We start from the raw sequence: 57,671 nt of genomic DNA on the forward strand, positions 1-57,671 counted from the left end.
ATAATAACGGGTCTCGTGGGCTCGGAGATGTGTTTTCGAGACAGGTTATCATTGGCGCATGGACCGAAAACTTCATCGTTCTTTTCCTTGCTCCAGGCAGGATTGTAGAGCTTGTGAGCTGCGTTGAAGTGTTCTTTGCGAGAGACGTAGAGCATAATTAAAACTAATAGAACTGCAAATATACGCCACCCACAAGAACTATTGTATTAACTTCTTTAAATAGGAAAGGCTGCCAAAGCAGCCTTTCTATTAGGATGCAGTGTTAATTCTAAAATATATCCCAGAAAAGTTTTGCATCAGGAGAGTCACCACCAGTCATTTTTCCTGCAGCGGTTTCCCATTGCGTTCCATTGAGCGTTTGTTCACTCACCGGAAAAATCATACGCACTGGAATCTTTAAAGCAGTATTGATACCGTCACCAGCAGGAGGCAATAAAACTGGTTGATCTAAGCGTCTCCACTGAACCCATGATTCCCATCCTCTATTAAAAAGAGCTATCCATCTTTGAGTTCCAATTTTCTCTTTCCAATCCGTTGCTGCTGTGGCATAAGCTACTTCTGGTTGGGAAAGATAAGCATCGGCATCTGCTTCCGGATTCCAGAAAGCAATGGAGGCTTTAATTGCATTCTCATAATGCTCTTCCGCTGTACCCGGAACATTAAAACCTCTTTCTACAGCTTCAGCTAACAAGAATTCTACCTCTGCATATTCCATTAAAATACCTTCTGCCTCGGGATCTGTAATAGCAGGGCCAGGATGAGAGAAATCAGCATACTCATTTGAGAATCCATACTTCCCTCCAACAAAGTTAGCTCCCACTTTAGTAAAGTATTGTTCACGACGAGGATCGTCCAAATCATTCATTACATCGACAATTGTAGATGTTACAACAAAATCTTCACGAGTAGTATATGGTGATACTGTATTAGCAGACACAGGGTTATTATTGCCGCTTGATGTTATATAAGGGAAACCAGCATTTTCTTCATTGGATTGAATTAAGTTTGCTAAGTTGGAAGCAGCTTGTTCAACCATGGTTCTAGCTACTTCTATCTTAGAATCAGCAAGCAACATTCCTATTTTAAGCTTTAAAGAATTACCAAATTTGATCCATTTGGGCACACTGCCTGAATAAAAAACATCAGCTGTACCAAAACTGTTTGCTGAAGGTGTTAACATTCCAAGCGCCTTATCAAGTCTTGATATTATATCAGGATAAATAACAGTCTCGTCATCATCATATTCTGGAAGTAAATTTTCAATATCAAGGGCTTGTCTATACGGTACATCACCAAAAGTATTTACTAAAACAGACCAAGCATATACTTCCATGATCTCAATTATAGCAAGTCGATTATTCGTAACGGGACCGGCAGGATAAGTAACAGGATCAGCAGTAATTAATCTCTTTGCTTCCTTTAAATCTGCTAATACATCACGGTAAACGGCGTTCCAAAAATTCTGGGAGTATGTACGCGCAGTCATATTATATCTAGGCTCGTCCAAATAAGTTGTAGTCGCCCAATATTGCACAAACATCCGGTAGTTATTTGAATTTACACTAGGTGTTATCAAAATATCCGTTAACCCTTTTAATGCATTAGTAAATAACGTTCCCGCAGGAGCTGTTCCAACAGGTGCACGTTTCTGATCTATATTCCAATCGTCCAGGCTGTCAACACATGCTGTCAACAATACGAACGGAAGCACCATCATCAATATTTTTTTCATAAGTAATTAGAAAGTAAGTTTTACATTGAATCCATAGGTTCTATACATAGGATATGCTCCACTTTGATATCCCCCATTTGTATTACCTGAACTCAGGCCTTCCTCCGGATCGGAGTATTTCATGTTTTTATGAATGATCCATAAGTTGCGGCCAATTAATGATATATCGATTCCTTTAAACGGCTTCAATAATTCAATAATGGAGGCAGGAATTGAATAAGTTAAACCAACTTCACGAAGTTTAATATAACTACCATCGTATACGTACCATTTATGAGGTGCCCCACTTTGTCCATCAGCTACGTAACCGAATGGCGTTTGACCATATCCATCAAGATTTTCACCATAAACGGTATTAGGCGACCCATCTGCCTGAACGCCTGGTAGTAAAATTCCACCGCCTTCGGCAACAGGCACGCGAGATGGAACCCCGTTAGCATTCAATCCAGCAGAGTTAGGATATAGACCCGTAGCTTCTCCATACCATTGGTCAAGAGAGAAGATGTCACCTCCACGTCTCATGTCTACGAGGAAATTCAAGCCAACTCCTTTATACTTAAAGGTATTATTAATACCTCCAATCCAATCAGGATTAGGATTACCAATTATTATATTAGAGGCAGCAGAAGTCTCATAATAGCCTGCTGCATTTACGGTACGCTGTCCGTTAGTATAAACGAAATCCTTTCCTCTAATAACACCATATGGGTGACCCACGGCTGCATTTAATGAAACTCCACCTTGCAAACTTGCAATAGGATAATTTGTTACCGCATTGTCTCCTTCACCGTATAGGCTAATTACTTCATTTCTATTTCTCGTAAAGTTTACGTTAACAATCCATGAAAAATCATTCCTCTGAATAGGAATACCAAAAAGTGAAAGCTCTATACCTTTATTTTGCATTTCACCGGCGTTCACCCACTTTCCGGTATATCCAGTCGCTCCTGTAACGTTAACAGAGAGAACTTGGTCAAAAGAACTGGCGTGATACCATGTAAAGTCTAACCCAACACGCCCGTCGAAAAACTCCGCTTCCACCCCGGCCTCATAACTATTGGTGTACTCGGGAGCGAGAGAAGCATTATTCTTAACATTCGGAAGTGAGAAGTAGGGTATGTTACCCAATGATGTCGGTTTATCATATACGTCGTAAATGCTAAGTGCCGTAGCATCATTACCTACTCGTGCATAATTAGCTCTAATTTTACCTAAGTTTAGCCATGGCAATTTAACCACTTCTGAAAACACAAATGTACCCGCAGCCGAGTAGTATAAGTATTTATTATCATCAACTGGAAGTGTTGTTGATCTATCCTGACGAGCTGAAAGCTCTACAAACACCATGTCCTTGTAACCTACAGAAGCGTTGGCAAAAATGCCATCTACACCTACACGCTCATACTCTTCAGTTGGAGGGTTAATTGGTTGAGCTGAATTTGTGAGAGAGTAAAAACGAGGAACTACAAGACCTCCATTTGTTGAAGCCCTGATAGAACTTAAACGATTTCTGCGCATATTACTCCCTAACACACCTCGTAAAGAAATATCAGCAAATTTCTTATTAAAATTTAAGAGAAGATCATAATTAGACTCACTATAAGTTCTATTAAATCTTGAATAACTTGGGGTACCTTCGCTGGTAACCGCAGTCCGCTCTTCTTGCATATCATTAGTACCATCATAGCCAACACGTCCAAGAATATCGAACCAATTAGTTACTTTATAATTAATTGTTGCATAGCCAAAGATGTGATCCCTGCTGTCATTCGAGTAGCTCTCATATCTTGTAAAGTAAGGATTATCAGAGTATAGTGGTCCTGTTCCAGCAGCATTCCAATTCCAGGTAACGTTTTGTCTGTTCCTCCAATATGCCGCTTCCTGTTCTTTTATATCAACATTAGTTTGCCACCATTGCCTAAAACCTTGATTAGGGTTTTTACCATTATAACCCGTACCATAGCGACCTACGCCTACAATCTTTGAATAGTTGGCTGATGCTGTAACTGTTAACTTTCTAGTAAGGTCATAAGAAGTAGAAAAATTAAATAAATCTTTATCAAGTGTACTATTTGGTAAAGATCCCTTTTCGTCACTGCGCGTATAAGCTACCTTAAAAGTTGCTCTTTCTCCACCGGCAGTAATTGCTACACTTTGGTTAGAGGCAACAGAGGTTTCATAAAATGTCGAAGGATCATTTTTTGCAGCAACCCATGGGCGGGCAGTCAAATAATTAGGAGAATAAGGATCTCTTGCATCCCATTGGTATACTAGCTGTTGTGGATTGAACCGTGGACCGTACGATGCGTCATCACCAAACCGAACGGATGGGACATTTCCACTCAGACCTCCAGGTAAGGTAGCACCAAATCTTTGGTCATAAGAGGCTCCGTATTCCTTCTGGTATCTGGCAAAAGTGCTCTTGTCCATAGTACCCCAAGTAACACCACTATTTACAGTTAATTGGAAGGAATTCTTACGTCCCTTTTTTGTCGTAATCATAACAACGCCATTCGCTGCACGTGAACCATATAATGCAGTTGCTGCAGCGCCTTTCAAAACGTTAATTGATTCAATGTTATCAGGATTGATATCTCCCGCAGCATTACCGTAATCGGTACCTACACCTCCTGTTCTTTGAGCCGAGGTATTTGTGTTTGCATTTGATACAGGTATACCATCTATTACAAATAAAGCCTGATTGTTTCCAGAAATTGATTTGTAACCACGAATTACAACGTTAGTAGAACCTCCCATTGTATTGCTGGTTTTAATATCTACACCAGACACTTTACCAGATAATGAATTAACAAAATTTACTGATCTGTTACCCACAATATCCTCTCCTTTAACCTGTTGAGCTGAGTAAGCCAATTCATTTCTGTTTCTAGTGATACCCAAGGCAGTTACAACAACTTCGCTTAATTGTGTAACGTCTTGCTCCATTTGCACATCTACGGTGGAACGACCAGCTATATCAACCTCTTGAGAAGTTAGACCTATAAAGGAAAAAACAAGAATGTTTGAGCCGTCAGGAACTGAAATTCGATAGTTTCCATCGACATCAGTAACTGTTCCAGTGGTTGTACCTTTTACTAAGATGTTCACTCCCGGAAGAGGTGAACCATCCTGTGACGACGTAACCCGTCCAGAGATTGCCCTCTCCTGTGCCCATGCGGCACTACTTGCTATGGTAAACGCCATAATCAAGTATGATAGTAGAATTTTCCTCATACGTAATGTTTAGGTTAAATTTTAAGTAGAAAGGGCCAAACTTATAACAAAATATTAATCTTTGAAAACCATCTACCACAAAATTGGGTAAAAGAATATTGCTAAAAATGCCGCATTTATAGTTACAAACTGCCAAAAAAAAATAGGTTGACTTCTGTCAACCTATTTCACAATTTGTTATTAGAGGAGATTACTATCTCACCATAGTAACCTTAAACACATCATAATTTGGACTTGGTTTTATCGCTTCATTACCAAGTAAATCTATATTGGTGACTACACTAGCACCAACTGTCGGAAGACTATTTGGAATTAAGTCTAAAAGTATATAACCAATCGAAGAATTGGCAGGAATAATTACATTTCTTGCTCCCGCTGGCCGAAAGTTAAAGTGAACACCTTCTACTGCAGTACTTGAAGCTCGAACGTTGAAATTAATTTGAAGATCTTCTCTTCTTTGAGGTCCCACTAATTGGACATATACAGTGTCCGTTCCTCTTACATTGAGCAGCACTGATCGTGTAGAATCAGTTTGGGTACCAGCGACTACTGAAATTCCTTTACTAATTAAAGTATCACGGTACTGTCCTAATGTATGATTTTTAAACTCAACAACGGCAGGGCTATCATATACTAAGTCGTCTTCGGGTAAACAACTTACTATCGCTAACGCAGCAATAAATGATAATATTAATAAAAAATGTTTATTCATTATACTCGGATTTAATAGTTAGGATTTTGAGGAAGGCCTTCAGGATTCAGAATTACTTCTGCATTTGGGATGGGCGCCAACAATCTATAATCATCATAAGCAATTGTTCCTACAGCTGTTGCCGCCGCCTTTGTTATCGGCTGACCTCTTCTCTTCAAATCAAACCACCTATGTGAGCCTTCAAAGAAAAGTTCTCTTCTTCTTTCCTGTGCTATGAAGTCTATTATTGATGCATCTTGTGGAACTGGGGCTGTAGCATTTCTTTGTGTTCTTAATTCCGTAACTAGATCTGCAGCACCACTGTAGTCTCCAAGCATAGCTAACGCTTCAGCTTTCATTAATAATACGTCTGCTAATCGAATTACTTTTATATTATCTGTATAAACACCCCCAGCGCCTGCATACTTATTTGACCATGTATATGTTACACCATTGGACGTGGACGAAGCTGATACGTAAAAAATTCCTTTCCGATCGTCGTTTGGTTCGTATAGCGCTAATAATTCTGCTGAAGGGGTCATCCCGCCATAAGTAGATAATTTTAAGGGATTAGTACCAGTGGGCTGTGTATAGCTAAAAGCACTATTATTAACACCTTCAACTCCTGCTACTTCCACGGATTGGATGAAGTTTATTTCAAAAAAAGATTCATCATTAGGAATTGACTTAAATCCTGTAGCATAATCACCAGCTTGCATTAAGCTTGCCGAAGTGTTGTTTAAAGCTGAATCAAAATTTACAACAGCTTTATCCCATTTCTCCCAATATAGATATATTTTACCAAGCAAGGCATATGCAGCTCCTTTGTTTGCTCTGAATACTGTCATTTCGTTATCCTTAGGTAAAAGTCTACCTGCATTGATCAAATCCTGCTCAATTTGACCATAAACTTCTGTTTGTGTAGCACGCGTTTGCAGAGCTGCATCTGCTGCCTCTCGAACCGGTTCGGTTCTTAGAATAACACTTTTATCCCATCCAGCTCCAGGCCCCGTAGTTGGTACTTTTGTTGGCTCATATCCATATATTCTCGCCAGATCAAAATAAACCAATGCACGCAGAAATAATGCCTCTCCCTTTAATTGATCTTTCTTTGCCTGATCAGGATCGTCTATATCATCTATTGTTGCAATAACTGTATTGCATTCATTTATTGCAGCATAAGCGGTGGTCCATATATTAAAATGGCTATTTCTTGTATTGCGAATAGTTCCTGTATATCTGCCTGAAGCCTGAGACGTTACAACGAAAGCATTATCTGCTAGTGTTTCACCTAAAAGAGACATATCGCGTCCCCAATATGTAAAGGTTTGTAACCTATCATATATTGAAATAACTAAAGCTTCGTAGCTTGCGGCGTCAGCAAGTGCTGCATCGGGAGCAATTTGATTCCTTGGCTCCACATTTATGAGATCATCACATGATATGCTAACTAAGCATATCATAATTATTAACATTATATTTTTAATTTTCATAAAAGCGACTCAGTTAGAATTCAATTGTAACACCACCTGTTATTTGGCGGGGATTTGGATACTGATTTAAATTGTTATTTAGAGCTAATTCCGGATCATCTCCTCTGAAATTTGTAAATGTCGCAAGATTAATAGCTTGAACGAATACATTTACATTACTCATTTTAAGTCGTTGTATAAGTGACGACGGTAGCTGATAACTTAACGTAATCTGTTTTAACCGAATGTATGACGCCGTTTGCACATACCTTGATGAAAAATTAGTCGGATCAAATCCTCCAGGTTCGGCGCCACCTTCAAATGCACGTGGTATTCCTGTAATTTGTCCTGGTCGTGTCCATCTACCTAATTGACTTGTTACTTGGTTATCATTAAACATACCAGAGGCCTCAAGTACTTGGGCTGTTTGAATAGAAGATTCATTACCATATTGGTAATTGAAGAATACTTCAAGTGACAAGCCTTTATAAGAGAAATTGTTGGAAAATCCTCCAAAAAAGTCAGGCACATTATTACCAACAACTCTTTGATCTGTTGTAGTTGGGTTATAAGTTATATTATTATTCTTATCATAAAACATTGGCCTTCCATCGGCAGGGTTAACACCCGCATATTCATAAGTATAGATCACGCCTAATGGTTCACCTACGTCATATCTGACACTATTTACTGTGCTAGTTTTTAGACCTCCATTTAAAGACACGAGCTCATTTTTCTGAAAACCTATATTAAAATTAGTGGTCCATTTAAAACCGCTCGTTTCAATGTTTACTGTATTAATATCAAAATCAATACCTTTATTTTCTACTTCACCTGCATTCTCAAAGATAGAACCAAAGCCCGAGTCTATAGGAAGTTGCCTCTGAAGAAGCAACTGAGTATTATTCTTCTTCCAGAAGTCTACTGCACCAAAAATTCTTCCCCCAAAGAATGAATAATCAAGACCTAGATTAATAGTAGCTGACTGCTCCCATGTTAAATCCGGATTAGCAAGCTGTGTAGGTCTACTACCAGGTTTGCCAACATACTGGCCTCCATTACCATAGAGTCCAAGAGATAAAAAGTCTCCATTAGATTGCGTACCATTTGGTTGTACTCCTACTACACCGTAGCTCGCTCTTATTTTCAAGTCGTCTAAGAAATTGACAGAAGATAAAAAGTCTTCTGCTTTGAGTCTCCAACCTGCCGAAGCACCATAAAAAGTGCCCCACTTGTAATTTGCTCCAAAGCGTGACGAACCGTCGTATCTTATAGTTGCACTAACTAAGTATTTATCCTTAAAGTCATACTTCGCGTTTGCAAAGAACCCTGCTAATTTATAGGAGGTGAACGTAGAAGTAGCAGAAGTAGGAGTTGCACCGCTACTTAGTAATCGATATGAGGGGCTGGCAAATCCTTGTGTTGCTGCTCCTAAAGTAGTATTTGCTACATGTCTATATTCGAAACCACCGATGATACCAAAATTATGTACTTCGTTAAATTTCTTATTGTAATTCGCAGTGTAATTAGTGTTCCAATTTATAAATCTTCTGAAGGTTTCCGAGCCAGTACCAGGAGCATATGCAGTAATAGATGATGGTCTGTAGTTGTAATCTTTAACATCCGCAAAATCAATTCCACCGAAAGCTCTCAATCGAAGGCCAGGTAAAACATCAGCATTAAAAGCCAAATTAGAAACAGTTTGAAAAGCTCCAGCCCTCCTTAATTCCTGATTGAGCAGTTGCACGACGTTCATACTTGTATTAATCAAATCCTGATTAAACGTTCCGTCTTCATTATAAATTGGATTAATAGGAGGGGTAAATAGTCCTCCTGTAAAAGCTCCATTTGTAAAAAAGCCTGAGTTCACACTTGGACCTTGAGTATCAGAGCCAGTTAAACCTAACGAGGTTTCCATCGAGAACACCTTAGAAAGTCTATGGTCAAGATTTGCTCTTAAAGTTCCTCTTTTGAAGTTTGATTGTATTACAGTTCCTCCTACATTATTGTAGGATCCTGAAATAAAGAATCGTGTTTTTTCATCTCCACCTGATAGCGATAGGTCATATTGTTGTGTTTTTCCAGTTCTAAGTATAGCGTCAACCCAGTTATAACTTGGAATTGGTCCATTCGGATCATCAACACCAAAATCATTAAGCGCAGTAGCTACACCATCAGCATAACTTCCTCCTGCACGTTGTTCTGCATTTCCATACGCCTCCATTTTAAGTCCTAACCATTGGGTGGCATTCAGGACTTCATATGGATTATATTGCTCAGAAATACCATATTGGCCAGCAAATTTTAATTTTGTTTTACCAGCTTTACCTCTTTTCGTAGTTATAATAACAACCCCATTTCCTGCCAATGCACCATAAATAGCACCCGCGGCAGCATCTTTTAATATCTCTATTGATTGAATATCAGCAGGATTAATTGCAGATAAAGGATTGGATGTAGAGACACTTGAAAAAGTACCTCCTGAATTTACCTGTACACCGTCAACAATATAAAGAGGTTGAGCAGTACCGTTAATTGTCCCAGTACCCCTAATATTTACAGTAACACCGCCTCCAGGTTGACCGCCTCCCGAGACTACTTGCACTCCGGCTGCTCTTCCTTGAATAGCACGGTCAAATGTTTGCATTGGTAGATTTTCAATTACATCTCCTTTAACTGAACTGATAGAACCTGTAACCTCTCTCTTTTCCTGTGTCGAGTATCCTGTTACTATTACTTCAGAAAGTTGAGTAATGTCAGTTGACATTGGAACATCAAGTGTTGTACGAGAACCTACGGCTATTTCTTGAGATTTTAAGCCAATGAAACTAAAAACTAGGATACCTCCTTCTTGAGGCACTGAAAGTTTATAATCTCCATTTACATCAGTTACGACACCTTGTGTTGTTCCTTTTACAAGAACATTAACTCCTGGTAAAGGAGAACCATCTTCCGATGATGTTACCCTTCCAGAGACAGTTCTTTCTTGCGCCCGTAACTCACCAGCAATAAGCAAGCATAGTGCGGTTAAGCATAGTAGAATTCTCTTCATACGTGTTTAGGTTAAAAATTATTATTAGAAGGTCAAACATATAACAAAATAATAATCTTTAAAAGTCATATACCGCAAAATTCAGTAGATGCAAACACAAAAAAATACCTTTTTTTATGGTAAATAAAAGGAAAACGATTGTTAAAACGTTTGTAAATGCAGCTAGGTATCAGACACGATAGTAGGCAATTTGAGTAAGTGGTTAATTTTTTAGATACATTCAGAATGATAAGATAAAAAAAGAGGTTGCTCATAAAGCAACCTCTTTTTAAAAAATATTAGAATACTATATCTTTATTGATTGGGCTCTATATTAGGATTAGCATTGAGTTCGCGTTGAGGAATTGGGAAGGCAAGTTCGGGCGAACCGAACGAAATACCTCCATCTGCAAAAGTTTGACCTTGATCAACCTTTACAATGTCTCTTCCGTACCTCATCAAATCAAAAAAGCGAAATCCTTCCATTGCGAGTTCCTTTCTTCGCTCTTGCAAAACATTATCTACATTGGCTATTGCATATGTAGATGCTCCCCTATTTTGAGGGATCATATTTAGATATGTTAGGGCATTAGGATCATTCAAGTGGGTCAATGCTTCTGCATAATTCAAAACCACTTCCTCATACCGGATTACCCTAACATTATCGTAAAAAGATGGGTATTTGGCCGTGCGAATCACGCCTTCAACATCTGTATAAACAGTCTTACGTACATCCGCAGCGTCATAACTATCGTAAAGATCAGATGTTACTTCTATATCCCCATAATTTGTTTCATGGTAAATATAGAAAAGGCTAGTATTTCCAAGGTTATCTGCATCAGTAAAGGCCAATTCAAATACTGAATTAGAACCTTCATTTACAGACCACGACTTTGCAAACTCTGATGCAGGAGCAATATCATAGTTTTGGCTATCAATGACTTTTTTGGCAGCTATCGCTGCATTCTGCCAATCCTCCACATTCAAATAGTATCTGGATTGTAAAGCAAAAACAGCGGAAGTGGTCATTTCGGTAGGAGAACCACTATCCAGCGACGGTTTCATTATCGCAGCAGCCTTTTCCAAATCTTCGCCTACCTGATTCCATACTTCAGCTACCGTTGCTCTAGAAGGAAATTTATTGTTGTCGTTTTTAAACTCAGTAACAATAGGAACACCTAAATTTCCCCCGGTATATTGCTGTCCATATAATCGTAAAAGATCCATGTACGCCAACGCTCTTATAGCATAGGCTTGTCCTTTCACATATTGAACTTCATCGGTTTCATCACCTTCTATTTGTGAATTGATAACAATATTTGTATTAGCTATCACTGAATATATCTGTTGCCATGTATCATCAGCATAGGCGTCCGTAGCAGACACAACAAATTGCCCCGGAGAAACAAACCTCCCCGAATTCCCATTACTAAATGCGTTATCAGACCTAACTTCAGCGAACACCACATAGTCTCTTCCATAATATGTTGATGCATTCATTCGATCATATGCACCTAAAATCAAACCTTGCAGATCCTCGATAGTATTTACACTTGTTGTGAAATCTTTTGATCTGCTTAATTCAGGATCTAAAAAATCCTCTGAACAAGAGGTAATCACTGATCCTAAAACTGTAACCAGAAATATTTTTCTAAATGACATCATATTCATTCTTTTAATTTATCATTAAAAACTTCCTCGTAGCCCTATGGCTAATGTTCTCAGTGCAGGAGCATTAAGATCAATAAATCCATCTGCATCTACTTCCGGATCGAATTCAAGTTTAGAATCTTTAATCCATGTGTATAGGTTATTTCCTCTTACATATACATCAAGAGATTTAAATCCTATTTTAGAAACCCAGGCAGAAGGAAGGTTATAGCCTACAGTTATATCTCTTAATCTTAAATATGTTCCATCATATAACCTTCTGGTAGAAGCATTGGCAGATAGCGAGGGGTTACCAAAAACATTTTTAGGATTTTCACTTATGTCACCTGGTTTTTGCCATCTGTCGTATTGCCTTGCATAAGCATTAGCCACTCCGTTAAAGGCATAACGACCATCCGACTGAGTGTATCCAGCCCACGTATCATATACTTCATTACCTGTAGAGTAATAGATACTAGCACTTAAATATGCCCCCTTATAATCGAATCTATTTGTTAAGCCACCAAAAAACGTAGGTGTTGGTGTGCCTTGAAAAGAATATCCAGCCTGCCTCCAATTAGATGTCAATTCCCCGCTTTTGCCTTGAACAAACCACAGAGGTGAGCCAGTATCAGAATCTACTCCTGCCCATGTTGGCATATACCATGCAAATGCTGGTTGCCCGGTACTTACTTTATAAGTAGTTCCCGATGGACCAATCTCGTTACCATTAGCATCTTTTGGCAAATCGGTTACTTCATTCTTTAATGAGGTAAAATTAACTCCAATGTTCCATTTAAACTCTGCAGCTTTTAAGACATCAGCATTTAATGTTACTTCCCATCCTTTGTTCACCATTTCACCAATGTTCTGATATTGATTTTCAAAACCAGTTGTATAAGAAAGTGGTACTTCTAATAACAAATCATAGTTTCTTCTATTAAAATACTCAACGGTACCTGTTATCCTTTCTAATAATTCAACGTCCAAACCGATATTCCAGGTTGCGCTACTCTCCCAACTTAAATCTGGGTTACCATATTGACTAGGGTAAATACCAGGTCTTCCGTTATAGGAACCTGTGTAATCTAATAGGGGCTGGAATGCATTAAGAGGAATTCCTGCATTTCCTGTAACACCATATGACGCTCTGATTTTGGAGCTCGTTAACCAATTCTTTGTAGATTCCATAAAAGCTTCATCGGAGAATACCCAGGAAGCGCCAAAAGAATAAAAGGTCCCCCATCTATTTCCCTCAGCAAATCTTGAGTTCCCTTCTCTTCTCACTGTTGCATCAAGAAAAATATTACCTTTATAAGTATAATTTACCAAAGCCATTATAGAGTTGATACTCCAATCAGTAGTGTAAGAAGAAACATTATCTGGAGTACCTGCTGTCTCTGGATATACTAATCCGTTCGCGGCAAATCCATAACCGCCAGCTCCCATAGTGAAGTATCGATTTTTCTGCGATTCGTATACGAATTTGAAGTCGAACTTGTTAGATTCGTTTACCTTCCAACTATAGTCCAACATATTCTTCCAATCCCAATTGAAGTTCCTATTGTAATAAGAGTCGGAACGACCTTGCGTAGGAACTCCATCTCCATGTTCACGATTTCGATAGTATAGCTCTTCTGTAACAACATAATCTACTCCGATCATTGTTGTATACTTTAACTTAGGCAGTATCTCGTAGGACAATGAGGTATTGTTCAGAATCCTACTTTGAATTCTGCGGTTGATGTCGTTTTGAGCAATGAAAACCGGATTGAAATTACTTGTAGAAAGATTATCTATGTTAGGCGTACCATCATCATTGTACGCTCTGTCAATAGGCAACATGAACAAATATGCAGCATCCGGATTACCATAATAGGCAGAGCCTTCCAACTGACCGTTCTGCAATAAGTATGAGCCAGTCAAGGAAGTATTGAAGTTAAGCTTTTTTGATAATTGATTATTGTAGTTCAATTTACCTGTGATCCGCTCCATGTTAGACCCAATATTGATACCGTCTTGCTTGAAGTACCCAAGGGATGCGTAATAATTGGACTTGTCACTTCCTCCTCTCATTGAGAGATCATAGTTATGAGTCATCGCATCATCGTTAGCTACCACATCTCGCCAATCGGTATTCGTTTGTCCGTTCCATTGTGGCAACCCGTTTGATGGGTCTGCAACTAACGCAGCTGCTTCATCTAAGTCAGCAGCATAACCTGCATTAATAAGAGATTCATACTGAAGCTCCTGCCATTGAGCTGAGTTCAACATTTTAGGACCTTTCACTGCTCTTGAAACAAACCCAGTTTGAGCTGAGAATGAAAGTGTGGGAGTTCCTGCCTGACCTCTTTTAGTAGTAATAATAATAACACCATTGGAACCACGAGCACCATAAAGTGCAGTTGCACTTGCATCTTTTAATACTGTTATGCTTTCAATGTCATTGTTATTGATTGACGCAAGTACACCTAAGTCGGCTGTACCCGTCTCATTAATTACATCCCTGTTGTTAGATCCACTAATCACAGGCACTCCGTCAATAACAAACAATGGTTCATTACTAGCCGTCAACGAACTAACTCCTCTTATCCTTATATTCTGCACCGCACCGGGAGTTCCTGATGAAGCTGCTAATTGCAAGCCCGCGACGTTACCTTGCAGTGCCTGTTCAACCGTGGCAAATGGTTTATTTTGAATAGCCTCTGCTCCCACATTACTGAATGCACCCGTGAAAGAGTTTCTTTCTCGTTCTCCGTATCCTGTTACAACTACCTCGTTTAGTTGTCGAATATCAGAAGACATTTGTACATCAATGGTCGACCTGGATCCCATCTCGACTTCCAATGTCTGTAAACCAATAAAGGTAAATACCAAAGTTCCATCACCCTGTGTAGTAGACACCCGGTAATTTCCGTCAATATCTGTTACCGTTCCTGATGTAGTTCCCTTTATAACTACATTCACTCCTGGTAACGGAGAACCATCTTCCGAAGAAGTTACCTTCCCTGAAATAGTTCTTTCCTGAGCCAGTAGCTCGCCCGTGATGAGCATAGCCACTGCCGTTAGGCATAGTAGAATTCTCTTCATAAAATAGTTGTTAATGATTATGAAATTAAAAAGCCAAAGTCAAACTTAAAACAAAATCTTAATGTGTAGATATTACGCTTTACAGAATGCTATTTGGTATGAAATGTATTTAACCCTTTTTACGGTATTAAATGACCAATAGACATTTCGTTATTCAATCCATAGTAAGTTAGAACAAAGGCACTTCTTTATTTTATTAAAGCACCAATTCGGGGGAGTTAATATTTTGAAAATTGCCGTAAGATGGGGTAACTATTTTTACGTTAGTTCTGAATGAGCTTAAACTCAATTCTTCTATTCCTTTGTTTTCCATCAGCGGTAGAATTGTCGGCGATTGGATTCTTAGAGCCGTAGCCTTTTGCTGTTAAACGACTCTTGCTAATTCCTTGGGATATGATATATTGTGATACAGCTTGCGCTCGTTTTTCGGAGAGCTCTAAGTTATGTGTTGGTGAGCCTGTGTTATCCGTATGTCCGCTAATTTCAATTTTGATATTTGGATTATCCTTTAAGAATTTTAAGACTTTCTGTAACTCAACAATTGACTTCTCCTTCAATTCGTACTTGTCAACATCAAAGAAGATGTTTTCAAGTATTACTCCAGAGCCTTCTTTTATTTTATCTAACTGTACATTTAACACAATAGGCTTAAAATCTTTTACTTCTGAATAATTAAAATTCAAACTTTTGTATACGTACCCTGTCTTGCTCACGTATAAACCGTACTCCGAGCCTTGTGTGAGAACTATTAAATACTCTCCGGTTATTGAATCTGATTGTACAAAAGATTCCGTTTGATTTGTTGCCAGGTTTATTAATTCAATATTCCCTTTTAATGGCTTGCCTGTTTCTCTATCAGTAACTAGACCTTCTACATAATTACTCCTGAACTTAATACGACTCTCTTCAGGAATTTCCATTTCAATTATCTTACTTATTGAATGCCCTCCTGCGATTGGTTCTTCATGTGAATAATATCCTTTTACACCATCAGCCGTAATAAAAAGCGAAAACTGATCTTCGTGATTGTTAATGGGTGCGCCGATATTTTTTGGTTGTGTCCATTTAGAAGCGGTATCTCTCTCACTGAAGAAGATATCATAGCCTCCATAACCGGTTAAACCGGTTGAAGCAAAGTAAAGCAAGCGGTTATTGGCGTGAATAAAAGGAGAGATTTCGTCGAACTCAGTGTTAACAGGCTTGCCAACGTTACGTGCTTTTGTCCAAGTACCTTCCGGACCTAACGTAGATACCCAGATATCCCGTCTTCCTACTCCTCCTCTTCTATCAGAAACAAAATATAGTGTTCTTCCATCTGCTGACAACGACGGCTGCGACTCCCATTCTGAAGAGTTTACTCCAGGACCCAGGTTCTGTGGTTTAGTCCATTCGTTACCAATTTTGTTACTTTCAAACAAATCACAACTTCCATAACCCTGACGGCCAAGGCAAGATGTAAAAATAAGTTTTCTGCCATCTGCAGAGATGGTGCATGTGCCTTCATTAAAAGAACTATTTATATTCTTAGCGATTGATTCCGGGGCTGTCCATTTTCCTTGCTTGTCTTTCCTTGAGACTACTAAATCTTCATCAAACTCATCTCTGAAACCTTCTCGCCTTGTAAATATAAGCTCTTGCTGATCGGCTGTCAGAACAGGAAAATATTGCATAGGAAAACGATTTACAGTATCGCTTAGTACCTTCTGTTTATAAGCAGCGCGTTTATCTTTGTTCTCCTTTGCAAATACAATGTTGTTATAAAGCATGCGGGCTCTATCGATGCGAGGCTTGCTTTGTAATTCAACGCGAAGAAAATCAGATAACATTTTCTCTGCCTTATCATAGTCGCCCGTGTTAAAATAAGCTTCTCCTAAATCAAACCAGAATACTTTCTGTTTTCTAATATCATTCGTAAAGCTCAAGCCCTTTTCAAAATTCTTAATGGCTTGTTCGTAGTCTTTCCTTGTCATGTAAACGAGGCCGAGCCTGTAATAAGCTTCTACAAACTCTTTATCTTTTTCAATGGCTTGTTGTAATAAGGTAATGGCCTGAGCGAATTGCCCGCGCACACGGTAGTTATCTGCTTCTGTATAAAGTTCAATTGCTTTTTTTGACTTTGTGCTTAACCCAATTTGAGCAGTTGACTGTAACGAAACGGTCAGTAGAAGGATGATTATTAAACGTGTCAGCAAAACTTATAGGATAATATTTTTAACATCAATTTCCGGCGCATCAAATTCGAGCATTGCATTTATTAACTTAAAGGTATCAAATGAACGAATATCTCTCACCTTAATTTCCTCTTGAATTACTTTATTATTATCAATTAATTTCTGTCGCTGTGTGCCTTTTAGCAATGCTGACCAAGGCGTAAACCACTCCTTCCCCTTACGAAAAACAATATTTGCATAAGAAGAATCTGTAACAAGTCCTCTTTTGACTATAAGTATATCATCTGCATCTTTTCGAAGCTCAAAAAGACGGTCGATTGTCTTTCTATCGGCATATTTAAATTCATATGAAATGCGGTCGTGCTCTACTACCCGAACTGAATTAATGATACGTGGCGTATAGGGAGATATTTCAACCTCTTTTGTCATTTCATCGTAAACAATGCGGCATTTATAAGTCCCGTTTTGAGGCAATTCAAACTGATTTAAGAACTCCTCAAGGTTAAAATCTTCTTCAAATCCGCATAACGTGTGAAGCGATTTTAACATGCGTTGTTCATGATAAAAAAGATTACAGAACTTTCCGTCCTGAATTTTAATAGATTCAATTAACAGGGACATAAATTTTCTCTAGAGCTTCCTGGTATTCTGACTCACAATTACTTTGTACGGTTATTCCTCCTCCGCTACGATAGAAATATTTCCCATTCTTCTTTTCTATAAAACGGATCATTACGCCACTATCTAAATTCTTACCGTCAAACATTCCCATTACACCGGTGTAATATCCTCTCTCCTCCTTCTCCGCCTCCTGGATAATTTCGACGGTCTTCCTCTTCGGAGCACCGCTTATTGAGCCAGCCGGTAACATCTTAATTAATAGCGTGCCAAGGGCAGTAACAGGTTGTAACCTACCGGCTATTTTAGAACTCACCTGCAATAAATGATGTGTGTTTGTTTTTATTTCATCTATGTACCTGAACTTCTCTACTTTCACCTCATTGGCTATCTGACTCAAATCATTTCTAATGAGGTCTACAATAGTAGTATGCTCCGCCAACTCTTTCTTGTCATTTAAAATGATTTCTAGCGCTTGTGGAATAGCGGCATTAATTGTGCCTTTCATTGGATATGAATAAATGCAGTCATCAATGATCTGAACAAAGATCTCCGGTGAAAAGACGAGGAATTCATTCCTATACCAAAGCTTGTATTTTGCTTTGCTGATGTAAAAGAGATCCCTCAATGAATGCTGTAGTTCAATCTCCGTTTTTATAGTAAGATTAGTAAGATATGAATTACCAAAAGAGAGATGCTGAAAGACCTTATCAAACCTTTCTTTATAGTCCAATAAGGACATCGGATGTTTGATAATGTTTATGTTGTTGCTTTGTGAGACAGAAGTGTTGCTGTTAGATTTTTCGTTAATACTAAAAAGTACTTCATCTGAGTTGAGCTCATCGAGTTTCCAGATTTTAGGCTTCTGCATTTCAAAGTCAACCATAAATAAAAAAGGGACATTTTGTTGCCCCCAGGTATTCATAGTTTCTTCAAAGTCTCTAATTGTCATCTTTCTAAGGGATATTCATATACTTATGAATTTGCAGGGAGAGCTTCCATTTAGGATTAGCTTTAATGTAATCGATAATCAGCGGAAGCATTTCCTTTTCTTTCGACCATTCGGGCTGTAAGAAGAGAATACAGTCGGTAGAAGTTTTTGAAGCATGCTCTTCGGCCCAGGCGAAATCGCTCTTATTATAGATGATTACCTTCAACTCATTGGCCTGTTTGTAAACAGAAGCATGGGGTTGTTTGAATTTCTTTGGTGAGAAACAAATCCAATCCCACGTGCCACTAAGTTCATATACTCCTGATGTTTCTATGTGCGTTCTTGATCCCAGTGCTTTCAGCGACTCCGTTAGTCGACTAAGATTATGCATAGCAGGCTCGCCTCCTGTAATTACTGCTATTTCTGTGTTGCTTGCTAATACATTACTGGTTATCTCATCAACAGACAACTGTGGATGTAGTGATGCATCCCATGATTCTTTTACATCACACCATACGCAACCTACATCACAACCTCCAAGTCGAATAAAGTAAGCCGCATACCCCTGATAATGTCCTTCACCCTGAATGGTATAAAAATGTTCCATTACTGGAAGCATATCTACCTTTACGTCGATGGGCGTGTTTGACATTTGGAATTCGGAAATAGTCATTAATTGATTGGCGTTAGGCATTGGGTATTAGGCATTAGGCAATAGTTATAAGATTACTTCTAATACATAATCATAACCAAGTTTTTGTTAACTGCCAACTACTCAAAAGCTGCCATTGTTAAATAGTAATAACATCAAAATACCTCAACTGTCTAACACTACTGCATTCTCAAGGGTTCCGCGATTCGGTGGCTTTGAGGGTGTTCAGTAGCAAGGAAGCAATTGTCATAGGGCCTACACCGCCTGGCACCGGTGTTATATATGACACTTTCTTAGAAACGTTCTTAAAATCAACGTCGCCTTTGATGGCCCAGCCTTTTGCATACTGTGGTCCTTCAACTCTTGTTGTTCCGATATCAATTACCACTGCTCCTTCTTTAACCATATCTTCAGTGATAAGCCCTGGCTTTCCTACAGCAACCAATAGGATATCTGCAAGGCGGGTGTAAGACGCGAGGTCATTGGTATACTTATGGCAGATAGTAACTGTAGCATGGCCTTGCTCTGCAAGCATCATACTAAGCGGTGCTCCAGTGATTCGGCTAGCACCTACTACTACTGCGTGTTTGCCTTCTGTTTCGATATTATATCTTCTCAGCAATTCCAATACACCAAAAGGTGTTGCAGGCATAAGCAACGGATTTTTTGAGATTATGCTTCCAAAGTTATGATTGGTAAAGCCATCAACATCTTTATCGGACCGGATCTTTTCTGTTATTCTTTCAACAGAGATATGATCTGGCAGCGGAAGCTGAACAATGAAACCGTCAACATCGTCATCGTTATTAACATGATCGATGTGCTTCATTAACTTTTCTTCACTGATGGTATCAGCGAAACGCATCATGGTATAATGAAAGCCAACGCTCTTACACGCTTTCACTTTATTATCGACGTAAGTCTGACTTGCACCATCATCACCTACGAGTATAATAGCGAGGTGAGGAATTTTCTTACCCTGCTGTTTTCGCAGTGCAACCTTCTGAGAGATTTCGTCTTTAATGTCTGATGATACTTTACGACCATCTATAAGCGTGTACGTTGTAGTTTCAACCATGTTATATGGAACAGTATTATTCAATTTTTAAAACTGCCATGAAGGCTTCCTGAGGAACTTCTACGGTTCCTATCTGGCGCATTCTTTTCTTACCCTTTTTCTGTTTCTCCAACAGTTTGCGCTTACGAGAGATATCACCACCATAACACTTTGCCAATACATTTTTACGGATGGCACTAATAGTTTCACGCGCCACAATCTTTTGCCCAATGGCAGCCTGGATAGCAACTTCGAACATGTGACGTGGTATCAGCTCTTTTAATTTCTCACACAACTTTCTGCCCCACTCTTGTGCTTTACCTCTATGAACGATCGCGCTTAATGCATCAACTTTTTCACCATTAAGCATCACATCAAGTTTCACCATATCAGACTCACGGAAACCAATAAGGTGATAATCAAGTGACGCATATCCACGGGAGATACTCTTCAGCTTATCAAAGAAGTCAAACACGATCTCAGAAAGAGGCATTTCAAATGTCATCTCCACCCGATCCGTAGTAAGGTAATTTTGATTTTTTATCTGCCCGCGTTTCTCAATACAGAGATTAATAATAGGACCAATGTATTCTGTCTTGCTTATTATCTGCGCTTTGATATAAGGCTCTTCAATGCTATCCATTGTTGTTGGATCAGGCATCTCTGAAGGTGCATTAATCTCAATGGTAGACCCATCGGTTAAGTGCGCTTTGAACTGAACGGAAGGAACGGTTGTAATTACCGTCATGTTAAACTCCCGCTCTAATCGTTCCTGAATAATCTCCATATGGAGCATACCCAAGAAACCGCATCGAAAGCCAAAGCCCAATGCAGCGGAAGTTTCAAGTTCCCAGACAAGGGATGCATCATTAAGCTGAAGTTTCTCCATAGATGCACGAAGTTCTTCAAACTCAGTTGTATCTACAGGATAGATACCTGCAAATACCATTGGCTTAACTTCCTGGAATCCGCGTAACGATTCGCCAGGATTGAGTGCACTTGTAATGGTATCACCTACGTGAACTTCTTTCGCTACTTTAATGCCCGAAATAAGATACCCTACATTGCCGGCACTGATCTCATTTGTAGCTTGTTTATCAAGTCTCAGAATACCAATTTCATCCGCATTATATTCCTGACCTGTACTTACAAACTTAATCTTCTCACCTTTTTTTATAGTACCGTTAAATACGCGGAAGTATACTTCTATACCTCGAAAAGAATTAAATACAGAGTCAAAGATCATGGCCTGCAGCGGTGCTTTCGGATCTCCTTTTGGCGGCTTAACGCGATGGACTACTGCCTTTAAAATATCTTCTATACCGATGCCTTCTTTTGCGCTGGCACGGATTACATCTTCTGGTTTACATCCAATCAGATCAACGATCTCCTCTGTTACCTCTTCAGGCATAGCATGCGGAAGATCGATCTTGTTCATTACCGGGATGATCTCAAGATTATGCTCAAGAGCCAGGTAAAGGTTGGAGATTGTCTGTGCTTCAATGCCCTGGCTAGCATCAACAATCAATAAGGCACCTTCGCAGGCCGCTATTGAACGGGATACTTCGTAAGAGAAATCGACGTGGCCGGGAGTATCAATAAGATTTAAAACATATTCTTTTCCATCCAGCTTATAGTTCATCTGGATGGCATGGGCCTTGATCGTTATGCCCTTTTCACGCTCCAGGTCCATATTGTCGAGTACCTGTGCCTGCATCTGACGCTGTGAAAGCGTACCGGTAAATTCCAGTAAACGGTCAGCAAGCGTGCTTTTACCATGGTCAATATGAGCGATTATACAAAAATTACGGATGTTTTCCATACCCGGCTGAATTCCTCAAAATGTGAACTACAAAAGTAGGAATTATTAGCGGATTATAGATTGATTAAGCAATGCGGTCTTAAAAAATTAGTCATAGAAAGTAGTATGACGCATTTGCAACCGCATTACTTACGTGACAGATGGATTTCCCTCCGGGAACGCTAACAATAGACTATGCCTAATTTTTATAAACTACGCCATCCTTCATAACAAAGCTTACCTTTTCGAGCGTTTTAATGTTAGTAAGCGGATTTTCATCTGAAGCTACTATATCAGCCAGCTTTCCGGCTGCAATCGTACCAATTCTGTCTGCCATTCCCAATATTCCGGCATTTGTAACGGTTGCCGCCTTTATTGCCTCAATGGGTGGAATACCCGCTTCTACCATATAGGCAAATTCCTTGGCGTTATCACCATGTGGGAATACCCCGGCATCGGTACCGAAGGCAATCTTTACACCCCTTTTATATGCTTTTGCTACTGTCTGCTGAATCTGTGGGCCTATTTCAAGCGCTTTTGGAACTACCAATGGATGGTAGTATCCCGGTACTTTGGCCTGTTCGGCTACGAACTTGCCTGCAGAAATGGTTGGTACATAAAAGGTGCCTTTTTGCTTCATCAGGTCCATAATCTCATCCGTCATCTTGGTACCGTGTTCAATGGTTGTGATTCCCGCAAGCACAGCCCTTTTCATACCCTCCATACCATGGGCATGCGCGGCAGTGTGCATTCCATAATCTTTTGCAGTTTCAATTATGGCTTTTAGTTCTTCATCTGTAAACTGAGGGCCAGAGCCATCTTTAGCGATACTGAGTACGCCGCCGGTCGCGGTAATTTTGATCATATCAGAACCGTCTTTATAGCGCTGTCGTACAGCTTGTCTTGCCTCCTCGGGCGAGTTTATGACACCTTCTTTGGGACCGGGATCACCCATAAGATCTTTCCGATAGCCATTGGTAGGGTCCGCGTGCCCCCCCGTTGTTGCTATCGACTTCCCCGCGGTTATTATACGTGGACCGATCACTATCCCCTGGTTTACAGCATTACGCAATGAAATGTTAACACCAGAACCGCCAAGATCCCGCACTGTTGTAAAGCCTGCCATTAGTGTCTTTTTTGCATATAAGGTCGACCGGAATGCAATATCTGCATCATTGAAAGTGAAGCGTTGAATATTCTGATCTTTGTTTGTTTCTCCCTCCAAATGCACGTGCATATCAATGAAGCCGGGCATTACGGTTTTTGTTGAAAGATCAATGACTACATCATTACCTGATTGTTTTGTAAAGCCTCTTTCAACAGATATGATTTTGTTACCTTCTACCACAATGGTCATTTGAGGTTGTGTATTATTTCCTTTGCCATCAAGGAGGTTGCCACAATGAATGAGTGTGCGCTGGGCATAGGTGTTCAAAATAGTCAAGCAACTAATCAAAAACAGTAGACTTCTTATCATATTAATTCTTTAGAAAATTTTCGGTTATTCTTTTCAGATTGATGAGTTCACTTTCGCTCATAAAGGTTTTAACACGAAGAAGAAGATCGAACATCACTTCTTTCTTATACCCGAGCCGGGTTGCAATATCTGCGCAGAAGCGAATTTCTTCCTGATACATGCGTTCATCAATCTTCATTAACTGCACCAGGTCGTAAAGGCATTGAAATTTAGCATTGGCATCAAGGTTAACCGGAATGGCAATTTCCTCTTCCTGTTCGAAAACAGGAATTATTTGATCTGGATAGATGCCATTGGCACGACCAAGGTTAATGATAAAGTTTTTTTCTCGTTCAGCAACTTTACCATCAACTTTTGCTAGTTGAACGAGGAGTTTTAAATGTGCCAGTGGCTGCATGAATTGAAAGTAATTAAAGTTGCTGAAATATGTACATAACCTAACAACTAAATGGCAAATAACCAATACATTTATCAACATGAATTTTCTGGCGCATGCGTATTTGTCTGGGGGTAATAAAGAGATTCTGGTAGGAAACTTCATCGCTGACTTTGTAAAAGGGAAACAACAACTTGCTTTATTTGACGCGCCTATTGTTAAGGGTATAGAACTTCACCGAACAATTGATTCTTTTACTGATACCCATGCAATAGTGAGGGAAACGAAGGTAAAGCTACGCGAGAAGTACAATCATTACAGCGGTGTAATCGTTGATGTTTTCTTTGATCACTTTCTAGCGAAGAACTGGCATCATTACCATTCTGCACCTTTAACTAATTTCGCTTCTGATGTTTACAATACCATCCAAAGTTATAATGATGTACTACCTGTGGATGTCAAGTATATGCTGCCTTATATGATAAGAGGAAACTGGCTTTTGAATTATGCCAAGGTTGAAGGTGTTGCACGTACTTTATCCGGAATGGCCAATCGCACTAAATTCAGATCGAGAATGGATGAGGCCGTTGGTGAACTTGAGGAGCACTATGATTACTTTCATGCTCAGTTCGAAATGTTTTTTCCGCTTCTTGTTGCCCACGCAAAGGAATGGCTAAGGGAGAATTATAAAGCCAACTAGTTTTCTTAAACATCTTCAGTAGCCGCCTTTAAAGGGAGTTGTTTCGTTTGCGGTGAATGCCTAAAGATTATTTCCACCTTTTTACTATCAATTAACGCGGTGAGATTGTCACTATTGGCATGCTGTAATGCTGAGGTATGGCTCGTCAATGAATCCTGCCAGCACCGTGCGTGCGGTATGCGTACAGGATGCGTGCGTAAAAGGAGCGAGTTTCTCGCAGACATCTCGCACACATGGTGCTGGCATAGCGCTGGCATCGTATATTTTGAAGCTTATTACCCTGATATGGGAGGCTAGATGGGCTGAATGGATCCTAAAAATATTAAAATTTGCCGCGTATCAACTGCGGAGTATTTGCCGACTTTTGTAAAAAAGGCATGCTGGATGACTACTACAGCTAGTTTTAAATAGAGCGACTTCGGCAAGACGCATACAGTTGGGAATGATTCTATTAATAATGCTCTGACAAGCCTACTATTGGTATTGATTATTAATATTGCATTTTCGACTACTTATGCATAACGACCCAGAATTAAACGGCAAATATCTTGGCACAATTTCACGTGATTTTGTTAAGGTATCTGACACCCTGAAAGAAGCGAGTTACCAGATCAGAAAACGTGGCTTTTCTGCGTATCCGATTTTTCCGGTATGTAAAGAAGAGCAGCCCATCGGGCAGTTGCTGCTTGATAGAAAAATATTGAATATGGAATGGAACTACTATGCTTCTTATCTTGATGAATTTTCTCAAAGAGAGTTGATCAAAGAAGACGAGGAATTTAAGGCAGCCTATAAAGATCCGGACGAGTTCTGCTGTTTATTTGTAGTGGATAAGGAATTCACAAATTTTGTTTTCATTCCTTATCCTGAAGATTAATTCTATTTCACTTAGTTCTCTTTAAAGTGGTTCCAGCCCTGCGCTTTTAACGGAACAAAATTATTTTGCTTGGTGATCATCACGTTCTCACTCTTACGGTCGTGCATATAGCCGATCATATGAATATCCGGATGTTTATTGATTTTCTCCTGATCTTCTTTACGTATTGTAAATAATAGCTCATAATCCTCCCCGCCATTGAGCGCACAGGTTACAGGATCGAGGTTAAATTCAATAGCAGTTTCATAAGCCTGGTGGTCTACAGGAACTTTGTCTTCATAAATTCTAACGCCCACCCCTGAATGATTTGAAAGGTGAAGAAGCTCGGATGCAAGACCATCAGAAACATCAATCATAGATGTTGGAATAACTTTAGCATCTTCGAGATCAAAAACAATGTCTGTTCTTGCTTCTGGTTTTAACTGGCGCCCTACCAGATAATTATATTTTTCGATGTTTGGCTGCATGTTAGGATCTGCAAGAAATACCTGCTTTTCACGTTCCAGCACCTGTAAGCCAAGAAATGCTGCCCCCAAATCGCCGGTAACGCATATAATATCGTTTGCCTTTGCCCCAGAACGATAAGCGATTTTTTCAGCGGGAGCGCGACCAATAACCGTAACAGAAATTACGAGACCTGATACAGAAGAAGTAGTATCACCTCCGATTAAATCCACTTTATAGTTTTCGCAAGCTGCTTTAATGCCGTTGTATAGCGTTTCTACTGCTTCCAATGAAAATCTGTTGCTTAAGGCTAGACTTACAGTGACCTGTTCAGCCTTTCCATTCATAGCAGCTATGTCCGACACATTTACCGCAATGGCTTTGTAACCAAGATGTTGTAAGGGAACGTAGGAAAGATCAAAATGAATTCCTTCAATCAACATATCCGTTGAAACTAATAAATTATCGTTACCTGCTGCTATTACCGCAGCATCATCACCGATACCTGTAAGAGAGGTTGAATTAGTTAAGGTAAAATTTTTGGTTATTCTGTTTATCAGGCCAAACTCGCCCAATTCGTCTATCTCGTGTCGTTTTTCGCTCATAATGGTTTATTAATAATCAGCACTTAGCGGCTTTAAATACCACTCATCCGCAAAAGTAAGATTAACACATATAAAGATTATAATTATTCAATAAGCAGCTGTATATATGCATAAACAAACAGCTGGTTATGAAAAAGGTAGTGGGAATTTTAGTTATAACATCAATAGTTTTTGGTGCCTGTAGTGGCTCAAAGCCCTACTACAAAACTGCAGAAGGCAAACGTAAACAAAAATATTACAACGATATTCAGTTTGGCGGAAAAAGCGCCAGCACAATGAAAAAATCTTTCTGATTTAGTCATTGTTTAGATTTTTGCTAGTGGGGTTTAAAACAAAGGACTGTGTATAGTTATACCAGTCCTTTTTTCTTTGCAAAATGGCTTTGCTAGCTTTCTCTTTTAATCTCTTCGCACAGCTCTATAAGCACACCGTTTGTTGATTTTGGATGCAGAAAACAGATCATTTTGTTATCAGCTCCTTTTTTTGGCTCTTTATTAATGAGCTCGAAGCCCTTGTTCTGGTAATCGGACATGCATTTTTTGATATCAGTTACCTCAAAAGCAAGGTGGTGAATGCCTTCACCCTTTTTTTCTATGAATTTAGCTATTGGAGAATCGGGCCTGGTGGCCTCAAGAAGCTCTATTTTTACTCCTGAAATATTGAAAAAAGCTGTACGAACCCCTTCTGATTCAACTTCTTCAACTTTGTAATGATCAGTTCCTAACAGTCCGGCAAATAACTTGTTTGCCTGGTCCATATTTTTAACAGCAATACCTATATGCTCGAGTTTGTCCATAATTGGTTAACTTTGAAGATCAAAAAAGAAACTTTTTAAGATAATCAAAAGTTTTATTGGAACTTTCATACCATGATTGAAACAATTAGCGAAATGCACGTAGAGGCTGCGCGGATCCAGCAAGAAATCAAAGATCACTTAGGTTTACGTACTTCTGACCTTGTTTTTGAGTATTCAAACGTAGACGGGAAGGTGAAGCTGGATTTGATTACCATTAATCCGCGGCATAACCAGGCATTTTTATTTCACACGGTAACTGCTACTGATAAGGTAGATGCGTTGAAGAAAATGCTGGAGTACGTTCAGAATTATAAGGAAAAAGAGAATTCTTATACTATTCAGTGGGTTGCAAAAAACGAAACGGAGCTTCACACTTCGTATTTTAAAGCCGGCAACATTATGGATGCCCTGCAGAAATTATATTACGGCAGGGATATGAATACCATCACAGTTTTTAGCGTAGTATTGAATCCAATTTCATAAAATTATTGTTATAAGGATATGATAAGTGTAACTGACAAAGCAAAACAGCGGATTGTTGAATTAAGAAAGGAAGAAAACCATTCTGATAACCACAACATCAGGGTTTCTGTAAAAGGTGGTGGTTGTTCTGGTTTAATGTATGATCTCGGTTTTGACGATAAGATCAATCCTGCTGACCAGGTATTTGAAGACAAAGGTGTTAAAATACTGGTGGATAAGAAGAGCTTACTTTACCTATTGGGAACAACGCTTGATTTTTCAGATGGTTTGAATGGAAAAGGTTTTCAGTTTATCAATCCGAATGCAACAAGAACATGTGGTTGCGGTGAAAGTTTTTCAGTTTAACACGAAGATAGAGAGATAAGACTAGTTTATAAAGGCACCTGCAAAGGTGCCTTTTATTTTAATAGGGTAAGATCCAATACAAAGCCATCTACGGGACCTTCGCCTAACACTTTCTGATCAAACCCTTCAATTTTTATTTCCTCTTTAACATCTGGTTTAAACACATATACAATCTCTTCAACAGGATCGATCAACCATCCTAACAAGGCGCCATTTTTTAGCCATGCTTTCATCTTCGCTTTAAGGTCGGGCAAATGATCAGTCTTAGATTTTACCTCTATTATAAATTCAGGACATATGGGAGCAAATCTATTTTTCTCATCCTCTGATAAGTTGTGCCACTTATCCTTACTCACCCAAGAAGCGTCTGGGGAGTAAACTGAATTATCGGGTAGTGTAAAACCTGTAGAAGAATCAAACACCTCACCTGCTTTTTGTTGAATATTCCAATTAGAAAGCTGCCTTAAAATTTCAGTGTTGTATTTTCCTGTTAGAGAGGTTGTAGGAGACATAATTATTATCTGTTGGCTGCTATTTCTTTCAATACGCAATTGCGGATTTTCTGAACAAAATCTGAAGAACTCCTCATCCGTCATGCTGCCGGTAACACTGTCTTTTAATACAAATACATCCATAATCAATCAGCTTTGTATAAAATTACGAATTTCGATTTGATTTTGTTCAGATTGTGGCAATACACTTCATCTCTATGGCAATAGGCGTTGGTAGTGCATTAACTTCTACTGTTGTACGGCAGGGTTGGTTTTCCTTGAAGTACTCTGCGTAAATTTTATTGTATACAGGGAAATCGTTTTTCATGTTAGTTAGAAATACCGTTACATCGACAAGGTTCTCCCAACGCGATCCTGAAGCTTCAAGAATATGTCGCACATTTTGAAAAACACTATGACATTGCTCTTCAATGTTGTAAGAAGTAATGTTCCCTTCTTCATCCAATGTTACTCCAGGAATTTCTTTAGAGCCACGCTTACGTGGACCAACTCCCGATAGGAAAAGAAGATTGCCCACCTTTCTTGCATGGGGGTAAAGCCCTACTGGCTCAGGCGCTTTATCAGCATTTATTCTGTCTTCCATATTTTATTTTACTCCAAAAACTAAACTACCCCAATAACTTTCCCAGTCTGCCTTTGGATCTTTTGAAGGTTCTATAACAACTACACTAACCATCCAGGCACCGGGATTAGTAATTCTTGCTTCAATTGTACCGTCTTGTTGAGAATAAATGTTTTGCACCGTTGTGCGATTGTTATACCTGTTCCATACCCTAACCTTTGCACCAAATAATGGTCTGTCTTTAAAAAGTATTTTATAGGATATGGGAGAACCCACTTTAAGATTGTAAGGATTTTGCAACGGAATAATCTCAATTGGAAGTCCAACCACTTTGGCATACGTATCATCTCGCCTTTCGCCGACCTGAACGAGAAGTTTGCTGTAACGCGAGTAGAACTCCCTGGCACTATCTTCTAAAAGATTATTTTTCTCCCTGTGATAATACGCATCATCCAAACCGTCTTCCTGGAGATAGCTATTAAATTTCTCGCCCTCAAGAACACTGAATGCTTTGTTGCTTTGCATTACAATCATAGCCGTTCCTTCAACCAATGGCGATTCTTCTAATACACCATGCTCACCTGGTGTAACCTGTTTAAGTACATTCTTTACCTTGTTATTCTGATGAATCTCTAACCTATCAATTCTGTGTCTGGCTAAATTCCATGGCTCACCCATGAAGTTCTCTCCTACTCTAAACGCTACTTTAAGTTGGTCGCCAGGTGAATAAAAGAACCTCTCTGGCTGCAGCCAGAATTCGTGACCGCTAGCCACCGAGGCTACAACAAACAAACAAATCAATAGGGATAACTTCTTCATTATTTAGAATTCATGATCTCTTCGATTTCCTCAACTTCAATTGGAATATTCTTCATCAGATCATGCACACCATTTTCAGTTATTACTACGTTGTTTTCTATTCTCACGCCAAGGCCTTCTTCTTTAATGTAAATTCCAGGCTCTATTGTCCATACCATTCCGGCTTTCATTTTCTGATACATGCTTCCTACATCGTGTACATCAAGACCAAGCATGTGGGATGTTCCGTGCATGTAATACTTAAAGAACAAAGGCTTATCAGGATTCTGCTTTTTTATATCTTCTCTGTCAAGGAGTTTCAAGTTAACTAGCTCTGCTTCTATTAACTTTTGAATCTCCTTGTGATAATCGTAATAAATTACCCCTGGTTTTAACATCTGCATCGCTGCACGATGTACTCGCAACACAGCATTATATACATCTTTTTGCCGTTGTGTAAATCTACCGTTTACTGGTATGGTACGCGTGAGGTCTGCGTTATAGTTTGCAAACTCCGCACCTACATCCAACAAAAGGACGTCGCCATCTTTACATTCTTTTTTATTTTCAATGTAATGGAGAACACATGAGTCGCTACCTGAAGCAATGATAGGTTCATAAGCAAAACCACGCGATCCATTTCTTAAAAATTCATGAGCATACTCTGCTTCGATTTCGTATTCTTTTACACCGGGCTTTACAAATTTCAAAACTCTTCTAAATGCCTTTTCAGTAATGTCACATGCTTTCTGCATGAGATCTATTTCAAACTGAGATTTAACACTTCTGAGATCATGTAAGATGGGCGCCAGTCTTTCGTACTTATGAAGCGGATATTTTTGCTGGCAGAATTTAATGAACCTGGCATCTCGGCTTTCTACGGAAGGATCAGCACGGTAGTGGTCATTTGTGTTCAGGTATACGTGCTCTACGTTACCCATTACCATCATGGTATTAAATAGCTTAGGGAATTCTGACAGCCATAATACGGTTTCAATTCCTGTGGCTGCGCGTGCCTCTTCTTTGGTTAGTTTATGTCCTTCCCAGGTTGCGATATGTTCATTTGTTTCGCGAAGGAAGAGCACTTCGTGGTATTTCTTTTCAGGAAAATCGGGACAAAGAACAAGGATAGTTTCCTCCTGGTCGACCCCTGAAAGATAGAAGAGGTCAGAATTTTGGCGGAAGCGCATGGTGCCATCAGAATTGGTGGGCATTACGTCATTGGCGTTAAGAACGACAACTGAGTTTGACTTCAGCTTACCTACTAAGTTTTTGCGGTTGTTTACAAATAGATCCTTATTAATTTTTCCGTATCGCATAAGTCTGTTTAAAGTCCTCAAAAATAAAGATTTTGTACCTTCATCAACTATCGCTAATGTTAAACTGTTAAGTTTCAAAGAAAAGGTATGGATAATATAAAGATCAGCACGGTACAATTTGAAAACAGAAGTGATGACAAAGCTTATAATTTGGCCATTATCAGAGAATATGCTGCGAAGGCCTCGGAGCAAGGAGCGCATGCGGTGGCTTTCCATGAATGTTCTATAACCGGTTATACTTTTGCCCGACATCTTACAAAGGAGCAAATGCTGGAACTGTCTGAATTTATTCCTGAAGGAGAAAGCATACGAGCGCTTCAGAAAATAGCTGCTACTTACAATATTGTTGTTCTGGCCGGTCTATTCGAAAAAGATAGGGAGGATAAAATTTATAAGGCTTATGTATGTGTTGGCAAAGATGGACTGATTGCCAATCACAGAAAAATCCATCCGTTTATTAATCCTCACATTACCCCGGGAAATAAGTATACAGTATTTGAAATTAATGGGTGGAAATGCGGCATCCTGATCTGTTACGACAATAATATTATAGAAAATGTAAGGGCTACCCGACTGCTCGGAGCGGAGGTTATCTTTATGCCTCATGTAACAATGTGTACGCCTTCTACAAGACCAGGAGCAGGCTTTGTAGATCCGAAACTATGGTATAACCGCGTTAATGATCCTACGTCACTTAGAGTTGAATTTGACGGACTAAAAGGAAGAGCATGGCTTATGAAATGGCTGCCAGCAAGAGCTTATGATAATGCTATTTATGTAGTCTTCTCAAATCCTATTGGAATGGATGATGATCAGTTAAAGAATGGTTGTTCAATGATAGTTGATCCGTTCGGAGATGTTATTGCTGAATGTCGGGCACTTGATAACGACATGGTTTCAGCAACGTTAACAAAAGAAAAACTTATACAGGCAGGAGGAAACAGGTATATAAAAGCAAGACGCCCTGAGCTATACGGATCCATATTAGGACAATCGCATAACTCAGAGCAGAAAGTTGTCTGGATGAAAAACCCTTAAGTTCTTTGTGGCATTTGATGGCCTCTCATAGGCTCTACTTTTTCCGGCAGTTTATCAGCCACTCTGTCTACAGCAGGAGTATCTGTTGCTAAGAAGTTAGCAAAGAGATAAACCAACAATGCATTTGAAAATACTCCCTCAAAGAACACTGCTGCTGAAGCAATGTATGGATCGAGATAGTAGCCTAATGGTTGGTTCTCTGCAAGAGAGCTCATCAGGTTTTTATCAAGGTTCAAATACACGAACAGAAAGACAGTAAACGTAGCAACGCCTACAAGAACTGTTGAACATCCTATAACTAATGCATTGAAATAATCAAGCTTACCATTGTGTGTACGCTTAAATTGTTTCAGCGCAAAGTAAACGCCTGCCATCACAATAGCCAGGTTTAGAAATCGCAGGGCAATTACATTAACCAAACCAGCTGCATACATTATAAAGAAATAAACAATAAGACCCAGAGCGATTATCGTTCCGTAGATCTCGGGTATTCTAGTCGCACGATTCCAAATATTCATAACCCAATTATTTTTTCCCCTTATTTCAAAAAAAGTATGCCATCCGAAATAAATCAGATGGCATACTGGATTTGGGCAAGTGTATTTCTTTGTTTATCCCTGAGGAACGTTTACTTCATCGGTATGAACGTAGTTAATCAAAATGAATGTAACCAGCAGACCTGAGAACAAGCCTTCAAGCGCTACAATGAAGGATACCATATATGGATTCAGGTATCTGCCCATTGGCTCATTTACACGAATAGATTCCATGAGACTTGCATCTAACTGGACATAGGCAAAAAGGAATAGCGCGAATATCAAACTTCCTATTGCGCCAGTAGCTACTCCGGTAATAAGTGCCCTAAAATAATTTAGCCGATCTTCATGAGTCTTCTTAAACCTCTTCAGGGCAGCATAAACACCCGCAACAAGAATTAAAAGGTTTAACAAGCGAAGCTCGACCTGATGAGACAACCCTATCATTTGCATGACAAGAAAGTAGAAGATCAAACCAATGGCGATTCTTACGCCATAACTTTCGGGAATGCGTTCTGGATCATTAAAGTAGTTCATAGGAATGGGATAAGTAGTACTCTAATATTGGAAATTCCGGCGGCATTTCAAACGTTTTCCGTAACTAAGTTGTAATGATTCTTGGTTGAGCCGAAGATACACGCAGATTACTTTTGTTTGAAGCTTTAATATTTAAAGGATTTGGCTTAAAGTGTTACTTAAAAACTCAAATAATTTTAGATTTATTGAGTTCATTACAAAACGATATTAACAATTAGGTTTATTTGACTTCCGATAGAAAATAAATGTTATGACATATTCTGAATTTACCTCATCACTAAAGGAAAGCATGCCCCCAGAAGGTTTATCTGATGTATTAAAAGCACTATGGTATGATGGGAAGGAAGATTGGAATGCATCTCATGACATTGCACAGGATATTCATACACGGGAAGGCTCGTTGATACATGCCTACCTTCATCGAAAAGAAGGTGACTTGGGAAATGCATCGTATTGGTACAGCCGCGCGGGTAAACCTGTTTGCAAGATATCCTTACAGGAAGAATGGGAACAGCTTGTCAAAGAGTTTTTAAAATAAGGTGAAAAGCCCTTCTGGCTTTTCACCCATTCTTTTGTTAAGTTTCTATTTTAAGTTAAAATCAGCGTGCTTTACATCCCTAGAATTGCCACCAACAAAAACTGTAAACTTTCCTGGTTCCGATCCGAAAGACATATCTTTTCTGTAAAAGGATAAATCGCTATTGGTAAGTGTAAAAGTGACATCTCTAGACTCCCCAGCTTTTAGTAATATTTTCTGAAAGCCTTTCAGTTCTTTTACAGGTCTAGTAACACTTCCTGAAATGTCTCTTACATACAATTGAACTACTTCCTCCCCATCTACACTGCCTTTGTTAGTCACAGTGCATGTTACTGTAAGTTTATCAGACGTTGATATCTCTGAACTGTTAAGCTTGGGCTCGCTATATTCAAATGTTGTATAGCTAAGACCAAAACCAAAAGGATAAAGCGGATCATTTGGTACATCAAGGTAACGAGACTTGTACTTATCGAGCATTTCTCCTCCATAAGGACGCCCTGTGTTTTTCATGCTGTAGTAAATAGGAACCTGACCTACTTCACGAGGGAACGTAGCTGTAATCTTTCCTGAGGGGTTGTAAGCACCAAAAAGTACATCTGCTATTGCATTACCTGCCTCTGTTCCGGCAAACCATGTTTCAAGTATTGCATCTGCATTTTCATCTTCCCATGAAATAGCCAAAGGTCTTCCGCTCATCAGAACAATTACAAGAGGCTTACCTGTTTGTTTCAACGCCTTTAAAAGATCGAGTTGTTTACCCGGAATATTAAGTTCTGCACGGCTTGCAGCTTCACCTGTCATACCTTGCGACTCTCCTACAACAGCAACAACAACATCAGAACCTTTGGCTACGTCAACAGCCTCCTGTATCATTTGCTCAGAAGATCTTGTATCTATATCAAGATCTCCCCCGTGCGCATTTAAGCGTTTAACAAGCACCTCGTCATCAGTGATGTTTGCGCCTTTAGCATAATTTATTTTCACTGAATTACCTACTGCGTTTCGAATACCTTGCTCAACACTCACTGCCTTCTTCCAATCACCGGCGCCACTCCAGTTTCCAATCATATCCCGCTGACTCTTTGCTAAAGGACCGACCAAAGCAATTGAGCCCGTCTTTTTTAATGGTAATGCGTTGTTCGTGTTCTTTAACAACACCATGCTTCTGCGCGCAATATCTCTCGCTGCATCGCGGTATTCTTTCTTCATCAATGTTTGAGAAGCACGTTGATTATCAACATAACGATAAGGGTCATCAAAAAGTCCTAATTTAAACTTTGCTTCAAGCACTCTTTTACACGCATCATTTATTTGTGACTCTGTTACCTTACCCTCTTTAACTAATTGCGGCAAATTATTAAGGAATACCTCTCCTACCATATCCATATCGTTACCTGCCTTTAATGCAAGCTCGGCGGCCTCTTTCTCATCTGCGGCAATACCATGCGGCACCAGTTCATTTAAAGCTGTGTAGTCTGTTGCAACCAAACCTGTGAAGCCCCATTGCTTTCTCAATACATCGGTTAACAACCATTGATTTGCTGCTGCAGGAATACCGTTAATGTCATTGAACGATGACATCACAGAACCAGAACCTGCATCAATAGCTGCCTTATAGGGAACAAGATACTCCTGACGCATGGTGCGTTCACTCATGTCTACTGTGTGGTAATCACGGCCAGCCTGTGCGGCACCATACAACGCGAAGTGCTTTACACAAGCCATTACGGTATTGGCGAGCGTAAGATCATTACCCTGATATCCTCTAACCATTGCTTCTGCCACACGGGCACCATAAAAAGGATCTTCGCCAGCACTTTCTGCGATGCGGCCCCAACGCGGATCGCGTGATATATCTACCATTGGAGAATAAACCCAGTTCAAACCATCAGCGCTTGCTTCATCGCCAGCAATGCGTGCGCTTCTTTCAATGGCCTGAAGATCCCAGCTAGCAGAAAGCCCCAATGGAATTGGAAAGATTGTTCTATGTCCATGGATGACATCATAGCCAAATAACAAAGGGATTTTTAGTCGTGTTTTTTCAACCGCCATTTGTTGAAGTTTTCTAACAGCAACAGGAGTAAATGTATTAAACACACCTCCTACAAGTCCTTTTTGAATTTTCTCCTCTACATTCTTGCTTACGATAGGCCCTGTTACATCAAACCCAACAGAGACAAGATTAAGCTGTCCAATCTTTTCTTCTAGTGTCATCTGGCCCATCAACTGATTGACAAATGTGTTCATGTCCTTAGGCTGAGCTGGCGCAGCGCCTTTCTTCTTTTGAGCAAAAGAAGTACAGAATGAAATAAGTATGATAAAAATGATTAAAGTTTGTTTCATACGATTAGTTTATAATTCTCCTGTTACTATTTATAAGTAAATCCCAACTTGTCCAAACCAGATTGTACTTCAGGTGCTGACATAAATAAATTCCACAACAGTCCTGTTCTGTAGTTCTCAATCATTACTACTTCAGGACCTTGATCAATGGCTAAATACTTATTTGAATACCAATTATAATGTTCGCTAAAGGCATCATAAAACCCGTATTCACCTAAAACTTTATCACCAAGGTCTTTGTATAAGTGTCTTATCACTTCCATTGATTGTTCTGGTGTATAAGGAATAGATGAAATTGCCGCTGTTGGAGAAATAACTCCATGGTCTTCGGTGGGACTATGTGCAGCATAAAAGTTAACAGAATAGCTTGCTGTTAAACCCCAACTGTTTTCTCCATATCCTTTGTAGTTCTTTGGATTTTCAAGGCAATACTGGCGATTGATCAATGTATGATTTTTGTTGTGCTGCCAATAGTCCGCATACTTGTCCTTGAGTCTACGAGGATCTAATCCCAGGAAAGAATAATGCGACCAAAAGAGAGGTCCGCCAAATTGCTCTGCACCATTGTGTTTCAGGTCGAGATGCATCCCATACTGTTGATGTGAGGGGTTATTCTTAATACCACCATTTCTAGCCCAACCCTGATGATATACTTCAGCAGGTACACCATGCGTAGGAGAAGCTGCAGCAAGCACATACATGATCAAACATTCGTTGTATCCCTCTACTGCAAAGTTCATTTTCCAGGCATGGTTAGGAGACCAATGCCAATACAAAACGTTCTTTCCACCTTGTGTATGCCAATCAAATTCTATTTCCTTCCAAAGCTTATCAATTCTTGACGCTAAATTCTTTTCTTCTTCATTTCCATCTTTAAAATACTGGCGAACACACAAGAGGCCTTGAGCAAGGAAAGATGTTTCTACTAGATCACCTCCATCGTCATTAGGACTAAAAGGCTTTACTTTACCTGTTTCACCATTCCACCAATGCGGCCACACGCCGTGAAAACGATCTGCCTTCTCAAGAAAGCTTACTATTTTATTGAGTCTTTCAAGCCCTTGTTGACGGGTAATAAAATTTCTTTCAATACCAACAAGGATAGCCATTACACCAAACCCTGTTCCTCCCGACGTCACAATATTCTTATCATTTTCAGGATAGACATTGTCAGTATGGATACGCTCGCGCACTGCGCCGGAAGTTGGCTCTGCTCCATCCCAGAAATACTGGAAGGTTCTGTATTCTACCAATGTTAGCAGGGAATCATCCGTTATTGTTTTTGCTGTATCTGGTAACGTCGTTGTACTTGATGTTTCTTTTCCTGGTGAGCAGGAGAAGAGCAAGGGCGTTAAAAGAAGTACCAGTATATATTGATACAATTTCATATCATTTTCATTTATGTAAACTTGGTATTAATCATTGCCATCTAAGTAAGGAAAGAGGCTTCCGTTTCCAGAAACCTCCTTAACCCAAACTAACCCCAATTATGAACTATGTTTAGTAACCGAAATTTTGTGTCATTGTTTCTCGGTTAGCGTCAATTGCACGTTGTGGTATTGGAAAAACTTCATGCTTTCCTGCGACAAATCCTAAAGGTCCTAAAACGGCCGGGGCCTGCCCTGTTCTCACAAGGTCAAAAAACCGATCATTTTCTAATGCTAGCTCTAGTCTTCGTTCATTCCATATATCTTGTAATGTAGGAGACGTAATCTCACTTAGACTTGCACGTTTACGAACTTCATTTAGCGAAGTAGCAGCGCCCCCAACATCTCCTTTGCTGACTTTGGCTTCAGCGTCAATTAAGAGAACTTCAGAATAGCGAAGTACTCGTATGTTCTGCTCACTTCCTTCCGTTACACCGGCGATTTGATGCTTTCTAGGAACATAAGATTTCCCATTGTATCTGGGTAATCCAGTAATACCTTCAAGCTCATTTTCACCAACACCTTCGATACGATCTCCGTCAGGTGTTGTTACTCCCTTATACAAAAGGGTAGCATTTTTTCTTTCCGTATCGCCTGCAGCATCAAATGCATTAGCAAGATCATCTGTAGGAATATTAAATCCCCAACCAAAACCGTTAGTTCCGCGCACGCCTTGCACTTGTGAATATTGGCTATTGCTTAAATCTGCGTTTCCTGCAACTGCCTGTGCCTGTATTTCAAAAATAGATTCTACACTATTTTCATTTTCTATTCTAAATACTTGGTAAAAGTCCTCTAGAAGACCGAATTGACCTGAGCTAATTATTGCAGATGTTTGCTCAAGCACAAGATCCCATTGCTCTTGATACAAATAAACCTTTGCTAACAATCCTCGTGCTGACCATACAGTTGCTCTTCCAATTTCGCCAGGACCATACTGAGGAGGAAGAACCGCTATTGCATCTTTTAAATCTTGTATAATTAAAGCGTACGCCTCGGCTTTAGGCCTACGTAGTAATGATTCTTCGAAAGTGTTTTCTACTGTTGTTGGAAGAGAGATGTCACCAAATGCTCGCACTAAATCAAAGTAAAATAATGCTCGAGCAAATTTTGCTTCAGCTATTAACCGAGCTTTCCTGCTTTCATCCATTGTAATTTTAGGAATATTAGACAGGGCTTGATTAGCTAAATTAATTCCTCTGTATCGTCCCGTCCAATAATCATTAATAACAAATAAATCCGGTGTATAGTTAAAAAAATTGAAATCATTAATGTATGCAGCATCCCCCAAGCTACTTCCTTTAACTGTATTATCAGTAGTAATTTCCTGTAATATCATTGGTGCAAAGCCTACCATCTCCCATGCACGCATGTAACCGTAAATGGCCACAATAGACTGTTCGGCTTGTTCGGGGTTAACAAAAAACTCTTCACCTGGAAGTGTATTCTCTGGTTCAAAATCCAGATAATCGTTACATGAAAACAGCATCACCGTAGTGAGCAGTATCGCCATAAATTTATTAGAATGCTTTTTCATTTCTTATTATTATATAAGCTTATAAACTAATATTAACGCCGAAGTTATAAGTTGCTGCAATAGGGTATACATTTGTATCAACTCCCTGGCTAGTCGTATTCAGATCTACGTCACTCAAATTGTTAAAACGAGCTGATGGTGTAGGTATTTCTGGACTAAAGCCATTATATTTAAATACCACTAAGGGATTAGCCGCATTCGCATAAACTCTAATTTTACTCACTCCAATACGAGAAGTAACAGAACTTGGAATTGTATAACCTACTTGTACATTACGAATTTTGAAAAAATTTCCAGATTCCAAATACCAGGAATTTGCTTGTTTGTTTTCATTATTAGAAAGATCTGCTGATGGATAATCATAAGACGTCCCTTCTCCATGCCAACGATTATCATAAAAGTTTTTGTCGTAATTCTCATTGCCCAACTGACGATATCTTCTTGCATTATATATCTTATTACCTCCTTGAGCATATAAATCTAATGCAAGATCAAATCCTTTAACCCCCCCTGTTAATGTTATACCAAAATTATATTTAGGAATTGCGCTACCCAAAAATACTCTATCCTTGTCGTTTATAGTACCATCGTTGTTAGCGTCCAAAAATTTAAAGTCCCCAGGTTTGGCATTAGGTTGGATCTTAGTGCCTTCACCGTTAACATAAGAATCTATTTCTGTTTGATTCTGGAATATCCCAACTACTTGTCTTCCGTAAAATTCACCAATACTGTGACCTGCTATCGTATAAGTAGTGGGTGTAACGTTAATATTACCTGCGTATATTCCTAAAGTACCAGGAGCCAAGGAAGAAACTTCATTATGATTATAAGCATAGACACCACTAACGCTGTACTTGAAATCCGCAATTTGATCTCTCCATGTTAGCGAAGCTTCAATTCCTTTATTAACTATATCTGCATTATTAGCCAAATAATCAGTATTTGTAGCGCCTAGCGCTCCATTAGTAGTTACTGAAAATATAGCATCTTTTGTAATACGCCTGTAGAAATCCAATTCAAAGGACAGCTTACTTTCCAAAACTTCACCTTCTAAAGCGACATCAACTTCTTCAGTAAATTCCCAGAATAAATTGCTGACCCTGAAAGTAGTTATGCTAGCTCCCTGCTGCGCTTCGCTTCCACCAGGAAATAAGACTCCATATTTTCCTCCCGTCGTTGTTTCTTGTATAAATTGTGCAGGAGGAATATTAGCATTTCCCATTCTCCCCCAGCTTCCTCTTAATTTCAAAAATTGAAAGATGTTTTGGTCGGCCATAAATTGCTCACTTGACAATACCCACCCAAGTCCAACTGATGGAAAATATGCGGCCCGGTTATCCTTAGGAAAAAGAGACGACTCATCTCTTCTTAAGGTTGCAGTCAATAAATAGCGTTCATTAAAATTATATAGTAATCGACCAAAATAAGATAGTGACGCATAGCGGTTTCCTGCATCGTCGCTAAACTGGCCTGTTTGCGATCCTCTATTAAGATACCATGTATTCTCTCCGAAATCTTGTACCCCTTGTCTTCTTCCTTCTAGCATTGTGAATCTTTGTTCACTCGCGTTCATACCCGCTAACACAGTAAAATTGTGTTGCTCATTGATATTGAACTTATATGTTAGAGTATTATCCCAATAATACGTAAAGTAGTTTTCAATCTTGCGTGTTAAAGTTCGGGTGGTATCACGCTGTGTTGTTGAAACAAAGTAGTAAGGAATATACTTTCTGTTTTGATTAAAATTACCGTCTGCACCATAATAAGTTCTGAATGTAAGTCCTTTAAAAAGATTAACATCAGCGAAAACTCCTCCTACTAACCTGATACCTTTTGTTAAATCGTGATAATACTCCTGCGATGCAGCTGGATTAGGAAAATCTCCAAACGCCTGAGGTGAAGCGTAACTGCCATCGCTCAATTTAACCGGTATTGCAGGAGGCGCTATATATGCTGCATTGAAAAGATTAGCTGGAGCATTATTTTGGTTACTATTAGAAAGATTAGCGTTGATCCCAATCTTAAGAAATTTTGCAACTTGTGATTCAACTGAGGAGCGAATATTAATTCTCTCGTAATCAGTTTTTGACGCCAAACCTTTTTGACTAAAATAACTACCTCCAAGAGAAAACTGCGTCGCTTCAGTTCCTCCAGCTACTGTAATATCGTGACTTTGAATAAGGGGAGTTTCCCTCAATATTTGACTATACCAATTTGTTGACGCTGGGAAATTGGCGGGATCTCGAGGAGTTATTGTCCCATTATTGCGACTTGCAGCAATAGCGTCTTTTTCATTTAACAATTGAATGTATTCTGGCCCTGAAGCCATTTCAACCTTATTGATTGCCTTCTGAAAACCAGCAAATCCATTATAGGTAATTCTTGGTTGTTCCTTATTACCCCGTTTCGTAGTTATAATTACTACACCCCCACTGGCTCTAATTCCGTAAATGGCCGAGGCTGAAGCATCTTTTAAAACATTTATTGATTCAATATCTGTGCTTCCTAGAAATGTAATATCATCCGTTAATACCCCATCAACTACATACAATGGTTCTGTTCTTGAACTCACGGAACCTAAACCACGAACGCGAATCGTGGGAGCACTTCCCGGAGCTCCGTTAGTTGTTACTTGAACACCGGCTACTCTACCTTGTAATGCTTCACCAGCCGTAGCGGATGGTACGCGCACTAAATCTTCTCCTTTAACCTGTGCCACGGCACCTGTTAAATCTGACTTTCTAGCTTCACCGTAACCGATTACAACAACTTCGTCTAGTGAAGTTATATCGGATTCCATAGCAATATCAATAGTAGTTCTGCCATTAATTGGAGTTGTAAAAGTCCTAAATCCAACAAAAGTGAATACTAAGGATTTATCATCTGCTCCTATTTGCAGCGTATAATTTCCTTCAGCATCTGTAGTTGTCCCTCTATTAGTTCCTTGAACCACTACGTTTACCCCGGGAAGCGGCATTCCATCGTCGCTCGAGGTCACTTTTCCGGTGACTGCTTGTGTTTGAGCCCACGTTATTGAGCTAACAAACAGAAGAAGCACTACAAGTCGTAAAGCTTTTCTCATAAGAATTATGCGTTTGTTTGTTTAGGTTAATTCCCTTTTATGCAGCAATTTTTATAAACCGAAATGGTTTTCGGTAGAGAATATTAAAAAAATCACTCCAAACGAGCGGTGATAAAAGCAACTTTACGCCATGTTTTTCACGTTAAAAAAACATTGATTACAATCGAAATAGCCCACTTTTATGGGTTAAATACAATATTGCTTTTCAGAAAAAAAACATTGAAAATTTACAAGACTTCTTCTGGCAGGTCTTTGGTGCGTTTCGAAGAACTCTTACCGGTGCTTTCGGTTATCATGATTACCTCTTCCCAACCAGAGGCATGGGGCTTCTTTCCCCGTTTTTCCAGTTCTGCAATCCGGTCCTGAACCTTATGTTTGAAACTCCAAACGGTATTGGTTCTTAACTCCAATTGCTCGGAAAGGGATTCTAAGGTGTAATCTTTTTTGGCTGTAACGGTGAGGTATGCGATATAAAAGCCTTTTTCTATTTGAAATTTAAGGCTGTGAAAAATGGTATAAGCAGTAATTGATTCATTATAACCACATTTGGTACAACGGCGGGCGAACTTTTGCGTACCACTGAAATACTTCTCATTGCTACATTTGCGGCAAGAAAAGCCTTTTTCCCATTTAAGATTTTCCAAAAAACGATAACAAGCTAAACTATCAGGATATAAAGTTCGGAACTGCTTATAGTCCATCGTCTTCTCAAGCAGCCTTTCATTTAATACCTCTTTTATGCTGTTCTTAAGCTTCCAGTTATCAAGGTCAAGAATAGAATTGATCTCGTTTATTTCCCTCGACTGCTGCTCGAGCTTTTTATTCATCTCCTCAAGCTCTTTATTTTTCTGGTTGAGCTCGAGTGTTCTCTCCTGTACCTTTTGTTCAAGTTCCCTGTTTACCTGATCTTTCAGTTTTACATTCTCCTCATGCTGATAGATAATCCTTTTTAGCGCCCTGTCACGCATGTTTTTAAGAATCCGTATTCTGTCTCCCAATGCGAAGGTTAGGAAGAGCATCTCAAGAACAAAACTGAAATGCAAACTGTAATGTGAAAGTGTGGTAAACGGAAGTATATTAAAATAAACAAGGGTACGAATGAAGAATCCACTGAAAAGAATACCGTAAGCTATAACAAAGAAACGAGCGGGCCTGTAACCTCTCCTCCAAACCGTTATACCTGTATAAAATATCAAAGAAAGCGGAATGATCTCTATGTTTCGAAAAGTTAAAAGATCAGGAAACGCAAAAAGCTCAACAACAAAAAACGCAGATCGTGCAACAATCATTATCACCAACGCTTTATCAAGCTTAGGATAATTAGTGCGGGTGCTTAAGAACCTCCTTGTAAAGATCAGCCCCCAAAGAATAACAGAGTACAGCGTAATACCGACTGCATATTTATTCCATTCCGGGTGGTTGGGCCATAGATATTGAAACCCGATTCCATCATAACTCATGGCATAGGCAGCTACGCTTAGAATGTACATGATATAGAAAATGTTCTTGATTTCACGGATGGCAACAAAAATCAAGAAGTTATACAGGCTGATGATAAGAATCATCCCATAGAACGTACCGAAGAGAAAGTATTCATTGAGAGAATAGTAAACAAACCGGTTAACCGAGCGAAGGGCAACCCTGATATCAGCAAAAGTGTGAGATTTTATTTTGAAATAGTAAACCGTTGAAGAATCTAGGTTCGAATTCAACATCACTTCAAAGTTCTTGTGCATGAACATCCTTTTTGAGAAAGGATGACTATCTCCCATGATTATTTTTTTGTAAGAGCCATCTGCCTGCGGAACATAAGCCTCGATGTGATCGATGGTTTGATCGTAGAATTCGAAGAGCCAAACTTTACTTGTTTCTGAAGTAATTTGTACAGGAAGCTTTATCCAGTACGAAGCATTCGTTTTAAAATCTTTATTCTGATAATCACTATGTTGTTTAAAACGCTCCGACATTTCAGGCTTATGCAAGTCGTCGAATTGTAAATTATTTGTTGAGTCAACAAGAAATGATAACTCATAGGGCATGAAATTATGCTCGTCGATAGACTCATTTATAACAGCAACGGGCTGGGCGTGAACGACAAACGAAAAAAGCAATAAGACACCAAGCAATAGCTGCTTCATTATTAATCCTGGAAGTTCTTCATCAATACGTGACATCAAATTGAAGGCAAAGATGTTTTTTCTTTATGAGAAACAGAATTCAATGTCATAAATTCCTAAACCTTTCCTAATATTCGCATGAGCGAGTTATAAAACTTGTTATTTAAGGTTTCCAACATAGTTCTCAACCTTACACCTACAGCAATATTATTCTCATTTAAAAACACAAGAAACGACCTGACTTGCTCTTTATTGCAAACGAAAAAAAGTGGTAAATTATCAAGTAGGAATGACGAAATAACTTTACGCTATTTTTAGTATCGGGATAACTAGTTTTCGTGAGGCCGTGCTTCTACAATGGACTGTTTCCATTGCTCAAGCTCTTCCCGACTCTTTTTAAGCTCTTCTTCCGTTGGTGTATGATTTATTAATGACTTTATATCAGGCTGCCCTGCATCTACCCATGCTGTATACCATATACTTCCTGTCACCTTAATTGCACTTCGCATTTGCTTTTCTACCATACCTTCAAGAATTTTATGATAAGCGGTTGCGTATTCGCGCGCATATACCCGCACTGTTTGCTTACCTTTTGTTTCAAAGGAGAATCTGCGTTCTTCAAACTTTACCGACAGTTTTCTTTCTAAAGACAAGACAGAATCAACAGCACGATGAGAAGTAGCAATTGCCTTCCATGCTTCTTGTTGTATATTTTCAATGTACTCTGCCTGTCCAACTAAAAAATCATAGTTATCAGAAAATAACTCAGGAAGTCGAGACTCCCAAAATGCATGTATACCATGTTGCCCTGTCAGTTGTCCGTTATAGTTTTCGGTTGTATGCAACGGAACATGCGCATCAGCAACATAATGCCCTATCTCTGCCGACAATCTTAGTATTCGTTGCCTGTCTTTTGTTGCAAAGGCATCACGAAGCTGAAAATACATTTTGTTAATATGCCATGGAAGGATGCCGTAAGCTTTCAAGGTATCCTCTGTGTATTTAGCAACAGCCTCTTGCCATGAACGCGGCATTGTATGAATTGCGCTGTCACCATAGTGATCAAGATCAATATAATGCCTTGGTGCTTCTTCTACTACACTAAACCTCCTTTTGTCAGGATTTACAGAGGCCTCGGTGATATAGTCAATGTTATGCTTATAAAATGCGGCGATAGATGGTGGCAGGGTAAAAACAGCAAGACGATTGATTCTCTGATGAGCAAAGAATCCCCAGTAGAAGCCTGAGCAAAAAAGAAACACGCTTACCAGAGAGAGGGTATAAGATAGGGTTTTCACTTCAGAAATTTAACGCAAATTCTTTCATTGAAACAAGACTTAAGTTAGTATCATTACAACTTAATTTCTTTCATATATAAAACATGCGAATTGTACTCCTTGTATTCTGGATCATTGGTTTTAATGCTGCAGCATCTACCCCCAACCGCGATATTGATATTGTTCATTACAAATTTGAACTCATACTCAATGATAGTAGTGATGCAATCACCGGATTTGCGACTGTTACTATTAAGTTTAATAAAGATCTAAACCAATTCTCGCTGGACCTTACCGGCAAGACCCCGGATGGAAAGGGCATGGAAGTGTATTCTTTAAAACAAAATAACACACCACTCCATTTTAATCATCGTAATGGAAACCTGGACATTACTTTAAAGAATGAAATAAAAGCAGGTACACAAATAGATATCATGATTTCCTATCGGGGTATTCCTAGTGACGGACTTATCATTTCTAAAAACAAATATGGTGACAGGACCTTCTTTGGTGACAACTGGCCTAACCGTGCTCATCATTGGCTTCCCGTTGTTGATCATCCATCAGATAAAGCAAGTGTTGAATTTATAGTAACATCGCCTATTCACTATGAAGTTGTTGGTAGTGGTATTAAGACAGAGGAAAGCACACTTAACGAAAAACAAAAACTAACACATTGGAAAGAAGATACTCCGATATCAACTAAGGTGATGGTGATAGGTGCAGCGAGATTTGCCATTCAATATGCAGAGGAAGTTGATAACATACCTGTTGAGTTCTGGGTTTATCCGCAAAATAAGTCAGAGGGCTTTCGTGATTATGCTGCAGCACCAAAGATGTTGAAGTTTTTTATTGATAACATAGGCCCGTATGCTTTTAAAAAACTTGCCAATGTTCAATCTAAAACGAAGTATGGTGGAATGGAAAACGCCAGTAATATTTTCTATTTTGAAAACTCAGTAACAGGCAATGCACAAGTAGATGATTTGATCGCCCATGAAATCGCACATCAGTGGTTCGGTAACTCTGCTTCCGAAGCCGACTGGAATCATATCTGGCTTAGTGAAGGATTCGCCACTTATTTCACGCATCTATATAATGAGCACACGTATGGAAAAGAACGTCGAGCTAAAGACATGGAAAAAGAAAGACAGGAGGTAGTTGCGTATTTCAAGAATAGTCCGCTACCTATAGTCTATAATTCTTTGCCTGAAAATCTGATTGACATATTAAATGCGAATTCTTATCAGAAGGGAAGCTGGGTATTGCATATGCTACGTGAGGAAATAGGGACAGAGGCTTTTTGGACTGGTATACGTGAATATTACCGCCAGTACTTTAATAAAAATGCTGAAACGGCAGACTTCCAACGTATAATGGAAAAGGCTTCAGGTGTAAAGCTTGACAATTTCTTTAAACAATGGCTTTATAATCCAGGCCACCCAATCCTCGATGTTTCATGGAAATACAATGCAAAAACAGGTATAACCGACATTTCCATTGAACAGAAACAAACGGGAATGGTTTTCAATTTTCCTTTAGAAGTATCGTTTTATGGCAACGACGGTGAAATTCTAGCTACGGAAAAATTAAAAGTAGATGGAAAAAAGAATCGTTTTTCAGTAAAAACCGCTCAAAAAACCAACAAAATACAATTGGATCCAGGCATAAACCTCCTTTTTGAGAGTTATTTAAGGAAATGATTGGAGGGAATATTGCAAATCCGACGAATCTTTTTACCTTTGCAATCCTTTATTTCGAATAGAATAAACTATGGCAAACCATAAGTCAGCAGAGAAAAGAATTCGCGCAAACGAGGCTAAACGCGTAAGAAACCGCTACCAGCATAAAACTACCCGTACTTTAGTAAAGAAGCTAAAGACTACGACTCAGAAGCCTGAGGCTGATACACTTCTTAAAGAAGTATCTTCAATGCTTGATAAACTCGCAAAGAAGAACATCATTCATTGGAAAAAAGCAGCTAATCAGAAATCTAAGCTAACAAAGCTGGTTAACAAACTAGGCAAGTAATTCTGTTTACTTAACCAATATATAACCCTCCTCGTGAGGGTTTATTTTTTTATAGCTGGTTCATGTAGTTAGCTGGCAGCAGTAACTATATTTGAGTTATGCAGGTTAACGAATCAAAGCCCCTCAACATCAAAAACTGGTCTCCTGAAGACCGCCCCCGAGAAAAACTACTGCTCAAAGGTATCTCTGCTTTATCAGACGCAGAGCTTATTGCCATCTTGCTTGGCTCAGGTACCACAACACTCAGTGCAGTAGACCTGGCAAAAAAAGTACTTAGCGGAGCTAACAATAATCTTCATGAACTCGCGCGTTTATCAGTAAAAGATCTTATGAAGATCAAGGGTATTGGAGAAGCTAAAGCTATCTCTATTGTTGCCTCCCTTGAGTTAGGAAGGAGAAGAAAAGAATTGGATGAAGAAGAAAAGCCGAGGATCACTTCATCAAGGTCTGCCTACGAACAGATCAGCTCTCATTTAATTGACCTTCCGCATGAAGAGTTCTGGATAATTTTGATGAACAGAGCCAACCGAGTAGTTAAAAAAGTACAGATCAGTCAGGGTGGTGTGGCAGGTACAGTGGCCGATCCTAAAATAATTTTTAAAGTCGCGCTCGAACATCTTGCAAGCGGACTTATTCTTGCACATAACCATCCTTCCGGAAATTTAACCGCTAGCCAGGCCGATATTGACCTCACAAAAAAGATAAGAGAAGGCGGAAAGCTTCTTGAAATTCAACTTCTCGATCACATCATCGTAGCAGGACAAAAATATTTTAGTTTTGCGGATGAAGGATTACTTTAAGGGCATGAAGGATAAGAAGAGAAGAATAATATTACTCACACTTGTAGTTGCTGTTATTGCTGTTGTCGCCTACATATTTTACCCAGTAAGAACATTAAATAAACCTTCTGTAACGAAGAAGAATACCGTTATCAAGCGTCTTCCTAACCCGCATATACCTGGGTTAATTGAAGCATACGAGAAGGAATTGGATAAATTATTCTCAATATCCGGAACTCCTGGTGCTGCCATTGCTATTGTAAAAGACTCTACCATAGTTTACATGAAAGGCTTTGGGGTAAAAGCATCCAATAAAAAAGGAGTTGTTGATCAAAATACTGTATTTCGTATTGCCTCTGTTTCAAAATGTTTTGCTTCTTTTCTTACAGGTATACTCGTTGAAGATCATATTCTCCAGTGGAATGATCCAGTCATCAAATATCTCCCCGAGTTCTCACTCTACTCGCCCGAGCAAACCAAGCTGCTTACCATTTCAAATGTGCTATCGCATACGACAGGCCTTCCCTATCACACCTATACAAACCTAGTAGAAGAAGGCATTGAACTTAATCTTCTCCTCGATAGACTTAAAGAGGTAAAACCTTCAAGTGAAATTGGCAAAGAATACAGCTACCAAAATGTGGCGTATAGCTTAATAGGAGGAGTAATCCAGAAGGCTACAGGTAAAATGTATGAAACCGAAATAAAAGAGCGCGTTTTTGCACCCCTGGGAATGAAGAATGCCTCTATTGATTACAAAACGCTACTCGCTAACCCAAACATTGCTGAACCACATCGCAGGACAAGACAGCGATGGGTTCCGGCAAAGATTACAGACACCTATTACAACGTAGCGCCTGCTGGCGGAATTAACGCAAGCATTAACGATATGGCGCAATGGATGATTGCCCTTCTCGGACACAGGAAAGATGTGATCAGCCGCACTACCCTCGACGAACTTTACAAACCGTTTATTCTTGCACGTTCTAAAAACAGAAATTACAGAAAGCTGCAAAAGCTCACAAAATCTTATTATGGATTAGGATGGAGAATTTTACATTATCCGAACGACACACTCATCTACCATGGTGGCTATGTTAATGGCTACAGAAGTGAAGTTGCGCTTAATCCTAAAGATGATATTGCTATATGTATTCTAGCCAACTCTCCGGGTGAACTCGCCGATAATGGAATACCCGTATTCTTTGGATTATATAATGAATACCGGGAGAAGATACTTGCGTGGGACAAACAAGAGAAATTAAAATACGCCACCCCAGCTTTATGAAACAAAGAAATATTATCATTCTCGCTGTAATCGTTTTATTAATTGTTATCGTATTTTATTCATTCAATTCAAGTCAGACTGATCCTTCATATGTCGAAGAGATAAGAAAGGAACGCGAAGAGAAAGACAGGTTCATGAAAACCTCGAAAGAGTCTCCCCTTCCCGAAGCAGAAAGAGAAAATTTTAAAGGACTAAAGTATTTCACGGCGGACTCCAAGTACAAGATAATCGCAAACCTCATTCCGGTAGAAAGTAAAAAGGTTGTAGTACTGAGCACTAGTGATGGCAAAGAACAACGTTGTATAGAATATGCACATGCTACCTTTAGTTTAGACGGTGTAAAAAATGATCTCCTGATTCTTGAGATTATAGATATGGGGCCTTCGAGAGGTAAATTGTTTCTTGCCTTTGGAGATGAGACTAACGCTGATGAAACTTATGGAGCAGGACGATATCTTGATGTTGCCAAAGTACCTGGAAGTAGCACTATAACGCTTGATTTTAATAGAGCATACAATCCGTACTGTGCCTACAATGATAGCTTCTCGTGCCCGTTTCCTCCTAAGGAAAACCTTTTAAAAATTGCCATTAAAGCTGGAGAGAAAACATATCATTAATTATTGTTTAAATCATCTTGGTTGGGCGTTATTACTCATAGAGACGCCCTTATATCTTCAGTTATTCAACAATAATTTGATATTGTATTAGTAAACCAGGAAGGCCATCCAGAGAGAACTTTGCCTTCTTTATTTTATTTATTTCAGGATTTATCCTGTAGTTCAAGGCACTTCTAAAATCGGCACCTTCAAGAATCGTACTCTCAAAGGAAGCATCTATAAGATCACTGCCCTGGAAGTTAGCATTAGTCAGTTCTGCTTCAGCAAATTCTACTTGCTGCATCTTGCAATCTTTAAACACAGAACCCTTTATTTTCAGCTTATAGAAGGAAGAAAAATTCAACACGCAGGCATGGAAAGAAAATGACAAGAGAAGCTTGTTACACTGGTCAAACCGCAACCCCAGCAACTTGCAATTCTTAAATTTTACTCCTCTTAGAGAAGCGTTACCCAGCTTCGCCATACTTAAATCACAGCCTTCAAATTCACAGTCCAGAAAGATAATATCAGTTAAATTTACCTCCTGGAAATTGCAATTACGAAACTTGCAATTCTCATACTCCCCCTTGGCAAATACCTGCTCGTTAAAATTTAAGCCGTCGAATTGCTCGTTCTCTATGTACTGCTTATTCATTGTTGATCTTTATTGTCTAAAGATAGCGTTATTTTAAAATAGGGTAAACTAATACCGATAAAGCAAAAGAGGTGAGATCGCTCACCTCGGCACCTAATTCAAGCTCATAAAAAAATCCCAAATCAGTACGGGGGCATCTACTTCTTTGTTCATAGCTCCTAATTTAGTTATTGGTATTCTGAAATTACGGTTAGGGATGGTATGACCTCCATCTGTTATCCTCACAAAACTTATCCGTTTACCTGTAGCAGGTGAATGATAATTATATTGATAAGCGGTTATCTCCTTCGAAGACTTTGAAGTATGAAATGGTTTTACTGAAAAGTCATTTATATCGCATTGGCTTGAATTCAGCCAATACATTAGTGTCTCTTCCGCGCTTTTAACAACACCAAAATCGTCACCATCAAGGATAATCCTTCCTCCTCTAAAAGGCACAATAGGATCTTCTTCTCCATTGATATAGATTAATGAAACGGGTTGATTAACAGCAGTACAGTCGTTATTGGAATCTTCGGGCAGGTTTGTACCAATTGCTGCAAATCCCTTGAACCACTCAGGCTTGAGCTTTGCCAGCTTCATTACCATACTGCCACCGTTGGAGAAACCCACTGCAAAAACCTCATGCTTGTCAATAGAATAATTATCAGCAAAATATGATATTACCTTTTCGGTAAAGGCAACGTCATCAATATTCAATTTCTTTGAAGGATAAGGCGCAACTTTACGGCAGTCATTCCAGTTACTCTTGTAGCCTTGCAGATAAACGATGATGGCATTCTCATCGCGATCGGCCAACTCATCAAACTCATGGCCTGTAAATACCTGCATGAGGCCTGCTGTCATCTTGGTGCCAGGATAACCCATTATTAATTTAGGACGACCTTTTAATTTTTTAGGGACATGATAGACAAAGGTTCTTTCAAGACCTCCTACCACAACCTTGCCCTGCTTAAGCGGATGAAATACATTCCACCGATAAGCATACCACACCACTGCACAAGACAGTACTAATAACAAACCCAATAATGCTAATACCATTTTAGTAATCCTTTTCTTTTTAAACATCCTTTTATCCATTTAATGGATGGACGGGAGGTTTAGAAAAAGACTCACAAAACAGTATTAATATTTTCGGGTTTCCTGTAATCCATAATGTTTCCGTAGCGATCGGTCAGCAAAAAGCAATTGCTGGTTATCTTTGTTCTGAGCTTTTCACGCGCTCTTTGTATTCTTGACTTAACCGTACTTATGGGTAAGTTATGTTGTTGAGCATATTCTGTCTGCGAAACACCTTGTACCTCTATAGCCATTAGCAAACTTCTTTCTTCCGGGGGCATCAATTCAATTAATGCTTCGATACATTGTACAACATCGCTGAATCCTTCTTCATCCGCGCTATCATCGGGTTGCATAAGATCAGAAAGTTCAGCTATCTGAAACCGGTTCTCAGCTCTATAGTGATCAATAAGGGTATTGTATATGATTTTCTTTAGCCACGACAGTATCTTCTTGTCATCATTTAAAGTATGCAGCGATTGATGAACTTTGATAAACACTTCCTGTGTAATCTCGTCCGTCTTCTCCTTGCTGCCTGTCAACTTCCAGGTATAGTCATGAATAGCCTTATATATACTATCAAATGTGGTCATGCTTAAATAGTCGGATGTTGTACTTGTTTATTGTATATGACATAGTCATTGCCGGGTAAAGCAGAGCGATTTATTGAGAAACCTATTTTCAGTGATTTTACTTCTTATCCTCCCCGCTTTTTTGTATCTTTTGGATTCAAAACCAGTAGCCCATAATCTTCGGCTCTTTTCAATTGTCATCCATTTAAACATTTATCAAAAGCTCCGGAACATGTGGACGAGGAGTGCAGCCAGTGTGCACAGGGTGTGGAGAATGCCTTAGAGATGTAGCAGAGATGCCTTAGAACAGACTTAGGTAAGCCAGAGCGCATGATCATCCCTTCCCCATATATTTTTCTTAAGAAAAACGAGTTGAATTACTTTTTGACACTATTTGTCAAAACGGCTGTATATGTTGCCAAAAACAGAATCACATATGGCTACAATTCGTATTAACCCTCTGCTCAAAGGAATGAAGGGATCTATTGGCGGTATTATGGTTCGCCAGGTAGGCAAAAGAACAATCTTGTCAGGCAAACCATCAGCACCTAGAAAACAAAGTGTGCTGCAAAAAAGTAACAGAGATAAATTTCGTGAAGCAACAAGGTTTGCCAAGCATATCCTGCAAGACCCGCAAAAGAAGTCCTACTATCAGCAAAGGGCTAAAAAACTAAAGCTTCCGAATGCCTACACCGCAGCCATTACTGATTATATGCGTAAGACAGAAATCAAAGCCGTAGAAACACAGGCTTTTCAGAACAAACGTGGTGCTATAAAGATCAACGTTCATAAAAGCGATTTTGCTGTCAACAAAGTCAGGCTTATCCTTTACAATGCATCCGATGCAATGGTTGAAACCAACCTCGCTGAAAAAGTAAGTAACAACCTGTTTTTATATCGAGCGTCGCAACAGCTTTTAGCTGATGACATTGTTCGGATTAGGGTAATCGTTGAAGACCATTCGCTGATTTCCGGCGTAAGGAAAGACATTCTCCTGAGGCAGTAAAGGAACGCGAGTGGCTCCGCAATAGAGAAATCATGTAACGACGCAAGGTAACGTACTCTTTTAGAAGTACACAGATCGCCATTTTTGGCCACTATGGTCAATAATTCGCATTCGTAATTCACATTTTGTCATTACTTTTGGCTCTTATTTTTCAAAAGCAATCATGACGATCTCTTACAACTGGCTTAAAGAATATATTGATATCCCGGAATCTGCAGAGGAAATTGGTAAAGTGCTCACTTCAACGGGTTTAGAAGTTGAAAAAGTAGAGGCTTTTGAAACAGTAAAAGGAGGGTTAAAGGGTTTGGTTATTGGAGAGGTGCTTACTTGCGCCAAACATCCGAACGCAGATAAACTGTCAGTAACTACTGTAGATGTCGGTGCTGACAAACCAGCAGCTATTGTTTGCGGAGCGCCTAATGTTGCAGCAGGACAAAAGGTAGTAGTAGCGCTTCCTGGCGCAACCATTTTCCCTACCAAAGGAGAGCCGTTTACCATTAAAACGGCTAAGATCAGGGGCGAGCAATCAGAAGGGATGATCTGTGCTGAAGATGAGATAGGATTAGGCGAAAGCCACGCTGGCATCATGGTTTTAAATACAACTGCTAAAAACGGCACCCCTGCAGCTGATTATTTTAAGATAGAATCTGATTATATTATTGAAATCGGTCTTACGCCAAACCGTGCAGATGCTACATCACACATTGGAGTAGCGCGTGATATCAAAGCGTCGAAGAATAGAATTATTAAGTGGCCTGCTGTTGATGCTTTTAAAGTTGATAATACAAGTCTTACCATACCTGTTGTAGTAGAAAACGCAGAGGCTTGTCCTCGCTACTCTGCTGTCACTATCAGCAATGTTAAGGTTACTGAATCGCCAGCATGGCTAAAAAATAAACTCCTTGGTATTGGCCTAACTCCTATCAACAACATCGTTGATATTACCAATTTCATTTGTCATGAGATGGGACAACCCCTTCATGCTTTTGATGCTGACCAGATCAAGGGAAAGAAAGTCCTTGTTAAGACGTTGCCTGCAGGAGCAAAGTTTACAACGCTTGACAACAAAGAACGCACACTGCTCACTACTGACCTTATGATCTGCAATGCAGAAAGTGAAGGCATGTGCATTGCCGGCGTATTTGGAGGAGCTCATTCAGGCATTACAGAAAACACAAAGAATGTTTTTCTTGAGAGCGCGTACTTCTCACCAAACTATATAAGAAAAACATCCATGCATCACCAATTAAAAACAGATGCATCATTCCGGTATGAGCGTGGCACCGATCCTAACATTACACTTTATGCGTTAAAGCGTGCTGCCTTATTGATCAAGGAACTTGCAGGAGGAGAAATATCATCTGAAGTGGTTGACCACTATCCTCAGCCAGCAACAGAGAGAACAATCCTGATAAAAGATAAAAATGTAAATCGCCTTATTGGCAAAGAGATTCCAAGGGAAGAGATGTTCGCCATTCTTCAACGCCTTGATATTTCAATTAAAGATAAGAACGCAGATAACTTTACTGTTTCTGTGCCTCCGTATCGTGTTGATGTTTTACAAGAAGCGGACGTCGTTGAAGAAATACTGAGGATCTATGGCTTTAACAACATTGAATTAAGCGAAACTGCCAGCACAGATTATCTTGCTGAGTTTCCCGTTAAGAATATTGATAAGTATAAATATTCAGTAGGTCAGTTATTGGTTGCCAATGGTTTCTATGAGATCTGGACCAACTCACTTACCAATTTCGCTTATCAGCAAAAACATAACTTTAAGTTTGAAGGCGAGCCCGTTGAAATCCTGAACAAGCTCAGTGAAGAGCAGGGTGTGTTAAGACAAACCATGTTATTTACAGGGTTGGAAGTCTGCGCATATAACATTAACCGCAGGCAGAAAGACCTTAAGCTTTACGAATTTGGGAAAATCTATTCCAGAAGCGAGGGAAAGTATGTTGAAGAGGAAAGGCTTGCTTTGTACCTCACAGGAAATATTGAGACAGAAAACTGGCAGCGCAAAACGAAAGCAGTGAGTTACTACGACCTTGCGCAACATATCAGCAATGTGCTTCAGAAATCCGGTCTTAAAGATGTAAAACAGGAAAACATTCAAGATCAATTACTTGAGTATGGAAGCAAGTTAATCTTCAAAAACAAAGAAATAGGTAAACTCGGAAAAGTTAAACCACTCATCTTGAAGGATTTCGGAATCAAGCAGGAATTATTTTATGCCGAGCTTAACACTTCCTTGCTTTTCAACGCTGCAAGTCCTAAGTTAGTAATTCAGGAAGTGCCGAAATTCCCTGAAGTAAAGCGTGATTTATCACTCGTATTGGATGCTCCGGTTAAATTTGACGAGATCTATAATCTTGTTATGAGCACGGAAAAACAACTGGTGAAGGAAGTTGTAGCATTTGACGTTTACGAAGGAGAGAACATTCCAAAGGGAAAGAAGGCATATGCGCTTAGTTTCACATTATTGGATGAATCAAAAACGCTTACTGACGAAGTGATTGATAAGACAATGGAGCGATTGATGGGTGCTTTTGAGAAGAAGCTTGGTGCAGTAATCAGAAAATAGCACGTGCATTAACTTCCCCGAAATATGTAAAACCTCGCTGGCAGCTAGTTTGCTAACAGCTATTGGCAAATAAAGAATAATGGATCAAGAGCTATTAAAGTCCAATCTCAACGGCTTAGAGCGTAAAATTCTTGTGCTTCTTAATGAGCATAAGAATCTTAAGGAGGAGTTAAAAGCCCTGCGTCTGGAGAACCAGGAATTAAAAACTGTCATCAAACACCGTGATGAACAGATTTCCAGTTTTCATAATCAACTGAAAATCACTAAAATTGTGGATAATTTACATCCGGAAAACGGAAGTGTTTCGGAGTTGAAGAAAAAAGTAGACGAATATATTCGAGAGATTGATAAATGTATCGCTCATTTAAGCAGATAGCAACCGTAAGATTGATTGATGGACGAACTTTCAATAAAAATTAGGATAGCCGACCGCGAGTACCCGATGAAGGTGAAGCGTTCCGATGAGGAAAGAGTGAGAACTGCCGGCAAGCTCATCAACGAAAAGCTAAAATCTTACAGGGAGCAGTACGGAATTGACGATAAACAAGATCTTCTCGCCATGGTAGCCTTCGATTGTATCGTAGATAAAATGGCTGTAGAAGAATCACAGCAATCCATCGATAAGACGGTGTTTGAGAAAGTATCACAACTTAATCACCTCGTTTCTCAGTCTATTCTTTAAAGTTTCTTACTCCCTTAAATTCTTCCCTACCATTTGGTGTTCCGGGTTATATATAACCCTTTTATACATTTATGTTAGAAATAGTTATTGGTATTGCAGTAGGCGCCATTGTTTCAGTGGCTTTAGGCTTACTGATTGGTAATTTTCTGTACAAACGTAAGTCGTCAAAAACACACGAAGAAACTGTTGAAAAGTCGAAGCTGATTATTAAAGAAGCCGAGATTGCTGCTGAAAATCTCAAGAAAGACAGAATTCTTGAAGCCAAAGAGAAGATTTTAAAAATGCGCTCCGAGTTTGAGGAGGAAGCAAACCGCAAGAAGAACCAGATCATCAGCAACGAACAGAAAATTAAACAACGCGAGCAAACACTCAACAAAGAGATTGAAACGCTAAAAAGAAAAGAGAGCGAGCTAGACGGGCTGAAAAATGATCTTAGCGTTCAGCTAGACCACGTAAAAAAGCGTAAGGAAGAGCTTGATAAATTTAACCAGCAGAAAATTCAGATGCTGGAGAACATATCAAAACTTACAGCTGATGAAGCCCGCGAGCAATTGATAGCATCTTTA

The 57,671-nt window shown here is 39.4% G+C and carries 49 protein-coding genes (1 of these 49 running past the window's edge); 17 read left to right on the forward strand and 32 right to left on the reverse strand.

Features of this window, described 5'->3' with window-relative positions; all coding sequences use genetic code 11:
* Positions 1-268: 268 nt before the first annotated feature.
* The 15 genes from KK060_RS07520 to KK060_RS07590 form a co-directional block, all read right to left on the reverse strand.
* Complete coding sequence (locus tag KK060_RS07520; protein ID WP_254153092.1) at positions 269-1,732, reverse strand: SusD/RagB family nutrient-binding outer membrane lipoprotein; 1,464 nt, start codon at positions 1,730-1,732, stop codon at positions 269-271.
* Between the two features lie 6 nt (positions 1,733-1,738).
* Positions 1,739-4,966 carry a SusC/RagA family TonB-linked outer membrane protein gene (locus tag KK060_RS07525; RefSeq protein WP_254153093.1) on the reverse strand — a complete coding sequence of 1,076 codons (3,228 nt, stop codon included), beginning with the start codon at positions 4,964-4,966 and terminating at the stop codon, positions 1,739-1,741.
* Positions 4,967-5,159: 193 nt separating this feature from the next.
* On the reverse strand, positions 5,160-5,678 hold the full coding sequence (locus KK060_RS07530; protein ID WP_254153094.1) for a DUF4843 domain-containing protein: 519 nt from the start codon (positions 5,676-5,678) through the stop codon (positions 5,160-5,162).
* An 11-nt stretch (positions 5,679-5,689) separates the two neighbouring features.
* Positions 5,690-7,078 carry a RagB/SusD family nutrient uptake outer membrane protein gene (locus tag KK060_RS07535; RefSeq protein ID WP_254153095.1) on the reverse strand — a complete coding sequence of 463 codons (1,389 nt, stop codon included), beginning with the start codon at positions 7,076-7,078 and terminating at the stop codon, positions 5,690-5,692.
* An 85-nt stretch (positions 7,079-7,163) separates the two neighbouring features.
* Positions 7,164-10,181: a SusC/RagA family TonB-linked outer membrane protein gene (locus tag KK060_RS07540; protein WP_254153096.1), complete on the reverse strand. Its 3,018-nt coding sequence runs from the start codon at positions 10,179-10,181 to the stop codon at positions 7,164-7,166.
* A gap of 294 nt (positions 10,182-10,475) precedes the next feature.
* Positions 10,476-11,825, reverse strand: coding sequence for a RagB/SusD family nutrient uptake outer membrane protein (locus tag KK060_RS07545; protein WP_254153097.1), 1,350 nt, complete (start codon positions 11,823-11,825; stop codon positions 10,476-10,478).
* Between the two features lie 21 nt (positions 11,826-11,846).
* The gene (locus tag KK060_RS07550) at positions 11,847-14,900 is read right to left on the reverse strand and encodes a SusC/RagA family TonB-linked outer membrane protein (protein WP_254153098.1); all 3,054 of its coding nucleotides are present in this window, start codon (positions 14,898-14,900) and stop codon (positions 11,847-11,849) included.
* A 263-nt stretch (positions 14,901-15,163) separates the two neighbouring features.
* Positions 15,164-17,092, reverse strand: coding sequence for an OmpA family protein (locus KK060_RS07555; RefSeq protein WP_254153099.1), 1,929 nt, complete (start codon positions 17,090-17,092; stop codon positions 15,164-15,166).
* A gap of 3 nt (positions 17,093-17,095) precedes the next feature.
* Positions 17,096-17,692, reverse strand: a complete 597-nt coding sequence (locus KK060_RS07560) for an aminotransferase class IV (protein ID WP_254153100.1) — start codon at positions 17,690-17,692, stop codon at positions 17,096-17,098.
* Positions 17,676-18,641: an aminodeoxychorismate synthase component I gene (locus tag KK060_RS07565; RefSeq protein ID WP_254153101.1), complete on the reverse strand. Its 966-nt coding sequence runs from the start codon at positions 18,639-18,641 to the stop codon at positions 17,676-17,678. Before KK060_RS07565 ends, KK060_RS07560 begins: the two co-directional genes overlap by 17 nt.
* A 4-nt stretch (positions 18,642-18,645) precedes the next feature.
* A complete protein-coding gene (locus KK060_RS07570) occupies positions 18,646-19,293 on the reverse strand; it encodes a 7-carboxy-7-deazaguanine synthase QueE (protein ID WP_254153102.1) in 648 nt (215 codons plus the stop codon).
* A gap of 169 nt (positions 19,294-19,462) precedes the next feature.
* Positions 19,463-20,374, reverse strand: a complete 912-nt coding sequence (locus KK060_RS07575) for a bifunctional 5,10-methylenetetrahydrofolate dehydrogenase/5,10-methenyltetrahydrofolate cyclohydrolase (protein ID WP_367397471.1) — start codon at positions 20,372-20,374, stop codon at positions 19,463-19,465.
* Entirely contained in the window at positions 20,367-22,151 is a 1,785-nt protein-coding gene (lepA, locus tag KK060_RS07580) for a translation elongation factor 4 (RefSeq protein ID WP_254153103.1), read from the reverse strand. Before lepA ends, KK060_RS07575 begins: the two co-directional genes overlap by 8 nt.
* A 178-nt stretch (positions 22,152-22,329) precedes the next feature.
* Complete coding sequence (locus KK060_RS07585; RefSeq protein ID WP_254153104.1) at positions 22,330-23,607, reverse strand: metal-dependent hydrolase family protein; 1,278 nt, start codon at positions 23,605-23,607, stop codon at positions 22,330-22,332.
* Between the two features lies 1 nt (position 23,608).
* A complete protein-coding gene (locus tag KK060_RS07590; RefSeq protein ID WP_254153105.1) occupies positions 23,609-24,004 on the reverse strand; it encodes a tellurite resistance TerB family protein in 396 nt (131 codons plus the stop codon).
* Between the two features lie 79 nt (positions 24,005-24,083).
* On the opposite strand from KK060_RS07590, the gene KK060_RS07595 reads away from it, so the two are divergent.
* Positions 24,084-24,683, forward strand: coding sequence for an acyl carrier protein phosphodiesterase (locus KK060_RS07595; RefSeq protein WP_254153106.1), 600 nt, complete (start codon positions 24,084-24,086; stop codon positions 24,681-24,683).
* A 514-nt stretch (positions 24,684-25,197) separates the two neighbouring features.
* Positions 25,198-25,560, forward strand: a complete 363-nt coding sequence (locus KK060_RS07600; protein ID WP_254153107.1) for a hypothetical protein — start codon at positions 25,198-25,200, stop codon at positions 25,558-25,560.
* 11 nt (positions 25,561-25,571) lie between these two features.
* Here KK060_RS07600 and thiL read toward each other — a convergent pair whose 3' ends face one another.
* Positions 25,572-26,609, reverse strand: coding sequence for a thiamine-phosphate kinase (gene thiL, locus KK060_RS07605; protein ID WP_254153108.1), 1,038 nt, complete (start codon positions 26,607-26,609; stop codon positions 25,572-25,574).
* Positions 26,610-26,737: 128 nt separating this feature from the next.
* On the opposite strand from thiL, the gene KK060_RS07610 reads away from it, so the two are divergent.
* The gene (locus KK060_RS07610) at positions 26,738-26,902 is read left to right on the forward strand and encodes a hypothetical protein (RefSeq protein ID WP_254153109.1); all 165 of its coding nucleotides are present in this window, start codon (positions 26,738-26,740) and stop codon (positions 26,900-26,902) included.
* Between the two features lie 92 nt (positions 26,903-26,994).
* Here the strand turns inward: KK060_RS07610 and mce are convergent, their stop codons facing one another.
* Positions 26,995-27,405, reverse strand: a complete 411-nt coding sequence (gene mce / locus KK060_RS07615) for a methylmalonyl-CoA epimerase (RefSeq protein WP_254153110.1) — start codon at positions 27,403-27,405, stop codon at positions 26,995-26,997.
* Positions 27,406-27,477: 72 nt separating this feature from the next.
* Between mce and KK060_RS07620 the strand changes: the two genes are divergently transcribed.
* Both KK060_RS07620 and KK060_RS07625 read left to right on the forward strand, forming a co-directional pair.
* The gene (locus KK060_RS07620) at positions 27,478-27,888 is read left to right on the forward strand and encodes a hypothetical protein (protein WP_254153111.1); all 411 of its coding nucleotides are present in this window, start codon (positions 27,478-27,480) and stop codon (positions 27,886-27,888) included.
* A gap of 18 nt (positions 27,889-27,906) precedes the next feature.
* Positions 27,907-28,233, forward strand: coding sequence for a HesB/IscA family protein (locus KK060_RS07625; RefSeq protein ID WP_254153112.1), 327 nt, complete (start codon positions 27,907-27,909; stop codon positions 28,231-28,233).
* A gap of 53 nt (positions 28,234-28,286) precedes the next feature.
* Here KK060_RS07625 and KK060_RS07630 read toward each other — a convergent pair whose 3' ends face one another.
* From KK060_RS07630 to KK060_RS07645, 4 genes are read right to left on the reverse strand one after another with little or no spacing between them, the layout of a single operon-like run.
* Positions 28,287-28,868: a Uma2 family endonuclease gene (locus KK060_RS07630; protein WP_254153113.1), complete on the reverse strand. Its 582-nt coding sequence runs from the start codon at positions 28,866-28,868 to the stop codon at positions 28,287-28,289.
* Positions 28,869-28,914: 46 nt separating this feature from the next.
* Complete coding sequence (locus KK060_RS07635) at positions 28,915-29,328, reverse strand: RidA family protein (protein ID WP_254153114.1); 414 nt, start codon at positions 29,326-29,328, stop codon at positions 28,915-28,917.
* Positions 29,329-29,331: 3 nt separating this feature from the next.
* Entirely contained in the window at positions 29,332-30,126 is a 795-nt protein-coding gene (locus tag KK060_RS07640; protein WP_254153115.1) for a DUF4198 domain-containing protein, read from the reverse strand.
* Positions 30,126-31,424, reverse strand: coding sequence for an aminopeptidase P family protein (locus KK060_RS07645; protein ID WP_254153116.1), 1,299 nt, complete (start codon positions 31,422-31,424; stop codon positions 30,126-30,128). The genes KK060_RS07640 and KK060_RS07645 overlap by 1 nt, the downstream gene beginning before the upstream one ends.
* 87 nt (positions 31,425-31,511) lie before the next feature.
* Here KK060_RS07645 and KK060_RS07650 point away from each other — a divergent pair, with 87 nt between their 5' ends.
* Positions 31,512-32,462, forward strand: a complete 951-nt coding sequence (locus KK060_RS07650) for a nitrilase family protein (RefSeq protein ID WP_254153117.1) — start codon at positions 31,512-31,514, stop codon at positions 32,460-32,462.
* Here the strand turns inward: KK060_RS07650 and KK060_RS07655 are convergent.
* Positions 32,459-32,980 carry a DUF4199 domain-containing protein gene (locus KK060_RS07655; RefSeq protein ID WP_254153118.1) on the reverse strand — a complete coding sequence of 174 codons (522 nt, stop codon included), beginning with the start codon at positions 32,978-32,980 and terminating at the stop codon, positions 32,459-32,461. The two genes, KK060_RS07650 and KK060_RS07655, sit on opposite strands and share 4 nt — an antisense overlap.
* 93 nt (positions 32,981-33,073) lie before the next feature.
* Complete coding sequence (locus KK060_RS07660; protein ID WP_254153119.1) at positions 33,074-33,535, reverse strand: DUF4199 domain-containing protein; 462 nt, start codon at positions 33,533-33,535, stop codon at positions 33,074-33,076.
* A 250-nt stretch (positions 33,536-33,785) separates the two neighbouring features.
* Here KK060_RS07660 and KK060_RS07665 point away from each other — a divergent pair, with 250 nt between their 5' ends.
* A complete protein-coding gene (locus KK060_RS07665; protein ID WP_254153120.1) occupies positions 33,786-34,073 on the forward strand; it encodes a hypothetical protein in 288 nt (95 codons plus the stop codon).
* A gap of 45 nt (positions 34,074-34,118) precedes the next feature.
* Here KK060_RS07665 and bglX read toward each other — a convergent pair whose 3' ends face one another.
* From bglX to KK060_RS07695, 6 genes are all read right to left on the reverse strand, one after another.
* On the reverse strand, positions 34,119-36,416 hold the full coding sequence (bglX, locus tag KK060_RS07670; protein WP_254153121.1) for a beta-glucosidase BglX: 2,298 nt from the start codon (positions 36,414-36,416) through the stop codon (positions 34,119-34,121).
* Between the two features lie 26 nt (positions 36,417-36,442).
* Positions 36,443-37,804: a glucoamylase family protein gene (locus tag KK060_RS07675; protein ID WP_254153122.1), complete on the reverse strand. Its 1,362-nt coding sequence runs from the start codon at positions 37,802-37,804 to the stop codon at positions 36,443-36,445.
* Positions 37,805-37,916: 112 nt separating this feature from the next.
* Entirely contained in the window at positions 37,917-39,380 is a 1,464-nt protein-coding gene (locus KK060_RS07680; protein ID WP_254153123.1) for a RagB/SusD family nutrient uptake outer membrane protein, read from the reverse strand.
* A gap of 19 nt (positions 39,381-39,399) precedes the next feature.
* Positions 39,400-42,462 (reverse strand): SusC/RagA family TonB-linked outer membrane protein, encoded by a 3,063-nt coding sequence (locus tag KK060_RS07685; RefSeq protein ID WP_254153124.1) that lies wholly within the window; start codon positions 42,460-42,462, stop codon positions 39,400-39,402.
* Positions 42,463-42,689: 227 nt separating this feature from the next.
* Positions 42,690-44,636 (reverse strand): 7TM diverse intracellular signaling domain-containing protein, encoded by a 1,947-nt coding sequence (locus KK060_RS07690; RefSeq protein ID WP_254153125.1) that lies wholly within the window; start codon positions 44,634-44,636, stop codon positions 42,690-42,692.
* A gap of 272 nt (positions 44,637-44,908) precedes the next feature.
* Positions 44,909-45,877 (reverse strand): zinc dependent phospholipase C family protein, encoded by a 969-nt coding sequence (locus KK060_RS07695; RefSeq protein ID WP_254153126.1) that lies wholly within the window; start codon positions 45,875-45,877, stop codon positions 44,909-44,911.
* 83 nt (positions 45,878-45,960) lie between these two features.
* On the opposite strand from KK060_RS07695, the gene KK060_RS07700 reads away from it, so the two are divergent.
* The 5 genes from KK060_RS07700 to KK060_RS07720 all read left to right on the forward strand — a co-directional run bounded on the left by KK060_RS07700 (position 45,961) and on the right by KK060_RS07720 (position 50,571).
* Positions 45,961-47,559, forward strand: coding sequence for a M1 family metallopeptidase (locus KK060_RS07700; protein ID WP_254153127.1), 1,599 nt, complete (start codon positions 45,961-45,963; stop codon positions 47,557-47,559).
* Between the two features lie 70 nt (positions 47,560-47,629).
* Positions 47,630-47,887, forward strand: coding sequence for a 30S ribosomal protein S20 (rpsT, locus tag KK060_RS07705; RefSeq protein ID WP_254153128.1), 258 nt, complete (start codon positions 47,630-47,632; stop codon positions 47,885-47,887).
* A gap of 98 nt (positions 47,888-47,985) precedes the next feature.
* A complete protein-coding gene (radC, locus tag KK060_RS07710) occupies positions 47,986-48,687 on the forward strand; it encodes a RadC family protein (RefSeq protein ID WP_254153129.1) in 702 nt (233 codons plus the stop codon).
* On the forward strand, positions 48,671-49,954 hold the full coding sequence (locus tag KK060_RS07715) for a serine hydrolase domain-containing protein (RefSeq protein WP_254153130.1): 1,284 nt from the start codon (positions 48,671-48,673) through the stop codon (positions 49,952-49,954). Before radC ends, KK060_RS07715 begins: the two co-directional genes overlap by 17 nt.
* Positions 49,951-50,571 carry a DUF1684 domain-containing protein gene (locus tag KK060_RS07720; RefSeq protein WP_254153131.1) on the forward strand — a complete coding sequence of 207 codons (621 nt, stop codon included), beginning with the start codon at positions 49,951-49,953 and terminating at the stop codon, positions 50,569-50,571. Before KK060_RS07715 ends, KK060_RS07720 begins: the two co-directional genes overlap by 4 nt.
* 61 nt (positions 50,572-50,632) lie before the next feature.
* On the opposite strand, the gene KK060_RS07725 is transcribed toward KK060_RS07720, so the two are convergent.
* The 3 genes from KK060_RS07725 to KK060_RS07735 all read right to left on the reverse strand — a co-directional run bounded on the left by KK060_RS07725 (position 50,633) and on the right by KK060_RS07735 (position 52,857).
* Positions 50,633-51,205, reverse strand: a complete 573-nt coding sequence (locus KK060_RS07725) for a pentapeptide repeat-containing protein (protein ID WP_254153132.1) — start codon at positions 51,203-51,205, stop codon at positions 50,633-50,635.
* A gap of 93 nt (positions 51,206-51,298) precedes the next feature.
* On the reverse strand, positions 51,299-52,273 hold the full coding sequence (locus KK060_RS07730; RefSeq protein ID WP_254153133.1) for a CE1 family esterase: 975 nt from the start codon (positions 52,271-52,273) through the stop codon (positions 51,299-51,301).
* A 44-nt stretch (positions 52,274-52,317) separates the two neighbouring features.
* Positions 52,318-52,857, reverse strand: a complete 540-nt coding sequence (locus KK060_RS07735) for a sigma-70 family RNA polymerase sigma factor (protein ID WP_254153134.1) — start codon at positions 52,855-52,857, stop codon at positions 52,318-52,320.
* A 415-nt stretch (positions 52,858-53,272) separates the two neighbouring features.
* On the opposite strand from KK060_RS07735, the gene KK060_RS07740 reads away from it, so the two are divergent.
* The 5 genes from KK060_RS07740 to rny all read left to right on the forward strand — a co-directional run.
* Complete coding sequence (locus tag KK060_RS07740; RefSeq protein WP_254153135.1) at positions 53,273-53,842, forward strand: hypothetical protein; 570 nt, start codon at positions 53,273-53,275, stop codon at positions 53,840-53,842.
* Between the two features lie 163 nt (positions 53,843-54,005).
* Positions 54,006-56,423, forward strand: coding sequence for a phenylalanine--tRNA ligase subunit beta (pheT, locus tag KK060_RS07745; RefSeq protein ID WP_254153136.1), 2,418 nt, complete (start codon positions 54,006-54,008; stop codon positions 56,421-56,423).
* Between the two features lie 79 nt (positions 56,424-56,502).
* The gene (locus KK060_RS07750) at positions 56,503-56,799 is read left to right on the forward strand and encodes a hypothetical protein (RefSeq protein WP_254153137.1); all 297 of its coding nucleotides are present in this window, start codon (positions 56,503-56,505) and stop codon (positions 56,797-56,799) included.
* 18 nt (positions 56,800-56,817) lie between these two features.
* Positions 56,818-57,105 carry a cell division protein ZapA gene (locus KK060_RS07755; protein ID WP_254153138.1) on the forward strand — a complete coding sequence of 96 codons (288 nt, stop codon included), beginning with the start codon at positions 56,818-56,820 and terminating at the stop codon, positions 57,103-57,105.
* A 71-nt stretch (positions 57,106-57,176) separates the two neighbouring features.
* Positions 57,177-57,671, forward strand: partial view of a ribonuclease Y gene (gene rny, locus KK060_RS07760; protein WP_254153139.1) — the 5' end (the start) only. Its footprint extends 1,074 nt past the window's final position; 495 of the gene's 1,569 nt are visible here — the first part of the coding sequence; the start codon lies at positions 57,177-57,179; the stop codon falls past the right edge of the window.

This window comes from Chryseosolibacter indicum, from assembly GCF_018598585.1.
Classification (GTDB): domain Bacteria; phylum Bacteroidota; class Bacteroidia; order Cytophagales; family Cyclobacteriaceae; genus Chryseosolibacter; species Chryseosolibacter indicus.

Bases quoted from the DNA above. Each gene is read 5' to 3' on its own strand.
- rpsT (WP_254153128.1), top strand. From the start codon at position 47,630: ATGGCAAACCATAAGTCAGCAGAGAAAAGAATTCGCGCAAACGAGGCT.
- KK060_RS07690 (WP_254153125.1), bottom strand. From the start codon at position 44,636: ATGTCACGTATTGATGAAGAACTTCCAGGATTAATAATGAAGCAGCTA.
- KK060_RS07725 (WP_254153132.1), bottom strand. From the start codon at position 51,205: ATGAATAAGCAGTACATAGAGAACGAGCAATTCGACGGCTTAAATTTT.
- thiL (WP_254153108.1), bottom strand. From the start codon at position 26,609: ATGAGCGAAAAACGACACGAGATAGACGAATTGGGCGAGTTTGGCCTG.
- KK060_RS07735 (WP_254153134.1), bottom strand. From the start codon at position 52,857: ATGACCACATTTGATAGTATATATAAGGCTATTCATGACTATACCTGG.
- KK060_RS07595 (WP_254153106.1), top strand. From the start codon at position 24,084: ATGAATTTTCTGGCGCATGCGTATTTGTCTGGGGGTAATAAAGAGATT.
- KK060_RS07550 (WP_254153098.1), bottom strand. From the start codon at position 14,900: ATGAAGAGAATTCTACTATGCCTAACGGCAGTGGCTATGCTCATCACG.
- KK060_RS07665 (WP_254153120.1), top strand. From the start codon at position 33,786: ATGACATATTCTGAATTTACCTCATCACTAAAGGAAAGCATGCCCCCA.
- KK060_RS07730 (WP_254153133.1), bottom strand. From the start codon at position 52,273: ATGTTTAAAAAGAAAAGGATTACTAAAATGGTATTAGCATTATTGGGT.
- KK060_RS07645 (WP_254153116.1), bottom strand. From the start codon at position 31,424: ATGCGATACGGAAAAATTAATAAGGATCTATTTGTAAACAACCGCAAA.
- KK060_RS07640 (WP_254153115.1), bottom strand. From the start codon at position 30,126: ATGAAGAAGTTATCCCTATTGATTTGTTTGTTTGTTGTAGCCTCGGTG.
- KK060_RS07525 (WP_254153093.1), bottom strand. From the start codon at position 4,966: ATGAGGAAAATTCTACTATCATACTTGATTATGGCGTTTACCATAGCA.
- KK060_RS07675 (WP_254153122.1), bottom strand. From the start codon at position 37,804: ATGAAATTGTATCAATATATACTGGTACTTCTTTTAACGCCCTTGCTC.
- KK060_RS07685 (WP_254153124.1), bottom strand. From the start codon at position 42,462: ATGAGAAAAGCTTTACGACTTGTAGTGCTTCTTCTGTTTGTTAGCTCA.
- KK060_RS07680 (WP_254153123.1), bottom strand. From the start codon at position 39,380: ATGAAAAAGCATTCTAATAAATTTATGGCGATACTGCTCACTACGGTG.
- KK060_RS07600 (WP_254153107.1), top strand. From the start codon at position 25,198: ATGCATAACGACCCAGAATTAAACGGCAAATATCTTGGCACAATTTCA.
- KK060_RS07560 (WP_254153100.1), bottom strand. From the start codon at position 17,692: ATGTCCCTGTTAATTGAATCTATTAAAATTCAGGACGGAAAGTTCTGT.
- KK060_RS07545 (WP_254153097.1), bottom strand. From the start codon at position 11,825: ATGATGTCATTTAGAAAAATATTTCTGGTTACAGTTTTAGGATCAGTG.
- KK060_RS07585 (WP_254153104.1), bottom strand. From the start codon at position 23,607: ATGATAAGAAGTCTACTGTTTTTGATTAGTTGCTTGACTATTTTGAAC.
- KK060_RS07540 (WP_254153096.1), bottom strand. From the start codon at position 10,181: ATGAAGAGAATTCTACTATGCTTAACCGCACTATGCTTGCTTATTGCT.
- KK060_RS07530 (WP_254153094.1), bottom strand. From the start codon at position 5,678: ATGAATAAACATTTTTTATTAATATTATCATTTATTGCTGCGTTAGCG.
- lepA (WP_254153103.1), bottom strand. From the start codon at position 22,151: ATGGAAAACATCCGTAATTTTTGTATAATCGCTCATATTGACCATGGT.
- KK060_RS07630 (WP_254153113.1), bottom strand. From the start codon at position 28,868: ATGGATGTATTTGTATTAAAAGACAGTGTTACCGGCAGCATGACGGAT.
- KK060_RS07590 (WP_254153105.1), bottom strand. From the start codon at position 24,004: ATGCAGCCACTGGCACATTTAAAACTCCTCGTTCAACTAGCAAAAGTT.
- KK060_RS07565 (WP_254153101.1), bottom strand. From the start codon at position 18,641: ATGACAATTAGAGACTTTGAAGAAACTATGAATACCTGGGGGCAACAA.
- mce (WP_254153110.1), bottom strand. From the start codon at position 27,405: ATGGACAAACTCGAGCATATAGGTATTGCTGTTAAAAATATGGACCAG.
- KK060_RS07570 (WP_254153102.1), bottom strand. From the start codon at position 19,293: ATGACTATTTCCGAATTCCAAATGTCAAACACGCCCATCGACGTAAAG.
- radC (WP_254153129.1), top strand. From the start codon at position 47,986: ATGCAGGTTAACGAATCAAAGCCCCTCAACATCAAAAACTGGTCTCCT.
- KK060_RS07750 (WP_254153137.1), top strand. From the start codon at position 56,503: ATGGATCAAGAGCTATTAAAGTCCAATCTCAACGGCTTAGAGCGTAAA.
- bglX (WP_254153121.1), bottom strand. From the start codon at position 36,416: ATGAAACAAACTTTAATCATTTTTATCATACTTATTTCATTCTGTACT.
- KK060_RS07755 (WP_254153138.1), top strand. From the start codon at position 56,818: ATGGACGAACTTTCAATAAAAATTAGGATAGCCGACCGCGAGTACCCG.
- KK060_RS07650 (WP_254153117.1), top strand. From the start codon at position 31,512: ATGGATAATATAAAGATCAGCACGGTACAATTTGAAAACAGAAGTGAT.
- KK060_RS07740 (WP_254153135.1), top strand. From the start codon at position 53,273: ATGGCTACAATTCGTATTAACCCTCTGCTCAAAGGAATGAAGGGATCT.
- KK060_RS07720 (WP_254153131.1), top strand. From the start codon at position 49,951: ATGAAACAAAGAAATATTATCATTCTCGCTGTAATCGTTTTATTAATT.
- KK060_RS07655 (WP_254153118.1), bottom strand. From the start codon at position 32,980: ATGAATATTTGGAATCGTGCGACTAGAATACCCGAGATCTACGGAACG.
- KK060_RS07700 (WP_254153127.1), top strand. From the start codon at position 45,961: ATGCGAATTGTACTCCTTGTATTCTGGATCATTGGTTTTAATGCTGCA.
- KK060_RS07610 (WP_254153109.1), top strand. From the start codon at position 26,738: ATGAAAAAGGTAGTGGGAATTTTAGTTATAACATCAATAGTTTTTGGT.
- KK060_RS07715 (WP_254153130.1), top strand. From the start codon at position 48,671: ATGAAGGATTACTTTAAGGGCATGAAGGATAAGAAGAGAAGAATAATA.
- KK060_RS07620 (WP_254153111.1), top strand. From the start codon at position 27,478: ATGATTGAAACAATTAGCGAAATGCACGTAGAGGCTGCGCGGATCCAG.
- KK060_RS07660 (WP_254153119.1), bottom strand. From the start codon at position 33,535: ATGAACTACTTTAATGATCCAGAACGCATTCCCGAAAGTTATGGCGTA.
- pheT (WP_254153136.1), top strand. From the start codon at position 54,006: ATGACGATCTCTTACAACTGGCTTAAAGAATATATTGATATCCCGGAA.
- KK060_RS07635 (WP_254153114.1), bottom strand. From the start codon at position 29,328: ATGGAAGACAGAATAAATGCTGATAAAGCGCCTGAGCCAGTAGGGCTT.
- KK060_RS07520 (WP_254153092.1), bottom strand. From the start codon at position 1,732: ATGAAAAAAATATTGATGATGGTGCTTCCGTTCGTATTGTTGACAGCA.
- KK060_RS07625 (WP_254153112.1), top strand. From the start codon at position 27,907: ATGATAAGTGTAACTGACAAAGCAAAACAGCGGATTGTTGAATTAAGA.